This window comes from Streptomyces sp. NPDC021749 (assembly GCF_040640655.1).
In the GTDB taxonomy this organism is placed as follows: Bacteria; Actinomycetota; Actinomycetes; order Streptomycetales; family Streptomycetaceae; genus Streptomyces.
On record NZ_JBFACE010000001.1, the window covers coordinates 226,395 to 282,545 of the forward strand.

Consider the following 56,151-nt stretch of genomic DNA (forward strand, 5'->3'; position numbering starts at 1 on the left):
GGCGCTCACCGCGTCGTACGCCGTGATGGCCGCGCTGCACGGGCGGGAGGCCACCGGCCGCGGCCAGGTCGTCGACCTGGCCCTGATCGAACCGCTGCTGACCGTCCTCGGCCCGCAGCCGCTCTGGTACGACCAGCTCGGCCACGTCCAGCCACGCACCGGCAACCGCTCCGCGAACGTCGCCCCGCGCAACACCTACCGCACCGCCGACGGCTCCTGGGTCGCGGTCTCCACCTCCGCCGAGTCGGTCGCGGAACGGGTGATGCGGCTGGTCGGCCGGCCGGAGGTGATCGACGAGCCCTGGTTCGCGACCGGCGCCGGCCGGGCCCGGCACGCCGACGAGCTGGACGCCGCGGTCGGCGACTGGATCGCCCGGCACGACCGCGACGAGGTGCTGGCCGCCTTCGAACTGGCCGAGGCGGCGATCGCGCCGATCTACGACGTCCGGGACGTGCTGGCGGACCCGCAGTACGCGGCGCTGGGAACGATCACCGAGGTCCCGGACGACGAGCTCGGCCCCCTGCGGATGCAGAACGTCCTCTTCCGGCTGTCCGAGACCCCGGGCGCCGTCCGGTGGGCCGGCCGCCCGCACGGCGCGGACACCGACGAGATCCTGGCCGCCCTCGGCCTGGGCGAACCGGAGATCACCGGACTGCGGGAGGCGGGCGCGCTGTGACGAACGCCCCGCCGCTGCCCCGGGAATCCCCCGCCGTAACGCCGCTGACCTGGCTCTATGTGCCCGGCGACCGGCCCGGGACGGTCGCCAAGGCGCTCGGCTGCGGTGCCGATGTGATCGTGCTCGACCTGGAGGACGCGGTCGCCCCGGACCGCAAGGAGTACGCGCTGCGGGCCACCGCCGAGCTGCTGAGCGACCCGGCGCCGGGCCCGGCGCCGGTGCACGTCCGCGTCAACGCACTGGACGGTCCGCTCGCCGAGCGCGAGATCCGCACCCTCGCCGCGCTTCCGGGGCTGGCCGGGCTGCGGCTGCCGAAGGTGCAGGGGCCGGCCGACATCCGACGGGCCGCGGGCTGGGCCACGACGGCCGCCGGACCGCTCGGCGTACCGGCGGACGAACGGTTCGCCGAGCAGGTGACCACCCCGGTGGCCGGGCCCGCCCTCGGCCGCCGGCTCGCCGCCGGGCGCACCGCCCGCGGCGCCCGCCCGGCCCGTCCCGGCCCCGGTACGGCCACCGCCACCCTCGCCCCCGCGGCCGGCCTGGCCACCCGGGCGCTGCCCGCCACCCCGGCGCTCTACGCCCTGCTGGAATCCGCCCTCGGCATCGAGCACGCCTTCGCCATCGCCACCGCCCACCCGGCGCTGCGCGGGATCGCGCTCGGCGAGGCCGACCTCGCGGCGGAGCTGGGGGTACGGGACGAGGCGGGGCTGGCCTGGCCGCGCAGCCGGGCGGTGGTCGCGGCCCGGGCGGCCGGGCTGGCGCCGCCGCCGCAGTCGGTCTATCCGGACGTGCACGACCTGGAGGGGCTGGCCCGGTCCTGCGCCGAGGGCCGGGCCATGGGGTTCCTGGGCCGGGCGGCGATCCATCCGCGTCAGCTCCCGGTCATCGAGGCGGCCCATCTGCCCTCACCGGAGGAGGTCGAGGCGGCGGCGGAGATCGTCCGGGCGGCCGCCGCGGACGGTGGGGCCCAGGCGCTGACGGACGGGCGGTTCGTGGACGCGGCGGTGGTGGCCGGCGCCCGGCGGGTGCTGTCGCTGGCCGAGCGCAGACAATGAGGCGGCCCGGGACCGGTGGGTCCCGGGCCGCCTCAGGCCTCGAAGAACGTCAAAACCTTTCAGGCCTTCTTGCTGTCCGCAGCCTCGGCGGCCGGCTCGTCCGCCGCCTCCGCCTGCGCCTTCCCGTCCGGCGCCGGGTCGGCCTGCTCCGCCTTCTCCGACCCCGCGGCCTTCTCTGCCTGGTCCGTCTTTACGGCGGGCTTCTCGGCCTTCTCCGTCTTCTCGCTCTTCTCCGTCTTCACGGCGGGCTTCTCGGCCGAACCCTCGCCCTCGCCGTCGGCGGGCTCGCCCGCCCCGCCGTCCTTGCCGGCCGCGGCGGCCTCGGCGGCCGCGCGCTCCTCCAGCGCACCCGGCTCGACGACCTCTTCACGTCCGGGCGCCTTCTTGGCGGAGACCACGAAGTAGACGACGGCCAGCACGAAGACGATCAGTGCGGTCCAGACGTTCAGCCGCAGGCCCAGGATGTGGTGCGCCTCGTCGACCCGCATGTATTCGATCCAGGCGCGGCCCGCGCAGTAGGCGGCGACGTACAGCGCGAAGGCCCGCCCGTGACCGAGCCGGAAGCGCTTGTCGGCCCAGATCACCAGCGCCGCGACGCCGAGGCACCACAGGCACTCGTAGAGGAAGGTCGGGTGGTACGTACCGCCGACGCGTCCGATGGCCGGGTCGGAGCTGATCTTCAGCGCCCAGGGGACGTCGGTCGGCTTGCCGTAGAGCTCCTGGTTGAACCAGTTGCCCCAGCGGCCGATCGCCTGGCCGATCGCCAGACCGGGGGCCAGTGCGTCGGCGTAGGCCGGCAGCGGGATGCCGCGGCGGCGGCAGCCGATCCAGGCGCCGACCGCGCCGAGCGCCACGGCACCCCAGATGCCCAGACCGCCCTCCCACACCTTGAAGGCATTGAGCGGGTGCCCGTCCTTGCCGAAGTACGGTTCGTACGTCGTGATGACGTGGTAGAGACGGCCGCCGACCAGTCCGAAGGGCACGGCCCACACGGCGATGTCGGCGACCGTGCCGGAGCGGCCGCCGCGCTGGACCCAGCGCTTGTTGCCGAGCCAGACGCCCACGAAGACGCCGATGATGATGCAGAACGCGTAGCCGCGCAGCGGGATCGGGCCGAGGTGTACGACGCCGACCGACGGGCTGGGAATGAATGCGAGTTCCATGGCAGGGACGACGCTACCGCGCCGGGCCGGGTCGGCGACAACCCGCCCGGCAACGGCTGCGTAACGACCCCACCGGTGTGTGGTGACGCTGTGTGGCTAGGAGGAGGGCGGCGCCATCGCCCCGTGGGTGGCGTGCGCGCCGGTGCCGGGTGCGCCGCCGGCGCCCTTGCCCGGGGAGGCAGTTGCGGCGGGCGGGGCGCCGTGTCCCCGCGGCGCGCCGTGGCCCGACGAACCGCCGTGGCCCGACGAGCCGCTGTGGCCCGACGAGCCGCCGTGGCCGGGTGAGGCGCCGTGGCCCGGTGAGGCGCTCCGGGCGGACGGGGCGCCGGTGCCGGGCTGCTTGCCCTTGTTGGCGTCCAGGACCATCTTCTTCAGGTCCGCCGGGGTCATCCGGCCGCCCTTGACCTTGGACAGGTCCTTGCCGTTGAGCAGGACGGTCGGGGTGCCGCGGTACCCGGACCTGGTGAAGGCGTCGTTGGACTTGCGGACGAAGGCGTCGTACTTGCCGTCGTTGACGCAGGCGGTGAAGGCGGGGGTGGGCAGGCCCTTGACCTTGCCTGCCAGCTGGAGGAGGTACTTCTTGTCGGCGAACTTGTCCTGCGGCTCGGGCGGCTGGTTCGCGTAGAGGACGTCGTGGAAGTCGCGGAACCGTCCGGCGTCCTGGGCGCACAGCGCGGCGTTGGCGGCGTTGAGGGAGCCCTTGCCGCCGGCGTTGCCGTCGATGATCGTCACGAGGTGGTACTCGCTCTTCAGCCGGCCGCTGTCCTGGAGTTCGTGGATCACCGGGCGGAAACCGATCTCGAACTGCTGGCAGGCGGGGCAGCGGAAGTCCTCCCACACCGTGAGGGTGGAGGGGGCGTTCGGTGCGCCCACCGGGACGGCTGGTTTGCTGCCGCCGCTGGCCTGCTTCGGCAGGGCCGTCTCGTTGTCGGAGCTGCTGCCGCCGCTGCCCGACGACGCCACCCAGGCGGCGACGCCGCCGGCGATCGCCAGCACCACCAGCACCGCCCCGGCGACGATCGCCTGCCGGCTGCGCCGGGCGCGCGCCTTCTCCTTCTCCCGCTGGGCCTGCAGCCGCTCGCGGGCGCTTCTCTTACCCTCTTCGTTCTTCTGGCTCACGCCCCTGACAAACGAAGCGGAGGGGTGCCGCCGCACCCCTCCGCACCGATGTTCGCCCTATCGAGGGACGGTGTTCCGGGCCACCGTGGACGTCCGCCCGGCCGCCCGCCGCGCCTCCGGACCGGCGGCCGTCCCTCCGGCCCACGGCCTCATCAGGGGCGCTTGCGCACGCCCTCGGCCAGTTCGCCCGCCAGGGCGCGCACCCCGGCGAGACCGGCCGGTTCGTCGCCGTCGGCCTCCAGCAGCCGCTTGACGAACGCCGAGCCGACGATCACCCCGTCCGCGAACCGGGCCACCTCGGCGGCCTGGGTGGCGTTGGAGACGCCCAGGCCGACACAGACCGGCAGCTCGGTCGTCGCGCGGGTGCGCACCACCAGTTCCTGGGCCTCCCGGCCGACGGATTCCCGGGTGCCGGTGACGCCCATCAGGGAGGCGGCGTAGACGAAGCCGCTGCCGGCCGCGGTGATCTTGGCGAGCCGCTCGTCCCGGCTGCTCGGTGCGACCACGAAGACGGTGGCCAGGCCGTGCTGCTCGGCGGCCTTGCGCCACACCTCGGACTCCTCGACGGGGAGGTCCGGCAGGATGCAGCCGGCGCCGCCGGCCTCGGCCAGGTCGGCGGCGAACCGCTCGACACCGTAGGCGTCGACGGGGTTCCAGTACGTCATGCACAGCACCGGCGCGCCGGTGGCGGCGTGCACGTCGCGGACCGTGCGGATGACGTCGACGATCTTCACGCCGCCGCGCAGCGCGATGTCGTCGGCGGTCTGGATGACCGGGCCGTCCAGGACCGGGTCGCTGTGCGGCAGGCCGACCTCGACGATGTCGCAGCCGCCGTCCAGCATCTCGGTCATCGCGCGGATGCCGCCGTCGACGGTCGGGAAGCCGGCCGGGAGGTAGCCGACGAGCGCGGCGCGGTTCTCCGTCTTGGCCCGGGCCAGTACGGAATCGAGCAGTCCGATGTTGCCCGCCATCACTTCTCCCCCTCGCCGGTCGGCTGGACGGCGCCGTTGACGTCCGCCTCGCCCTTGTCGTCGTACAGCCCGAAGTACCGCGCCGCGGTGTCCATGTCCTTGTCGCCGCGGCCGGAGAGGTTGACCAGCAGCAGGCCGTCCGGGCCCAGCTCGCGGCCGACCTCCAGGGCGCCGGCCAGCGCGTGGGCGCTCTCGATGGCCGGGATGATGCCCTCGGTGCGGGACAGCAGCCGCAGTGCCTGCATCGCGGCGTCGTCGGTGACGGCGCGGTACTCGGCGCGGCCGACGTCCTTGAGGTAGGCGTGCTCGGGGCCGATGCCGGGGTAGTCCAGGCCGGCCGAGATCGAGTACGGCTCGGTGATCTGGCCGTCCTCGTCCTGGAGGACGTAGCTGCGCGAGCCGTGCAGGATGCCGGGGGTGCCCTCGGTGAGGGTGGCGGCGTGCTCTCCGGTCTCGACGCCGTGGCCGCCCGGCTCGCAGCCGATCAGCCGGACGCCGGTGTCGGGCAGGAAGGCGTGGAACAGGCCGATGGCGTTGGAGCCGCCGCCGACGCAGGCCAGCGCGGCGTCCGGCAGGCGGCCGGCGCGCTCCAGGATCTGCCGGCGGGCCTCGACGCCGATGACGCGGTGGAAGTCGCGCACCAGGGCGGGGAAGGGGTGGGGGCCGGCGACCGTGCCGAAGAGGTAGTGGGTGCGGTCGACGTTGGCGACCCAGTCGCGGAACGCCTCGTTGATGGCGTCCTTGAGGGTGCGGCTGCCGGACTTCACGGCGATGACCTCGGCGCCGAGCATCCGCATGCGGGCGACGTTGAGCGCTTGCCGCCGGGTGTCGACCTCGCCCATGTAGATGGTGCAGTCGAGGCCGAAGAGGGCGCAGGCGGTGGCGGTGGCGACGCCGTGCTGGCCGGCGCCGGTCTCGGCGATGACCCGGGTCTTGCCCATGCGCTTGGTGAGCAGCGCCTGGCCCAGCACGTTGTTGATCTTGTGTGAGCCGGTGTGGTTGAGGTCCTCGCGCTTGAGGAACACCCGGGCGCCGCCGGCGTGTTCGGCGAACCGCGGCACCTCGGTGAGCGCGCTGGGGCGCCCGGTGTAGTTGACCATCAGGTCGTTGAGCTCGGCGGCGAACGCCGGGTCGGCCTTGGCCTTCTCGTACTCGGCCGCGACCTCGTCGACCGCGGCGACCAGCGCCTCGGGAATGAACTTGCCGCCGAAGGCGCCGAAATAGCCTTCGGGACTGGGCACCTGCCCGTCGGGGTCGGGAAGGAAGAAATCGGAGGACATGAAACGCACTCCTCGATCGGGGCGAAATGCCCCGCACTATGGGATTTCGGACATCACGCTACGGGAGGGGCTGCCGCGCAGGCCGGTTCCGGGGACGGACGTCCGTCCCCGGTCAGCGTGCGGCAGCGCCGCGCCATCGGCGCCCGTTGATCTGTCCCGGCTCCGAGCCGATGTGGTAGCGCACCCGCCGTCCGCGGACCCGGCGGGCGGGCGCGCGGCAGCCGCGGTGCCACGGGGGCAGCGCGCAGGCGAGCAGCACCGCCGGGCCGGAGCGGGGGTCCGTGCCGGGGCGGCGGGTGCGGGAGGAGGTGGCGGTCATCCGAAGGTCCGGGGCGTCAGGCCCGTCCGTGGCGGATCGCCGGGTGGGAACCGGCGGCGACCAGGTCGGCCACCGCGGTCTTGGGGTCCTTGCCGGTGACCAGCGACTCGCCGACCAGGACCGCGTCCGCGCCGTCGTTGGCGTAGGCGATCAGGTCGTGCGGTCCGCGGACGCCGGACTCGGCGATCTTGACGATGTGGTCCGGGATCTCGGGGGCGACCCGGGCGAAGTTGCCGCGGTCGACCTCCAGCGTCTTGAGGTTGCGGGCGTTGACGCCGATGATCCGGGCGCCGGCGTCCACCGCGCGGGCGACCTCTTCCTCGTCGTGCACCTCGACCAGCGGCGTCAGCCCGATCGACTCGGCCCGTTCGATCAGCGAGACCAGCGCCTCCTGGTCCAGCGCGGAGACGATCAGCAGGGCGAGGTCGGCACCGTAGGCGCGGGCCTCCCACAGCTGGTAGGCGGTGACGATGAAGTCCTTGCGCAGCACGGGGATGTCGACCCGGGCCCGGACGGCCTCCAGGTCGGCCAGCGAGCCGCCGAACTTGCGCTGTTCGGTCAGTACGGAGATCACCGCGGCGCCGCCGGCCTCGTAGTCCGCGGCCAGGCCGGCCGGGTCGGCGATCGCGGCCAGCGCGCCCTTGGAGGGGCTGGAGCGCTTGACCTCGCAGATGACCGTGACGCTCTCGCCCTTGAGTGCCGCGACACCGTCCATCGCGGGGCGTGCCTTACGGGCCCGCTCCTTGAGCTCGTCGAGGGAGGTACGCGCCTGCCGCTCGGCCAGGTCGGCGCGGACCCCGTCGATGATCTCGTCGAGCACACTCACGCGAGCGGCCTCCTTCTTGAGCGGGAGAGGTGGACAGTGGCCCGTGGGACGCACTGCCCCATCCGGCTCTCCGATGGTATCCGCCGCGGCATGCAGGTCCCGCATCCGGTTGACCGTGGTCCCACAAGCTGGACACCTCCGCACCGGCGGTTCATGGCGCCAGGCCGCTGCCGAAGGGGAGGTTGCGGACGGCCGTGAAGACCAGCAGCAGGCCGCCCAGCGCCCACCAGTGCGCGGAGCGCGGCCGGGGTCTTGCCGTGGGGAGCCCGCGGGCCGCCCGGCCGAGCCAGACCGCCCAGAAGGCCGCACCGGCGGCGCAGGCGGCCACCAGGAGGGCGTTGGCCGCCAGGGCCGCGGTCAGGTCCGCGTGGGCGAGGGCGTGGACACTGCGCAGCCCGCCGCAGGCCGGGCAGAGGACTCCGGTGAGGTGCTGCAGCGGGCACACGGGGTAGTGGCCGGGCCGGTTCGGGTCCACGGCGCCGACGTAGCCGAAGGCGGCGAGGGCGGCGGCCAGGGTGCCCAGCGGGGCCCGGAGCCGGCGGGGCAGTCCGGCCGCCGGCGGGGCTGGGGGCCGGGCGCCGGCCGCGCGATCGCTCACGTGCCGATTGTGCGCGGCAACGCGCGAAGGCGCAGCTTCTCGGCCGCCGTACGGGGTGGGCACGGACGGCGGGTACGGCACCGGTGGGGTGCGTACGGGCCGGGAAGCGGCGCCTTCGGGGGCAGGGCGGTCCGGAGGATCACCCGGTGCGGGCCGGGCTCAGCCCTCCTGCGGCTGCGCCTGGGGGGTACGGGCCTTCGCCGCGCGCTTGGGCTCCTGGCCCAGGCCGGCCGCGCGCATCAGGCCGCCCGCGACGGCGCCGGCGCCGATGAGCACCATGCCGGCCCAGAAGCCGGGCACGCTCCCCAGCACGATGAAGGCTCCGGCGACACAGAAGCCGATGAACGAGATGATGACGCCGGTCCAGGCTGCGGGGGTGTGTCCGTGGCCACTGCTCGACATGAGTGCTCCTCGTTGCTCTATCGCGCCGGGGTCCGGGCGCGGTGATCCTCGGCGTCCATTGTCACCGATGCCGGGGAGAGCCCTTTTACCGGGTGGGGTCCTCGCCGCGGTCCAGGGACTTCCAGATCTCCTCCGGGCGGTCCAGGTCCGGGGCCGCCGGGGCGCGGCGCGGGCCGCGGGCGCCGCCGGGCGTGCGCTCGTACCGGCCCGACATCGCGGGCCAGCGGCGCCCGTACACCAGCGCCAGGAGGCCGGCGACGAGCAGCAGCAGACCGCCGGCCGCGGCCACCCAGGGCCAGCCGGTGTGCGTGACGTGATGCACATCGGCGCCGGTCAGGCCGACGGCGGTGGCCGCCTTCTCGCGGAGGGCGGAGGTGTCGGCGTTGCCGAGCACGGCGGCGACGACGATGCCGGTGCCGCTGAGCGCGAGCAGCGCGGCGACCGCGACCCGGCCGGCCCGGCGGACCGCGAAGACGGCGACCAGCGCGGCCAGGCCGACCACGGCCAGTGCGCCGGGGACTCCGGTGACGTCGGCGCCGGTGACCGTGCGCGGCAGTTCGCCCTGGGCCAGCACCGCGGAGCCGCGGGCCCAGGTGCGGCCGGACGCCAGCAGGGCCAGCCCGGCGCCGGCCGCGCCGGTCAGCAGCGCGAGCGCGAGGCTGCGCCGGGCGCCGCCGGCCCGGGCCGGGCGGGGCGCGGTACCGGCCGGGGGCACGGTCCCGTCGGCGGGCGCGGGGTCCGGGGACCCGGTGGCGTCCGAGGGCTCGGTGTCGGCGGGGGTCTGCGGTGCGGCACTCACGCGTACCACTATCGCGCACCGGCCGGCGGGGGCCGGTGCGCGGGGGTGGTCCGGGCTAGCGTCCCAGGTGGTTGGCGGTGTGCACGGCGCGGAGCACCGCCGCCGCCTTGTTGCGGCACTCGGTGTCCTCGGCCACCGGGTCGGAGTCGGCGACCACGCCGGCGCCCGCCTGGACGTAGGCGGTGCCGTCCCGCAGCAGCGCGGTGCGGATCGCGATGGCGGTGTCGGAGTCGCCGGCGAAGTCGAGGTAGCCCACGCAGCCGCCGTACAGACCGCGCTTGGTCGGCTCCAGCTCCTCGATGATCTGCAGGGCGCGCGGCTTGGGCGCGCCGGAGAGGGTGCCGGCCGGGAAGCAGGCGGTGAGCACGTCGAAGGCAGTGCGGCCCTCGGCGACCTCGCCGGTGACCGTCGAGACGATGTGCATCACGTGGCTGTAGCGCTCGATGGACATGAAGTCGACGACCTCGACGCTGCCCGGTGCGCAGACCCGGCCGAGGTCGTTGCGGCCGAGGTCGACCAGCATCAGGTGCTCGGCGCGCTCCTTGGGGTCGGCCAGCAGCTCGTCGGCGAGGGCCTGGTCCTCCTGGACGTCGGCGCCGCGCGGGCGGGTGCCGGCGATCGGGTGGACCATGGCCCGCCCGCCCTCGACCTTCACCAGCGCCTCGGGGCTGGAGCCCACCACGTCGAAGGCGCTGCCGTCGGCGGCCTCGAAGCGGAAGAGGTACATGTACGGGCTGGGGTTGGTGGCCCGCAGCACCCGGTAGACGTCCAACGCGCTTGCCGTACAAGGGGTTTCGAAGCGCTGGGAGGGCACCACCTGGAAGGCCTCGCCGGCCCGGATGCGCTCCTTGATGTCGTCGACGGCCTCCTGGTAGGCCGGGCCGCCCCATTCGGCGGTGTACGCGGGGACCTCGGACGGCGGCAGCGCGGCGGCGCTGGGCGGCGCGGGCCGGGAGAGGTCGTCGGCCATGGTGTCCAGGCGGGCCACCGCGTCGGCGTACGCCTCGTCGATGCCGGTGTCGAGGTCGTTGTGGTTGATCGCGTTGGCGATCAGCAGGACCGTGCCGTTCCAGTGGTCGAGGACCGCGAGGTCGGAGGTGAGCAGCATGGTCAGCTCGGGCAGGTGGAGGTCGTCGGCGGTGCTGTCGCCGATCTTCTCCAGGCGGCGCACGATGTCGTAGCCGAGGTAGCCGACCATGCCGCCGGTGAAGGGCGGCAGGCCGGCGCCCTCGATGAGGTCGCGGGGGGTGTGCAGGGTCTCGACGGTGGCGCGCAGGGCGGCCAGCGGGTCGCCGTCGGCGGGCACGCCGACCGGCGGGGTGCCGAGCCAGTGCGCCCGGCCGTCGCGGGTGGTGAGGGTGGCGGCGCTGCGGACACCGACGAAGGAGTAGCGCGACCACGTGCGGCCGTTCTCGGCGGATTCCAGCAGGAAGGTGCCGGGGCGCTCGGCGGCGAGTTTTCGGTACAGCCCGACCGGTGTGTCGCCGTCCGCCAGCAGCCGCCGGGTGACGGGGATGACCCGCCGGTCCTTGGCGAGCGTACGGAAGGTGTCGAGGTCCGGATGGGCGGTGCCGGTGGTTCCCGTGGTCATGGCAGCGGAGCCTACTGGTCCTGGGGGTCCCCGGTCGTCAGCACATCCGCGTCGAAGCAGGTGCGGGCGCCGGTGTGGCAGGCGGCACCGACCTGGTCGACCTTCACCAGGAGGGTGTCCGCGTCGCAGTCCAGGGCGACCGACCTGACGTACTGGACGTGGCCGGAGGTGTCGCCCTTGACCCAGTACTCCTGGCGGCTGCGGGACCAGTACGTGCAGCGTCCGGTGGTCAGGGTGCGGTGCAGCGCCTCGTCGTCCATCCAGCCCATCATCAGCACCTCACCGGTGTCGTACTGCTGGGCGATGGCGGGCACCAGGCCGTCGGCGCCGCGCTTGAGGCGGGCGGCGATCGCGGGGTCCAGTGCGGAGTCGGCGAGGGGCGTGCGGCTGCTGCTCATGGCTCCATTGTGCCGTGCGGCCCCTGTCATCCTGCAGATATGCCTCCGCAACCGCCGCCGCCCGTACCACCGCCCCCGCCGGACCCGGACCGGGCCGCGCGGGTGGCGGCGCGGGTGCTGGGGGCGGTGTTCGCGGCGGCGGTGGTGGTCGCGGTGGTGGTGCTGCTGGTGCTGCTGCACCGCTGAGGGCACGGCAGCGGGGCACGTCCCGGTACGGCCTGCCGGTACGGGCCGGTGGCCCGGCGGGGCCGGCGGGCCGGAGCCCCTCGGGCACCGGTCAGATGCCGAGCTTCGCCGCCAGCAGCCGGTCGACCGCCTCCTTGTCGCCTTCCAGCTGCACGTCGGCGGCCTGCTGCCGGCCGAAGGCGAACATCGTCAGCTCGCCCGGCTCACCGACGACCGTGACGACCGGCGTGCCGCGGTGGGCGACCGCCGTGCGCCCGTCCGGGCGGCGCAGCACCAGCCCGACCGGTGACGTACGGCCCAGCACGCGGGCCATCCGCTCGATCCGGGTCCACAGCGCGTCCGCGAAGACGGGGTCCACCGCGCGCGGGGTCCACTCCGGCCGGGCGCGCCGGACGTCCTCGGAGTGGACGTAGAACTCGACGGTGTTGGACGCCTCGTCGACCGGCTTGAGTGCGAACGGCGACAGCCTGGGCGGGCCGGTCCTGATCAGGTGGATCAGCTCGCCGTACGGCTTGGCCGCGAACTCCGCCTGCACCCGCCGCAGCCGGGCCGCCAGCGGTTTGACCAGCAGTCCGCCGGCCGCGTCGGCGCGCCGCTCGCGGACGACCACGTGCGCGGCCAGGTCCCGGGTGGTCCAGTTCTCACAGAGCGTCGGCGCCTCGGGCCCGGCGCTCTCCAACAGGTCGGCGAGGAGGAGCCGTTCACGCTTCGCATGGGTCGACATACCGGCCAGCCTACGGCCGGTCGCGATCACCTGCCACGGCGCCGCGCTGGTGCGGGCGACGGGCCGGAGGGCCCCGCAGGGGTCCGGGACGGCCCCAGGCCCAGGTGTTCCTTCAGGATGCGTTCCAGTTCGCGGGCGGCGCGGGACGGGGAGACGTCGCCGCGGTGGGCGACGGAGACGACCCGGTGCATGCCGGGGGTGGCGAAGGGCGTGATGCGCAGGCCGGAGCGTTCGGCGACCATGCTGGGCACGACGGCGATGCCCAGGCCGGCGCGGACGAAGCCGAGGACCGCGTCCATCTCGCCGCCCTCGACGGTGAAGGTCGGCTCGAAGCCGGCCGCGCGGCACGCCGCAGTGGTGAATTCCCGCAGGTCGTAGCCGCGGCGGAACATGGCCAGCGGGCGGCCGCGGAGGTCCTCGACGCGGATCCGGGTGCGCCGGCCGGTCACCGGGGCGGGCCGGTCCGGGGCGGAGACCACGACCAGTTCCTCGCGCAGCAGCTCGGAGGTGGCCAGGGCGGGGGCCTGGACGGGCAGCGGGGTGATGATCAGGGCGAGGTCGAGGGCGCCGTCGGCCAGGGCGCGCACCAGGTCCTGGGAGCCGTCCTCGGTGACGATCAGGTCGACGCCGGGGTAGGTCGCGTGGAAGGCGCTCAGGACGTCGGGGACGAGGCTGGCGCAGAGGCTGGGCGGGGCGCCGAGCCGGAGCCGGCCGCGGCGCAGCTGGGCGACCTCCTGCACCTCGCGGCGGGCGGTCTCGGCGTCGGCGAGGATCCGGCGGGCGAGCGGCAGCAGGGTCTCGCCGGCGTCGGTGAGGGTGATGTGGCCGCGGGCGCGGTGGAAGAGCTCGGCGCCCAGCTCCCGTTCGAGGGACCGGATCTGCTGGGACAGGGAGGGCTGGGCGACGTGTTCGCGCTCGGCGGCGCGGGTGAAGTGGCGGGTGTCGGCGACCGCGGTGAAGTAGCGGAGCTGCTGCAGCTGCATAAGGGGAATGTAAGGCATCGATAGGCTGAGGCTATCGAGATGAGCCGGAGCATGTCTTGGACTGATGACGGCGCGCTCCCTACCGTCGGGACCCATGGCACTGGGCATACGGACGGACCGACGGCCGTCCATGGCGCGCACCATGTGGGACTCGTCGGTCGGCAAGAAGACGGTGATGGCCGTGAGCGGGCTGGTCATGCTGCTCTACCTGGTCGTCCACATGATCGGGAACCTGAAGATCTTCTTCGGGCCGGGCGAGTTCAACCACTACGCGCACTGGCTGCGGGTGGTCGGTGAGCCCTTCATGCACGAGGAGTGGACGCTCTGGCTGGTCCGCGTCGTCCTCCTCGCCGCCGTCGTCGCCCACGCCACGTCCGCGTACCAGCTCAGCCGCCGCGACATCAGGGCACGGCCCGCCAAGTACGTCCACAAGCGGCCCAGGGCGAGTTACGCGACGCGCACGATGCGCTGGGGCGGGGTCATCCTCGGCCTGTTCCTCGTCTGGCACCTGCTCGATCTGACGACCGGAACCGTGCACCCGGGCGGCTTCCAGGAGGGCCACCCGTACCAGAACGTGGTGGACACCTTCTCCACCTGGTACGGCAACGTGCTCTACATCGTCGCGATGCTGGCGCTCGGCCTGCACGTCCGGCACGGCTTCTGGAGCGCCGCGCAGAGCCTGGGCGTCGGCAGCCGCACCCGTGACCGCCTCCTGAAGACCACCGCCGACGTCCTCGCGCTGGTACTGACGGTGGGCTTCGTCTCCGTACCCGTCGCCGTCATGACCGGAGTGGTGAGCTGACCATGTCTCCTTACGCCGACTACGCGACCGGGGAGCCGGTCGCCGACACCAAGGCACCGGCCGGGCCGGTCGCCGAGCGCTGGGACCGGCGCCGCTTCGAGGCGAAGCTGGTCAACCCGGCGAACCGCCGCAAGCACACCGTCATCGTCGTGGGCACCGGGCTCGCCGGCGGCGCGGCCGGTGCCACGCTCGCCGAACAGGGCTACCACGTCGAGCAGTTCTGCTACCAGGACTCGCCGCGCCGGGCGCACTCGATCGCCGCGCAGGGCGGCATCAACGCGGCGAAGAACTACCGCAACGACGGCGACTCGATCCACCGGCTCTTCTACGACACCGTCAAGGGCGGCGACTTCCGGGCCCGCGAGTCCAACGTGCACCGGCTCGCGCAGATCTCGGTCGAGATCATCGACCAGTGCGTGGCGCAGGGCGTGCCGTTCGCCCGCGAGTACGGCGGTCTGCTCGACACCCGCTCCTTCGGGGGCGTCCAGGTCTCCCGCACCTTCTACGCCCGCGGCCAGACGGGCCAGCAGCTGCTGCTCGGCGCCTACCAGGCGCTGTCCCGGCAGATCGCGGCGGGCAACGTGACGATGCACCCGCGGACCGAGATGCTCGACCTGATCGTGGTCGACGGCCGGGCCCGCGGCATCGTGGCCCGCGACCTGATCACCGGGACGATCGACACGTACTTCGCGGACGCCGTCGTCCTGGCGAGCGGCGGCTACGGCAACGTCTTCTACCTGTCGACGAACGCCATGAACTCCAACGCGACCGCGATCTGGCGGGCGCACCGGCGCGGCGCGTACTTCGCCAACCCGTGCTTCACCCAGATCCACCCGACCTGCATCCCGCGCACCGGCGACCACCAGTCCAAGCTGACGCTGATGAGCGAGTCGCTGCGCAACGACGGCCGGATCTGGGTGCCGAAGGCCAAGGGCGACGACCGGCCGCCCGCCGGGATACCCGAGGACGAGCGCGACTACTACCTGGAGCGCAGCTACCCGTCCTTCGGCAACCTCGTCCCCCGCGACATCGCCTCCCGAGCCGCGAAGAACGTCTGCGACGAGGGCCGCGGCGTCGGCCCCGGCGGCCAGGGCGTGTACCTGGACTTCGCGGAGGCCCTCACGCGCTTGGGCCGCAAGGCCGTCGAGGCCAAGTACGGCAACCTCTTCGACATGTACCAGCGGATCACCGACGAGGATCCGTACGAGGTGCCGATGCGGATCTACCCCGCCGTGCACTACACGATGGGCGGCCTGTGGGTCGACTACGACCTGCAGACCACCGTCCCGGGCCTGTTCGCGATCGGCGAGGCCAACTTCTCCGACCACGGCGCCAACCGGCTCGGCGCGTCCGCGCTGATGCAGGGCCTGGCCGACGGCTACTTCGTCCTGCCGTCGACCATCAACGACTACCTGGCGCGCCATCCGCACGGGGAGGGGATCGACGCCGGCCACCCGGTCGTCCAGGAGGTGCTGGCCGACACCGAGGACCGGCTCCACCTGCTCCTCTCCGTCGACGGCGACCGCACGCCCGACTCCTTCCACCGCGAACTCGGCGAGCTGATGTGGGAGTTCTGCGGCATGGCCCGCACCGACGAGGGCCTGCGCAAGGCGCTCGACCGGATCCCGCAGATCCGCGAGGAGTTCTGGCGCCGCATCAAGGTGCCCGGTACCGGTGAGGAGTTCAACCAGTCCCTGGAGAAGGCGAACCGGATCGTCGACTACCTGGAACTGGCCGAGCTGATGTGCCTCGACGCGCTGCACCGGACCGAGTCCTGCGGCGGCCACTTCCGCGAGGAGTCCCAGACCCCCGACGGCGAAGCGGCCCGCAAGGACGAGGCGTTCGCCTACGCCGCCGCCTGGGAGTTCACCGGCACCGGCGAGGCACCCATCCTCCACAAGGAAGACCTGGTCTTCGAGTACGTCCACCCCACCCAGCGGAGCTACGCATGAGGCTCACCCTGCGCGTCTGGCGCCAGAAGAACGCCGGCACCGAAGGCGCCATGTCCACGTACGAGGTGGACGGCATCTCGCCCGACATGTCCTTCCTGGAGATGCTGGACGTCCTCAACGAACGGCTCATCCTGTCCGGCGACGAACCCGTCGCCTTCGACCACGACTGCCGCGAGGGCATCTGCGGCGCCTGCTCGCTGGTCATCAACGGCGAGGCGCACGGCCCGGAGCGCACCACCACCTGCCAGCTGCACATGCGGTCCTTCGAGGACGGCGACACCATCGACATCGAGCCGTGGCGGGCGTCCGCGTTCCCGGTGGTCAAGGACCTGGTGGTGGACCGCTCGGCCTTCGACCGGATCATCCAGGCCGGCGGCTACATCACCGCCCCGACCGGCTCCGCACCGGAGGCGCACGCCACCCCCGTGCCGAAGCCGGACGCCGACTTCGCCTTCGAGCACGCCGAGTGCATCGGCTGCGGCGCCTGCGTGGCCGCCTGCCCCAACGGCGCCGCGATGCTCTTCACGTCCGCCAAGGTCAACCACCTGGGCGTCCTGCCGCAGGGCGCCCCGGAACGCGAGTCCCGGGTCCTGGACATGGTGGCCCGGATGGACCAGGAGGGCTTCGGCGGCTGCACCCTCACCGGCGAATGCGCCACCGCCTGCCCCAAGGGCATCCCGCTGTTCAGCATCACCAGGATGAACCGCGAGTTCGTCCGGGCGGCACGCAAGCGGCGCTGAGCGCCCCGCCCCGGCGCCGGGGCGGGGCGGGGCACCGCGGTCAGCGGACCGGGTGCCCCGCCTCGCGCAGGGTCTGCTTGACCTCGCTGATGCGGAGGTCGCCGAAGTGGAAGACGGAGGCGGCGAGGACCGCGTCGGCGCCGGCGGCCACCGCCGGGGGGAAGTGGGAGAGTTCGCCGGCGCCGCCGGAGGCGATGACCGGGATGGTGACGTGCTTGCGGACCGCCTCGATCATCTCGACGTCGTAGCCGTCCTTGGTGCCGTCGGCGTCCATGGAGTTCAGCAGGATCTCGCCGGCGCCGAGTTCGGCGGCGCGGTGGGCCCATTCGACGGCGTCGATGCCGGTGCCGCGGCGGCCGCCGTGGGTGGTGACCTCGAAGCCGGACGGCGTGCCGGCGTCGGTGCGGCGGGCGTCGACCGACAGCACCAGGACCTGGCTGCCGAAGCGTTCGGCGATCTCGCGGATCACGTCGGGGCGGGCGATGGCGGCGGTGTTGACGCCGACCTTGTCGGCGCCGGCCCGGAGGAGTTTGTCGACGTCCTCCGGGGTGCGGACGCCGCCGCCGACCGTGAGCGGGATGAAGACCTGTTCCGCGGTGCGGCGGACCACGTCGTAGGTGGTCTCGCGGTTGCCGGAGGAGGCGGTGATGTCGAGGAAGGTCAGCTCGTCGGCGCCCTCCTCGCCGTAGATCCTGGCCATCTCGACGGGGTCGCCCGCGTCGCGGAGGTTCTGGAAGTTGACGCCCTTGACGACCCGTCCGTTGTCGACGTCCAGGCAAGGGATGACTCGGACCGCCAGGGTCATCGCGGTTCTCCTTCGGGGGTCCCGGGCGCGCCGCCCGGGGTCGCGCTGTCGCGGAATGCTTCGAGTTCGATCTGCACCAGCACCCGCGGATCGACGAAGCCGGAGACCACGAGCATGGTCGCGGCGGGCCGCACGGCGTCGAAGAGCTCCTTGTGGGCCCGGCCGACGGCGTCCACGTCGCGCACGTGGGTGAGGTACATGCGGGTGCGGATGACGGAGTCGGCGCCCAGGCCGAATTCCGCCAGCGCGTCGAGGCCCTTCCGGAAGGCCGCGCGCGCCTGTTCGTACGGGTCCCCCTCGCCGTGCAGCACCGTGCCGGTGAACGGCAGGGTGCCGGCGACGAGGACCCGGTCCCCGGCCGCGACGGCGCGTGCATGGCCGAAGGTCCCCTCCCAGGGGCTGTCGGACTGTACGCGCCGCACGGCCTCGCTCATCGGGACACCGCCTCCAGTGCTTCTTCCAGGGTGAACGCCTTGGCATAGAGCGCCTTGCCGACGATCGCGCCCTCCACACCTTCCGGGACCAGACCCGCGATCGCCCGCAGGTCGTCGAGGGAGGAGACGCCGCCGGAGGCGACGACGGGGCGGTCGGTGGCGGCGCAGACGTTCCGCAGCAGCTCCAGGTTGGGGCCCTGGAGGGTGCCGTCCTTGTTGATGTCGGTCACGACGTAGCGGGCGCAGCCCTCGGAGTCCAGGCGGGCCAGCGTCTCGTAGAGGTCGCCGCCGTCGCGGGTCCAGCCGCGGCCGCGCAGCGTGGTCCCCCGGACGTCCAGGCCGACCGCGATCCGGTCGCCGTACTCGGCGATGATCTTGGCGACCCACTCGGGGTTCTCCAGCGCCGCGGTGCCGATGTTGACCCGGGTGCAGCCGGTGGCCAGCGCCGCGGCGAGCGAGGCGTCGTCGCGGATGCCGCCGGACAGCTCGACCTTGATGTTCATCGAGCGGGCCACCTCGGCGATCTGCGCGCGGTTGTCGCCGGTGCCGAAGGCCGCGTCGAGGTCGACGAGGTGCAGCCACTCGGCGCCGGCCCGCTGCCAGGTGAGAGCCGCCTCCAGCGGGTCGCCGTAGGAGGTCTCGGAGCCGGACTCGCCGTGGACCAGGCGGACGGCCTGGCCGTCGCGGACGTCGACGGCGGGCAGCAGTTCAAGCGTGTTCACAGCGTTCACAGCGTTTCGATCCAGTTGGTCAGGAGCTGGGCACCGGCGTCGCCGGACTTCTCGGGGTGGAACTGGGTGGCCCACAGCGGGCCGTTCTCGACCGCGGCGACGAACGGCTCGCCGTGCGTGGCCCAGGTGACCTTCGGCGCGGCAAGGTGCGGGTTGCCGATCTCCAGCTCCCAGTCGTGCACCGCGTAGGAGTGCACGAAGTAGTAGCGGGCGTCGGCGGGCAGCCCGGCGAACAGCCGCGAGCCCTCGGGGGCGTCGACGGTGTTCCAGCCCATGTGCGGAACGATGTCGGCCTTGAGCGGGCCGACCGTGCCGGGCCACTCCTCCAGGCCTTCGGTCTCGACGCCGTGCTCGATGCCGCGGCCGAAGAGGATCTGCATGCCGACGCAGATGCCCATGACCGGGCGGCCGCCGGCCAGCCGGCGGCCGACGATCCAGTCGCCGCGGGCCTCCTTGAGCCCGCGCATGCAGGCGGCGAACGCGCCCACACCGGGGACCAGCAGCCCCTCGGCGTTCATCGCCCGGTCGAAGTCCCGGGTGATCTCCACGTCCGCACCGACGTGCGCCAGGGCACGCTCCGCGGAGCGGACGTTGCCGAAGCCGTAGTCGAGGACGACGACCTTCTTACGGGAGGACGGGGCGGTCAATTCCACACCTCCAGCCGCAGCACGCCGGCGGCCAGGCACATCGCCGAGCCGACGGAGAGCAGCACGATCAGGCTCTTGGGCAGCTGCTGCTTCCAGAACGAGTAGACGCCGCCGAGGAGGAAGAGCCCGAGCAGGATGAAGACGGTCGACAGGCCGTTCACGGGTTAAAGGGCTCCCTTGGTCGACGGGATGATCCCGGCCGCGCGCGGGTCGCGCTCGCTGGCGTAGCGCAGGGCCCGGGCCAGGGCCTTGAACTGGCACTCCACGATGTGGTGGGCGTTACGCCCGTACGGGACGTGGATGTGCAGGGCGATCTGCGCCTGGGCGACGAAGGACTCGAAGATGTGCCGGGTCATCGTCGTGTCGTACGTGCCGATCATCGGCGCCATGTTCTCGGGCTCGGTGTGCACCAGGTAGGGGCGGCCGGAGAGGTCGACGGTCACCTGGGCGAGCGACTCGTCCAGCGGGACGGTGCAGTTGCCGAAGCGGTAGATCCCGGACTTGTCGCCGAGGGCCTGCTTGAAGGCGGCACCGAGCGCGAGGGCGGTGTCCTCGATGGTGTGGTGGGTGTCGATGTGCAGGTCGCCGTCGGTCTTGACCTTGAGGTCGAACAGGCCGTGCCGGCCGAGCTGGTCGAGCATGTGGTCGTAGAAGCCGACGCCCGTCGAGACGTCCACCTCGCCCCGGCCGTCGAGGTCTATCTCGACGAGCACGGAGGTTTCCTTCGTGGTGCGCTCCACGCGTCCGACGCGGTTCATGCGCTCTGCTCCTTCGGGGGCGTGGGGGTGGTGTCCCCCACGTACGTCACTAGTTCACGGGCCGCGTCGAGGAACGCGTCGTTCTCCGCCGGGGTGCCCGCGGAGACCCGCAGCCAGCCCGGTACGCCGTTGTCGCGGACCAGCACGCCGCGGTCGAGGATCTGCTGCCAGACCGCGTGGGCGTCGTCGAACCGCCCGAACTGGACGAAGTTGGCGTCCGACTCCGTCACGGCGTAGCCGATCGCGCGCAGTTCGCGGACCAGCCGGTCGCGCTCCTGCTTGAGCTGCTCGACGTACTTCAGCAGGGTGTCGGTGTGCTCCAGCGCGGCCAGCGCGGTGGCCTGGGTGACCGCCGAGAGGTGGTACGGCAGCCGTACCAGCTGGACCGCGTCCACCACCGCCGGGTCCGCGGCGAGGTAGCCGAGGCGCAGCCCGGCCGCGCCGAAGGCCTTCGACATGGTGCGGGAGACGACGAGGTTCGGCCGCCCGGCGAGCAGCGGCAGCAGCGAGTCGCCGTGGCTGAACTCGATGTACGCCTCGTCGACCACGACCATCGACGGCTTGGCCGCCTGGGCCGCCTCGTACAGGGCGAGCACCGCCTCGGCCGGGACGGCGTTGCCGGTGGGGTTGTTGGGGGTGGTGATGAAGACGACGTCGGGGCGGTGCTCGGCGATGGCCCGCTCGGCCGCCGGTACGTCGATGGTGAAGTCGTCGTTGCGCGGACCGGAGATCCAGCCGGTGCCCGTGCCGCGCGCGATGAGCGAGTGCATCGAGTACGAGGGCTCGAAGCCGATGGCGGTGCGGCCCGGACCGCCGAAGGTCTGCAGCAGCTGCTGGATGACCTCGTTGGAGCCGTTGGCGGCCCAGACGTTCGCGACGCCGACCTCGTACCGGCCGGTGCGGGTGAGGTACCGGGCCAGCTCGGTGCGCAGCTCGACCGCGTCCCGGTCCGGGTAGCGGTTGAGGTCGCGGGCGGCCTCGCGCACCCGCTCCGCGATCCGCTCGACCAGCGGCTCGGGCAGCGGGTAGGGGTTCTCGTTGGTGTTCAGCCGTACCGGGACGTCGAGCTGCGGCGCGCCGTAGGGGGACTTGCCGCGCAGTTCGTCGCGTACCGGGAGGTCGTCCAGGCCGGCCACTGCGGAGGTGCGGGTCATGGGTGTGGTGCCTTGCATCCGTTGCGTCACTTGCCTTCGGGGAGCTTCCAGCCGAACCGGGCCTTGACGGCCGCCCCGTGTGCGGGCAGGTCCTCGGCCTCGGCCAGCGTCACGACGTGGTGCGCGACCTCGGCCAGTGCGTCCTTGGTGTAGTCGACGATGTGGATGCCGCGCAGGAACGACTGCACGGACAGGCCCGAGGAGTGGCAGGCGCAGCCGCCGGTGGGCAGCACGTGGTTGGAGCCCGCGCAGTAGTCGCCGAGCGAGACCGGCGCCCAGGGGCCGACGAAGATCGCGCCGGCGTTCTTCACCCGCTGGGCGACGGCGGCGGCGTCCGCGGTCTGGATCTCCAGGTGCTCCGCGCCGTACGCGTCGACGACCCGCAGGCCCTCCTCGACGCCGTCCACCAGGACGATCGCGGACTGCTTGCCGGACAGCGCGGGGACGATGCGGTCGTCGACGTGCCGGGTCGCGGCGACCTGCGGCTCCAGCTCCTTCTCGACGGCCTCGGCCAGCTCCACGGAGTCGGTGACGAGGACGGCGGCGGCCAGCGGGTCGTGCTCGGCCTGGCTGATCAGGTCGGCGGCGATGTGCGCGGCGTCGGCGGTGTCGTCGGCGAGGACGGCGATCTCGGTCGGTCCGGCCTCGGCATCGATGCCGATCTTGCCGGTGAAGTAGCGCTTGGCGGCGGCGACCCAGATGTTGCCGGGTCCGGTGACCATGTTCGCGGGCGGGCAGGACTCGGTGCCGTACGCGAACATTGCGACGGCGGTGGCGCCGCCGGCCGCGTAGACCTCGTCCACGCCGAGCAGCGCGCACGCGGCGAGGATCGTCGGGTGCGGCAGTCCGCCGAAGTCGGCCTGGGCCGGGGAGGCGAGCGCGATCGACTCGACACCGGCCTCCTGGGCCGGCACCACGTTCATGATCACGGACGACGGGTAGACCGAGCGGCCGCCGGGGGCGTACAGCCCGACCCGCTCGACCGGCACCCACTTCTCGGTGACCGTGCCGCCGGGGACGACCTGGGTGGTGTGCGCGGCGCGGCGCTGGGCGCGGTGCACGATGCGGGCGCGCCGGATGGACTCCTCCAGGCCCGCGCGCACGGCCGGGTCGAGCTCCTCCAGGGCACGGGCCAGCGCGGCGGCCGGCACCCGGACCTGGTCGAGCGTGACCCCGTCGAACTTCTCCGCGTACTCGATCAGCGCCGCGTCGCCACGATGATGCACGTCCTCGCAGATCGGCCGCACCTTCTCCAGGGCGGCTTCCACGTCGAACTCGGCACGGGGCAGCAGGTCGCGCAGGGCGCCGCCCTCGGGAAGGGCGTCACCGCGCAGATCGATTCGGGAGATCACGTCCCCAGTGTCTCAGACCCGCCCCCGCGCCCGGCCGCCCGTATCACTCAGTGATACACAGCGACGCGGGGGCCGGACGCACGGTGACCCGGCGCCGCGAAGTTGACCGGAGTTGGCCCTGACCACGCGTGTTCAACCGGTCACCGGGCGGGCAAGGGGCACGTAGCGGTGTACGGGGAGACCTGCGGGACCGGCCGCGGGACGCGCGCGGACCGGCGCACGGAATGCGTCCGAACAGGTTGCGACACGCGAAGACGGCGGAGCAGGCACGCGCCGCGGCGGACCACGGGACAGCAAGGGGGAACACAGTGATGGAGACCAGGGACGGCGACGCGCCCGCCGACCTGCGGCTGACCTCGGCGGAATGGAGCATGTGGCAGGCCTTCCGCAACGGCAGCACGTGCGATCTGCACATCGGGGACCCGGTCCGCGACGATCCGCACGGGCAGCACCTGTGGGGACCGGAGCGCCGGGTGCGGGCCCGCGTGGTGGCGCTGCTGATGCTCGACGGACCGCCGGCGCAGCCGGGCAGGGTATCGGCGCTGAAGCTCGTCGGCGCGTACATCACGGACACTCTCGACGTGGCGGGCGGCACGATCAAGCCATTCGTGGAACTGCGGGACTGCCGCTTCGAGGCGGAGGTGGTGCTGCCGGAGAGCCGGTTCGGCACGCTGCGGATGGTGAACTGCGCGATACCCCGGCTGGAGGCCGCCCGGCTGCACACCGAGGGCGATCTGCATCTGCCGCGCTGCGTCGTGCAGTCCGGCATCCGGCTCTCCGACGCCCACATAGGCACCGACCTCATGCTCAACCAGACCGTCGTCCACAAGGACCGTCAGGGCCGGTCCATCATGGCGGACGGTCTGACCGTCGCCCAGGACCTGCAGGCCGAGATGCTGGAGTCCTACGGCGAGCTGTCGCTGCGCGGCGCCACGGTCGGGGTGTCGATGAGCCTGCGCGGCAGCCACCTGAGCAACCCGTTCGGCCGCCGGGCGCTGAACGCCCCGCAGCTCACCGTCGAACGCACCCTCTACCTGACCGCCGCGGGCCTGGCGAACTCCCCGTTCTCCAGCGGCGCCACTCCCCCGTACGGCATCACCACCACCCCACCGCGCGGCACCCGTATGCAGCGCTTCGAGTGCGAGGGCGGGATGCGGCTCGACGACGGCCGGTTCGGGGACGCGGTCGACTTCGAGCACGCCCGCTTCGTCATGGAGTCCGACCAGGAACTGTCGCTGCGCCGGATCCAGACCCCGGAGCTGCGCTTCCTCGGCGAGCGTCCGCAGCGCGGCCGGGTGATCCTCTCCGGTGCCCGGGTCGTCAACCTCGTCGACAAGTCGGCGAGCTGGCCGGGCCTGGGCGGCCTGTGGATGGCCGGCTTCGCGTACGAGACGCTGATCCCGCGCGGCCACTTCCCGCTGGCGCTGCGCCTCCAGTGGGTCGCCGCGGCGACCCCCGAGTACGCGCCCGAGCCCTACGAGATGCTGGCCGCCTCGCTGCGCGCCAGCGGCGAGGACGCGGACGCCCGCGAGGTCCTGCTGGCCAAGCAGCGCCGCCGCCGCGAGACGCTGCCGCTGGCCGCGAAGGCGTGGGGCTTCCTCCAGGACTGGACGGTCGCCTACGGCTACCGCCCCGGCCGCGCCGCGGTCTGGATGGCCGTCCTCTGGGCCATCGGCACCGCCTACTTCTCGATGACCCCGCCCCCTCCCCTCAAGGCCGGCGAGGCACCCCCCTGGAACCCCTACCTCTACTCCCTCGACCTCCTCCTCCCCGTCATAGACCTCAACCAGGGCGCCTCCTGGAAACCAGGAGGAATCGCCCAATGGGTCGCGGCGATCCTCATCCTGGCGGGCTGGGTCCTGGCCACGACGGTGGCCGCGGGGGCCTCACGCCTGCTCCGCAGGCAGTAGCCCCACGTACCTGTCTGCGGGCGCCGCGGGGCGTCTCGCCGTGGCGCCTGCGGCGGGCTGGTGGGTGTCGGGGGCGGTGCCGGCCCTCCAGACTTCGTCCTCCGGTCCAGCCCCTCCCGTAGTGGAGAAGGGGAAGGTTGGGTGGGGGTGGAGGGCGGGGAGGTCCCGTAGGGGTGGGTCGAACAGATCCCGTAAGGGGTACGCGCGCCCCTTGCGGGCCACAACCCGGCGGGACGAGGAGGTATTCCCGACGCGACGTACGGCACAAGGCGACGTACGGCACAAGGCGACCTACGGCACAAAGCGACGTACGCCACGAGGAGACGTACAGCTGAACGACAAGGCCCGCCCCACCGCCCCTCGCCCCCACTCACGGGAGGGGACAGACCGGAGGACGAAGTCTGTAGGGCTGTCACCGCACCCGACCCACAACGCCCGCCGCCAGGCGCCACGGCGAGCGAGCCCCGCGGCGGGAAAGCCAGGTACGTGCGGGGGCGCCGCCGCAGGCACACGGCGGGAGGGTCGAAAACGTGGGCGGCTAGGCTAACGCCGTGACGTCGCTACCCCTCTTCCCGCTCAACTCGGTCCTGTTCCCGGGGCTCGTGCTGCCCCTGAACGTGTTCGAGGCGCGGTACCGGGCGATGATGAGCGACCTGGTCGCGCTGCCCGAGGACGAGCGCCGGTTCGCGGTGATCGCGATCCGGGACGGACGCGAGGTCGCGCCCACCGCGCAGGGCATGCCGGACGCCACGCTGCCGGACGAGAAGGGGCCCGCTGCGGGCTTCGGGGACGAGCCGATCCGGGCGTTCCACTCGGTGGGGTGTGTCGCGGACGCCGCGACCATCCGCGAGAAGTCGTCCGCCACCGACACCGGCTACGAGGTCCTGGCCACCGGCACCACCCGGTTCCGGCTGCTGTCCGTGGACACCTCCGGGCCGTATCTGACCGGCGAGGTGGAGGAGCTGGAGGAGAGCCCGGGCGACGGCGCGGGCGCGCTCGCCTCGGGTGTGGTGCGGGCCTTCCGCACCTATCAGAAGCGGCTGGCCTGGGCGAACGAGCGGACCCTGTCGAGCGGGCAGGACCTGCCGGCCGATCCGTCGGTGCTGTCGTACCTCGTGGCGGCGGCGGCCGTGCTGGACGTGCCCGCCAAGCAGCGGCTGCTGGAGGCGCCGGACACCGCGACCCGGCTCGGGCAGGAGCTGAAACTCCTTCGTCAGGAGTCGGCGCTGCTCGGTAAGCTCCCGTCGCTGCCGGCGGTGGAGCTGACCCGGCAGCCGACCAGCCCCAACTGACGGCCCGCCGCGGCGGATGCGCCAGCGCGCGGGCCCGCCGCGAGAAACCAAGAGGCACGAAGACGTTGGCGAAGAAGTCCAGGAAATCCGTCGGCACCCCGGCGACGGTCGCGCTCACCGCGGCCGGTGTCGCCTTCACCACCCATTCCTACGACCACGACCCGGCCACCGCCTCGTACGGCGAGGAGGCCGCCGAGGCGCTCGGCGTCGCGCCCGAGCAGGTCTTCAAGACGCTGCTGGCGGACGTCGACGGGACGCTCACGGTCGCCGTGGTGCCGGTGTCGGGCTCGCTGGACCTCAAGGCGCTGGCGGCCGCGGTGGGCGGCAAGCGGGCCGCGATGGCCGATCCGGCGGTGGCCGAGCGCACCACCGGGTACGTCGTGGGCGGGATCTCGCCGCTGGGGCAGCGCAAGCGACTGCCCACGGTCGTGGACGCCTCGGCCGAGGGCCGGGCGACGGTGTGCGTGTCGGCGGGGCGGCGCGGGCTGGAGGTCGAGCTGTCGCCGCAGGATCTGGTGGCGCTCACGGGCGCGCGGCTGGCGCCGATCGCCCGGAGTTGAGGGAGGCGTACGAGGGGGCGGCCGTGGTGCCGCCCTCCGTCGTCAGTCGTCGGCGGGCGGGTGGTGGCCGTGGTGGTCCCCGGGCGCGGGGGCCGCGGACCAGTCCGGGGCCGGCAGTTCCGGGTCGCGGGGGCCGACGAATCCGCTCAGCGCGAGCTGGGTCAGCATCGCGGCGAACGGCCAGGCCAGCAGCGCGCCCTTGGCCTGGAGGCGGAGCGGGCCGTAGAAGGTGACGCCGGGGCCGACCTGCTTGGCGTGCGCGACGACGTCGGGGGTGGGGCCCAGCCACATGCCGGTGATGCAGCCGACGACGGCACCGAGCAGTCCGCCCACGGTCAGCGCCACGACCAGGGAGATACCGCCGCGGCGGCGGAAGAGGAACGTCACGGCGGCGCTGACCACGCCGAAGCCGAGCGACAGCAGCAGGAAGGTGCCGTCCGTGCCGATCGCCTCCTCGCCCTCGGTGTCCTTGAGGTAGACGTTGCGGCTGTCCGCGATCAGCGGGATGTGCGGGGCGAGCCAGTTCCACAGGACGCCGAGCAGTACGCCGCTGACCGCGACCACGAGCGCGATCAGCGCGGCCTCGCGCAGCTCGCGGCCGAGCGGGGGGTCGTCGGTGCCGGCGGTGGCACCCGGGCCGGCGGCGGGCGCGGCGTAGGGGTGCTGCGGCTCTTCGGGCGGCTGGTTGTCGGAGGGCGTCAGCGGTGCGGTCACCCCGTCATCGTGCCAGGTGGGGCTGGTGGGACCGGAAGCAGGACGCCCGTTCGGCGCCGGGGCGCCGGTCATCGGGTCGCCGCCCGGCGGTAGGCCCAGGTGGCGACGGCCAGCGAGAGCACGCCGACGGCTGCGCAGACGCCGAGGTCGGCGCCGACCGCGGACCAGTCGGGGTGCCGTCCGAAGCTGCGGGCCAGCGCCTCCACGCCGTAGGTGGAGGGCAGCAGATCGCGTGCCCAGGCGATCAGCTCGGGCATCCGGGCGGCCGGCAGCACGCCCAGCAGCAGCGCCGCCGACATGCCCAACTGGCCGCAGAGGGTGGCGAGTTCGGGGCGCGGGGCGAGCAGTCCGAGGGCCGCGCCGAGCCCGGCCAGCGCGGCACCGGCGAGCGGCAGCACGGCCGCCAGCACCCACAGGTGGGCCATCGGCAGCTGGAAGAGCAGACAGCCGGTGACGGCGGTGACGAGGGTGCCGGGCACGGTGAAGGACGCGTAGGCGCCGGCCGCGCCGAGCACCACGGCGGCCGGCGGCACCGGCAGCGTCGCGTAGTGGTCGAGTCCGCCGCCGGCCCGCAGCTGGCCGAAGTACTGGGCGAGGAGGTTCAGCGCCACGAAGGCGACGACCAGCACGCTGGAGCCGGCGACCACGTCGCGGGCCGGGTCGCCGCCGTCGACGACCCCGCGCAGCAGGACCATGATCCCGATGGACTGGAAGGTGGCGACGAACAGCAGCGGTATCCGGGCGACCCGGGCGCGGGAGAGCTGGGCGCGGTAGACGGCGCCGAGCGCGGGCCCGAAGCGGGCGCGCGGCGCCAGCGGGGCGGCCTCGGCGGACGGGTCGGCGGCGTCCGGGGACGTCGTCCCGGCCACCGCCTGCGCGGGAACCACACTCACCGTGTCATCCAGCCTTCCTCGTGGTGCCCCCCTTGTGTCTCCGGTCCCCCGGCTCCGCCCCGGTGTGCGGTACGTCCGCCGGACCTGTCGGCGTTCATGCCTTCACCAGTCCTTCGGCACGGCCGCCGAGCGCCAGGTAGACGTCCTCCAGGCTCGGCGTGGCGAGCGTGAAGTCGTCGAGGGCGGCGAAGGCGGGTCCGGCGGTGACCGCGGTGACCGCGGTGCGGGCCTGGTCGGCGGGGAGGCGGAGGGTCCAGCGGCGGCCGGAGGTGCGCGCGGCGGCTTCGAGGGCGGCGACCTCGGGCACGTCCAGCGGCGGGCGGTCGCGCCAGACCAGCTCCAGCCGGACCTCGTCGCTGACCATCTCCTTCAGTCCGCCGGGCGTGTCGCAGGCGATGACCCGGCCGCGGTCGATCACCGCGACCCGGTCCAGCACGCTCTCGGCCTCCAGCACGTTGTGGGTGACCAGCACGACCGTGGCGCCGCGCTCGGCCCGGCGGCGGTCCACCGCGGCCCATACGGCGCGCCGGGCGACCGGGTCCATGCCGGTGGTCGGCTCGTCCAGGACCAGCAGCGGCCGCTCTCCGGTCAGTGCGGTGGCGAAGCAGGCCAGCCGGCGCTGGCCGCCGGAGAGCTTCTTCAGGGGGCGGGCGGCGAGGTCGGTGAGGCCGAGCTCGGCGAGGACCGCGTCCCGCTCGGCGCGCGCCTCCCGGGCGCCGAGGCCGCGCAGCCGGCCGGTGGTCTCCACGGCCAGCGCGACGGTCAGCTCGTCCAGGGCGGTGGACTCCTGGCCCAGGTAGCCGAGCAGCCGGGCGGCGCGTTCGGGGTGGCGGACCAGGTCGTGGCCGAGGACGTGGATGCTGCCGGCGTCCGGGCGGAGCAGGCCGGTCAGCTGGCGGACCAGGGTGGACTTGCCGGCGCCGTTGGGTCCGAGCAGCCCGAAGATCTCCCCGCCGCGTACGTCCAGGCTGATGCCGTCGTTGGCCCGTACGGCGGGGGCTGCTGCCGCTCCGCGGCGCCCGCGCGGTGCGGGGTAGGTCTTGACCAGCTCCCGCACGGCGATCACCGGCCCGCCGTGCTCCGGCCCTTCTGCGCCCGTCCTCACGAGCTATGAGGGTACGCGTCCCGAGCCCGCCGCCGGCCCGCGGGGCACCGTGGCGGGGGCGCCGGGGGCGGTGGTCAGCCCCCGGCGGGGGTGTGTTCCGCGGCGGTGCGCAGGTCGACCTCGCGCCAGAAGCCGGCCCGGATCGCGTAGCGGTCGTGCTCGTCGATCTGGTCGTCCTTGTGGGCGAGCAGCCCGAACCGGGCGGCGTAGCGCAGCAGTTCCCCGTCGATCCGGTGCGGGATGCGCGGGTACTCGGTCGACAGCTGCTGGAGGTGGGACGGGTCGGAGAGCCGCTCGGTCCAGCGGCGGGCGAAGACCTGGCCGACCTCGAAGGGGTCGCCGCTGACCGCGGTGATGTCCTCCTCGCGGTCGGCCCAGCGCTGTTCGGCGCTGGTGAGCTGGGCGAGGGTGGGCAGTGAGGCGGTCGCGTCCGGTTCGCCGACCGGGCCGCCGCGCTCGACCCAGCCCTTGTCGGAGGACCAGCGCAGGGTGGCGCCGCCCGCTGCGGCGGGCTGTGCGGCGCTCTGGCCGGCCGCCCGGTCGCGGCCGAGACCGGCCAGGTCCTTGGGCGTGGGCACGCCCCTGCCGCCGCCGGCCGCCGGCTCGCCGCCGGAGGGCTGGTCGCCGTTGCTGCCGGCGGCCGGGCGGGTCACGCCGTTGGCGGTGGTGCGCTGGTGGGTGCGGTCGGCCTGGTCGGAGCCGGACGGCGCGGCGGCCGCCGCGGCGGCGGCGACCGCGGACTCGGGCAGCGGCGCGGAGAGGATCGCGGCGATCTCGGGGCGCGGGACGGGCGGGGGTGCGCAGGGGCCGCCGAGTTCCTTGGCGCGCACCGCGCGGGTGATCCAGGTGCGGTCCAGGACGCGGCGCTCGTCGGCCTCGGCGACCAGGTCCTCGGACTGGTTGTAGTCGCCGTCGGCGGCCTGGACGGCCCAGAGGTGGACGGCGACGCCGTGTTCCTTCGCGGACATCAGGCCCGGCAGCAGATCGCCGTCGCCGGTGACCAGGACGATGTCGGAGCAGGCGCGGTTACGGGCGAGTTCGGTCAGCTCGGCGTGCATGGCGGCGTCCACGCCCTTCTGCGCCCAGCGGCCGTCGCTGCGGGTGAGGGCGCCCAGCCGGACGGTGACGCGGGGCATCACGCGCAGCCGGCGGTGCTCGGGCTGCGGGACGCGGTCGGGGGCGCCGTCGAACCAGTAGATGCGCAGCAGCGGGCGTTCGGTGTCCGCTTCGGCGCGCTGGCGCAGGCCCTGGATGAGGGCGGCGTGATCGACGGTGATCCGGGAACGGGCGGGCTCTCCGGCGAGCAGGCTCGCGGCGGCGCCGAGCAAGTATCCGGCGTCCACCAGGACGACGCAGCGATCCACGTTCCACCCTCTTCCCTGAGGTGCTGAAAGTCCGGTCGCCCCCCGGCTCGGCCCGTGGCACGAGTTTTCCTTCGGCTTTCCTTCGAGTCTGCCCGACCGTACGGGCGTTATCTGCCGGAACTGGATCATCGGCGTGGCGGATTCGGCGGGGATCTCGGGTACAGCGCGTGATCAGTCACCTCACAGAGGGTAATTGCCCGAAATGCAGGCTTCTGTCCGGCGTGTAAGTCTGGTCCCGGCCCGGATCCCAGATTCCCCCTCAGGAGGCAACGGTCATGGCCAAGGACAAGAAACAGAACCGCAGTCAGAAGACCGCCAGTCAGGCGGAGCGCGGCCAGCAGGCGGCCCACAGGTCGTCCATGGAGGCCCAGGCGAAGTCGGTCACCGCCACCCCGGGGGATCTCGCCCGCAAGAACCGCGAGCGCCGGTTCGGTCACAACTGACGCGTGGGTCAGACGAATTGAGGGGCGCGTCCACGGCGGGACGCGCCCCTCGGGTGCACCGGCGTCTGGTCAGCCGGCCAGGCAGGACGGGCCGAGCAGCACCTTGAGGTCGCCGAAGAGCGACGGGTCGGGGGTGACCCGGTGCCGGTCCAGCCGGAGCACCGTGGTCTTGCGGGCGCCCTGCAGCTTGATCCGCACCTCCGTGGATCCGCGGTGGCTGCTGAGCACCTCCCCGAGCTTCTCGACCATCGGCGGGGTGACCTTGACCGTGGGGATGGTGATCGTCACGGGGGCGTTGGCGCCGGCCTCGGAGAGGTCGGGGACCATCATCTCCATGGCGACCAGCCGCGGGATGTCCTCACGCTTGTCGAGGCGGCCCTTGACGAAGACCACGGTGTCCTCGACGAGTTGGGTGGACACCAGCTGGTAGGTGGCGGGGAAGAACATGCAGTCGATGGAGCCGGCCAGATCCTCGACGGTGGCGATCGCCCAGGCGTTGCCCTGCTTGGTCATCTTGCGCTGGAGGCCGGAGATGATGCCGCCGATGGTGACGATCGAGCCGTCGGAGTAGTCGCCGCCGGTGAGCTGGGAGATGGCGGCGTCGGCCTTGTCGGACAGCACGTGCTCCAGGCCGAAGAGCGGGTGGTCGGAGACGTACAGACCGAGCATCTCGCGCTCCTGGGCGAGCAGATAGGTCTTGTCCCACTCCTCCTCGGAGAACTCCACGTCCAGGCCGAACCCGGGGCCGTCGTCGGCGGACTCGTCGCCCATGCCGCCGAAGAGATCGAACTGGCCCTCGGCCTCCTTGCGCTTGACCTGGACGACGTTGTCGATCATCGATTCGTAGTGCGCCGTCAGGCCCTTGCGGGTGTGGCCCAGCTCGTCGAAGGCACCGGCCTTGATCAGCGATTCGGTGGTGCGCTTGTTGCAGACCACCGCGTCGACCTTGTCGAGGTAGTCCGGGAACGAGGCGTACTTCCCCTTCGCCTTGCGGCAGCGGATGATCGAATCGACGACGTTCTGGCCGACGTTGCGGACCGCGGTGAGGCCGAAGAGGATCACGTCGTCGCCCTGGGCCGCGAAGTTGGCCTCGGACTCGTTGACGTTGGGCGGCAGCACCTTGATGCCCATGCGGCGGCACTCGTTCAGATAGACCGCCGACTTGTCCTTGTCGTCGCGCACGGACGTCAGCAGCGCGGACATGTACTCGGCCGGGTAGTTGGCCTTGAGGTACGCGGTCCAGTACGTGACCAGGCCGTACGCGGAGGAGTGCGCCTTGTTGAAGGCGTAGCCGGCGAACGGGACCAGGACGTCCCACAGGGCCTGGATCGCCTCGTCGGAGAAGCCGTTCTTGCGGGCGCCCTGCTGGAAGAGGACGAAGTTCTTCGCCAGTTCCTCGGGCTTCTTCTTGCCCATGACGCGGCGCAGGATGTCGGCCTCGCCGAGGGAGTACCCGGCGATGATCTGGGCGGCCTTCTGCACCTGCTCCTGGTAGACGATCAGGCCGTAGGTGAGGCCGAGGACCTCCTTGAGCGGCTCCTCCAGCTCCGGGTGGATCGGGGTGATCTCCTGGAGGCCGTTCTTGCGCAGCGCGTAGTTGGTGTGCGAGTCCATGCCCATCGGGCCCGGGCGGTACAGGGCCGAGACGGCGGAAATGTCCTCGAAGTTGTCGGGCTTCATCAGCCGCAGCAGCGAACGCATCGGGCCGCCGTCGAACTGGAACACGCCGAGGGTGTCACCGCGGCAGAGCATCTCGTACGTCTTGGGGTCGTCCAGCGGGACGGAGAGCAGCTCCAGGTCGACGCCCTTGTTCTTCTTCACCATCTTGACGGCGTCGTCCATGATGGTGAGGTTGCGCAGGCCGAGGAAGTCCATCTTCAGCAGGCCGAGCGACTCGCACTGGGGGTAGTCCCACTGCGTGATCGTCACGCCGTCGGTGTGCCGCACCCAGATCGGGGCGTGGTCGACGATCGGCTCGCTGGACATGATCACGCCGGCCGCGTGCACACCCATCTGCCGGACCAGGCCCTCGACGCCCTTGGCGGTGTCGATGACCTTCTTCACGTCCGGTTCGTTCTCGTACATCCCGCGGATCTCGGCGGCTTCCGAGTAACGCGGGTGCTCGGGGTTGGTGATGCCGTCGAGGTCGATGCCCTTGCCGAGGACGTCGGCGGGCATGGCCTTGGTCAGGCGGTCGCCCATGGCGTACGGGTAGCCGAGGACCCGGGCGGAGTCCTTGATCGCGTTCTTGGCCTTGATCTTGCCGTAGGTGCCGATCATGGCGACCTTGTCGGCGCCGTACTTCTCCGTGACGTACCGGATCACCTCGACGCGCCGGCGCTCGTCGAAGTCGATGTCGACATCGGGCATGGACACGCGCTCGGGGTTGAGGAACCGCTCGAAGATCAGCCCGTGCTCGATCGGGTCGAGGTCGGTGATGCCCATGGCGTACGCCACGATCGAACCGGCCGCGGAACCACGGCCGGGGCCGACCGCGATGCCGTTGTTCTTGGCCCACATGATGAAGTCGGCGACCACGAGGAAGTAGCCCGGGAACCCCATCTGGATGATGACGTCCATCTCGTACTCGGCCTGCTTCTGGCGGTCCTCGGGGATGCCTCCGGGGAAGCGCCGGGCCATGCCGCGCCGGACCTCTTCCTGGAACCAGGTGACCTCGGTGAAGCCCTCGGGGATGTCGAACTTCGGCATCAGGTCGCGCTTCTCGAACATCCCGGTGGTGTCGATCTGCTCGGCGACCAGCCGGGTGTTGTCACACCCCTGCTGCCAGGCGTCCGAGGAGTCGATGGCGTACATCTCGTCGGTGGACTTGAGGTAGTAGCCCGTGCCGTCGAAGCGGAAGCGGTCCGGGTCGGAGAGGTTCTTGCCGGTCTGGATGCACAGCAGCGCGTCGTGGGCCGCGGACTCGTGGGCGTAGGTGTAGTGCGAGTCGTTGGTCACCAGGGGCGGGATGCCGAGTTCCTTGCCGATCTTCAGCAGGTCGTCGCGGACCCGGCGCTCGATCTCGATGCCGTGGTCCATCAGCTCCAGGAAGTACCGGTCCTTGCCGAAGATGTCCTGGTAGTCGGCGGCGGCCTTGCGGGCCTCCTCGTACTGCCCCAGCCGCAGCCGGGTCTGCAGCTCGCCCGACGGGCAGCCGGTTGACGCGATCAGGCCCTCGGACCACTGCGCGATGGTCTCCTTGTCCATCCGCGGCCACTTCTGCAGCCAGCCCTCCGCGTACGCGTCCGAGGACAGCCGGAAGAGGTTGTGCAGGCCGGTCTTGTTCGCCGCCCAGATGGTCTTGTGGGTGTAACCACCGGAACCGGACACGTCGTCGCGCTTCTGGTGCGGCTGGCCCCACTGGATCTTGCGCTTGTTGCGCCGCGACTCGGGGGCGACGTACGCCTCGATGCCGATGATCGGGGTGACCCCGGCCTTCTGCGCCGAGTGGAAGAAGTCGTAGGCGCCGTGGAGGTTGCCGTGGTCGGACATGGCGATGTGCGTCATGCCCATCTCATTGGCCGCCTTGAACATGTCCGACAACCGCGCCGCACCGTCCAGCAGGGAGTACTGGGTGTGCACGTGCAGGTGCGTGAACGGCGGCTTGGCCACGGCGGAGGACCTCCGGGAGACAAGTGGGCGACTGGTGGACGGAACGGTCTCGAAGTCTACGACTCCCCACTGACACTCGCGGGGCACTCGTGGGTAGCCTCGGCCGTTGTCCCGGCAGATGTCCCGGCAGACCCTCCCCCGGCCACGCCCGGGGGTGCCCCCCACACGGTCAGTTGCGGCTCTCCGCCCTTGTTTTCACACCCCAGGAGGCACCCAGCGATGCCGTCCCAGCACGCCCCGGCGCAGGACGCCGCGCAGCGCGGCGAGGAGATCCTCGCCGTTTTCGACACCGCCTTCGGAGAGCTGCTCGCCGCCGACCCCGCGGCATTCCGGGTGAAATTCCGGAAGATGGCCGCCTCCGCGTTCGCCTTCTACCGGGGCACGGCCTGCCTGTTCTACCGGGACCTGGCGGACGGCGCGGACCGCGGCCCGTACCTGGACGAGCGCACCTCCCGGGTCTGGATCCACGGCGATCTGCACGCCGAGAACTTCGGCACCTACATGGACGCCACGGGCCGGCTGATCTTCAACGTCAACGACTTCGACGAGGCGTACGTCGGCCCGTTCACCTGGGACCTCAAGCGGTTCGCCGCCTCGGTGGCGCTGATCGGCTACGCCAAGGCGCTCAGCGACGCGCAGATCACCCACCTGGTGCGGGTCTACGCCGGCGCCTACCGGGAGCGGATCCACGCACTGGCGTCCGGTGCGAAGCGGGACGCGGTGCCGCCCTTCTCGCTGGACACCGCCGAGGGCCCGCTGCTGGACGCGCTGCGCGACGCCCGCTCGCTGACCCGCTTCGCGCTGCTGGACTCGATGACCGAGATCCGCGACTTCGAGCGGCGCTTCGCCGCGGGCGGCGGCAGCGTCGAGCTGGACGCGGCGACCCGCTACAAGGTGCTCGCGGCCTTCGACGGCTATCTGGAGACGCTGCCGGAGTCGAGCCTGGGCCGCCCGGACTCCTACCGGGTCAAGGACGTGGTGGGCCGGCGCGGCATCGGCATCGGCTCGGCCGGCCTGCCGTCGTACAACATCCTGCTGGAGGGCAACAGCGACGCCCTGGAGAACGACGTCGTGATCTACATGAAGCAGGCGCAGACCCCGGCCGTCTCCCGGCACATCACCGACCCCGCGGTCCGCGGCTATTTCGCGCACGAGGGCCACCGCACGGTCATCTCCCAGCGCGCCCTGCAGGACCACGCCGACCCCTGGCTGGGCTGGACCGAGATCGAGGAGGACGGGCGCCGCACCGGCCAGCTGGTCGCCGAGATCTCGCCGTACGCGGTCGACCTGGACTGGTCGGACATCGACGACCCGGAGGAGATCGCCGCGGTCGTCGCCGACCTGGGCCGGGCCACGGCCACGATGCACGCGGCGGCGGACGACGAGAGCGGCCACTCCCTGGTCCCGTTCTCGACCGAGCGGGCCATCGACGCGGCGATCGCGGCCGACGAGGACGGTTTCGCCCCGCTGCTGGTGGACTTCGCGCACTCCTACGGCGCCCGGGCCCGCGCCGACCACCAGGTCTTCGTCGACCTCTTCCGCAACGGCCGGATCCCGGGCCTGAAGGGGGCCTGACCGGCTCGGGGGGACGGGTCCTCGATCTCGCTGGTCGGGGACCGCCCCTTAGGCGCCGCTTACCCCGGCGCATGGCACACTCGGCAGCGATGGACATTTCGGCGGCACACCTGCGGGCCCTGCGCGCGGCGCTCTTCACGGCGCTGTGCGTATCGCTGTCCGCGGGCTCCCACGTGCTGCTGTCCCGGATGCCGCTCCCGCTCACCACCGTCGCCGCGATCGGCGCCGCCGTCTTCGCGCTCGCCTACGCGCTGGCCGGCCGGGAGCGCGGCTACTGGCGGATCGCTGCGCTGCTGCTCCCCCTGGAGCTCGCCGCCGACCTGGTCTTCAGCCTCGGCCAGCACACCTGCTACGGCGCGGCGGGCGGCCCGGTGGCCGGCCCGCTGCGCTCGCTCGGGGTGGATCTGCTCTGCGGCGGCGGCAGCGTCGGCGCCCCCTTCCTGCGGCTGCCCGAGGAGAGCACCGCGCCCGCCTCGGCCTGGCTGCTGCTGCTCGCGGCGCACCTGGCCGTCGGGCTGCTGGCGGCCGGCTGGCTGCGCCGCGGTGAGGCCGCGCTGGTCCAGCTGCTCGGCGCGGTCTGCGCGGTCGCGTTCCGCCCGCTGCTGCTCGCGGTCGCGGTCGTCGGCGCCACGGCCGCCCCGCGCCGCCCCGTCCCCGCCTCCGCACGGACCGGGCCGCGGGCCCGCGCCGTCCCCCTGCTCGTGCACTGCGTGGTGCGCCGCGGGCCGCCCTGCGTGCTCGCCGCCTGAGCGCCGGTTCCCCCGGCGAGCGCGGCCCGGCCGCGCCGTACGCGTACGCTCACCCGCGCCGCGTACGCCTCCCGCAGCACGCACACCCGTCCACGGACCCACGGAGCAGGAACAACGTCATGAGCAACCGCAACAGCCAGGCCAACAAGCAGGCAGCCCGCGAGCGGCTGCGCGCCGAGCGCGAGCGGCAGGCGAAGAAGGACCGGATCCGCCGGCAGCTGACCGTCGGCGGCGCGATCGTCGGTGTGCTGGCGATAGCCGGCGGCATCGGGGTCGCGGTCGCCACCTCGGGCGGCGGCAGCTCCTCCGGCGCCGACGCCGCGGCCAGCGCGGGCGACAGCAAGGTGTGGGCGAAGGCCGCCAAGGCCAAGCTCGTGAAGCCCGCGCACACCACCGGCGCCAACGGCACGACCGTCGTCATCGGCAAGCCGGACGCCAAGAACACCCTCGGCCTCTTCGAGGACCCGCGCTGCCCGGGCTGCGCGGCCTTCGAGCAGAACGTCGGCGCGACCGTCGAGAAGGACATCAAGGACGGCCGGTACAAGGCGGAGTACCACCTCGGTACGTTCCTGGACGGCAACCTCAAGGGCACCGGCTCCAAGAACGCGCTGTCCGCCCTGGGCGCCGCCCTCAACGTCGGCCCGGACGCCTTCCTGAAGTACAAGTACGCGCTGTACTCGAAGGAGTTCCACCCGGAGGAGACCGGGCCGGACAAGTTCGCCGACGACAGCTACCTGATCAAGGTGGCCGACACCATCCCGGCGCTGAAGGGCAACGCGGCGTTCCAGAAGGCCGTCAAGGCGGGGACGTACGACCGGTGGGCGCTGGAGATGTCGGCCGAGTTCAACTCCCACAAGGACGTCAGCAGCACCCCGACCCTGAAGGTCAACGACACCGTCATCGGCACGGACAGCCCGCAGGGCAAGGTGGCGCCGTCCACCGTCGCGGCCTTCAACTCGATGGTGGACAAGGAGCTCAAGCACTGACCTGACGGTCCGTGCCGTGCCCGGCCGGCGTGCGGGTCCGCGCGCCGGCCGATGCCAAATCTTGACCCGGCCGGATGCCGTGAACATGGCAGACTCCCGACCGTGCAGACGACGGAAGTGCGCCCGGGCGCCCGGCCCGCGGGCGCACCGGCGGTTCAGCTCAGGGTGGTGCGGGCGGCGCTGTTCACCGCGCTGTGCACCACCCTGTCCGCGACCTCCCATGTGCTGCTCTCGCGCGCCCCGTTGCCGGCCGCCGTGGTCGCCGCGATCTGCGCCGGGGTCTTCGCCGCCGCCTATCCGCTGACCGGCCGGGAGCGCGGCTACCGGGCCGTGGCCGGCCGGCTGGTGCCGCTGGAACTGGCCGCCGACACCGTCTTCACCGCCGGGCAGCACACCTGTTACGGCCCGGCCGGCGGGCCGCTCACCGGTCCGCTGCGCTCGGTGGGCGTCGATCTGCTGTGCAGGAACGGGGAGTTGGGCACCCCGCTGGCACGACTGGCGGCCCACCCCGGCGGCGGTCCGCTGCCGCCCGCCGTACCGGCCGCCGCGCCCTGGCTGCTGCTGGCCGCCCACCTCGCGGTGGGCCTGCTCGCCGCCGGCTGGCTGCACCGCGGGGACGCCGCCCTGGACGCGCTGCTGCGCGCGGCCGCGGCCGCCACCTTCCGCCCGCTGCGGACCGCCGCCGCGGTGGCCTCGGCGGCACTGCTCCCGCCCCGCCGCCGGGTCCGTCCGCCGCGCCCGCTGCCGCCGGCCCGTCCGCTCCCCCTCCTCGTGCTCTGCGTCCGGCGCCGCGGCCCGCCCCGCCCGGCCGCCGTCTGACCTTTCGTACGCACCTCCACACCACCCCGAGGGGACCCCCACATGAGCAACCGCAACAGCCAGGGCAACAAGCAGGCGGCCCGCGAGCGGATCCGTGCCGAGCGCGAGCGGCAGAAGAAGAAGGAGCGGCTGCGCCGGCAGCTCATCGTGGCCGGCGCCGTGGTGGGCGTGCTCGCCCTGGCCGGCGGGATCGGCTTCGCCGTCGTCAAGGCCAACGAACCGACCGGCTGGGAGGCCGCCAAGGAGGCCCCGCAGGTCGCCCCGGCGCACACCCAGGGCAAGGACCACACCGAGATCCTGATAGGCGACCCGAAGGCCAAGGAGACCCTGGAGGTCTTCGAGGACGTCCGCTGTCCGGCGTGCGCGGGCTTCGAGCAGAGCAGCGGCTCGGCGCTCCTCAAGGACATCCACGACGGCCGCTACCAGGTCCGCTTCACGATGTACACCTTCATCGACGACAACGCGGGCGGCGAGGGCTCGAAGAACGCGCTGAGCGCGCTGGGTGCGGCGCTCGACATCAGCCCGGAGGCGTTCTTGAAGTACAAGTCCGCGCTGTACTCGACCAAGTACCACCCCGACGAGCGCGAGGACCTCTACGCCAAGGACTCCGAGCTGCTCAAGGTCGCGGCCGACGTGCCGGAGCTGAAGAACAACAAGGCGTTCGAGACGGCGGTCAGGAAGGGCACCTACGACCGCTGGGCGATGGACATGACGGCGCTGTTCGGCCGCAAGGGCGTCAGGGGCACGCCGACGTTCATGCACGGTGACAAGAAGCTGGTGATGCCGCAGATCCCGCAGGATCCGCGGATGACGCAGGCGCAGTACAACCGGCTGGCGAAGGCCGCCTTCGAGAAGATGATCGACAAGGAGTTCGGCCCGGCGAAGGGCGCGGACGCCGGCAAGAACTCGGACTCCGGTGCGGATTCCGGCAAGAGCGGTGGAAAGGGCATCCGCGAGGGCGAAAAGGACCCCACGGGCGCTCACTGAGCGGACTTCCGGCAACGGGAGGGCGAATTCACGTAATTCCCGGTAACAGCCCTCCCGTTGGCGCTCTACCGGCCAGTAGGGTGAGCGCCCGTGACCGATCACGACCAGATCTCGCGCCGCACCGCCGTCACGGCCGTCGCCGCCACCGCCGCCCTCCTGCCGCTCGCCGGTGCCACCGCCGCCCACGCCCAACAGGGCCCGGGCCAGGGCTCGTTCTTCCAGCACGGGATTGCCTCGGGGGACCCGCTGCCGGACGGCGTCCTGCTGTGGACCCGGGTCACCCCGGCCCCGTCGGCCACGCCGGGCTCCGGCCGCGGCCCAGCCACGGAGGTGGCCTGGGAGGTGTCCGCCGACAAGGGCTTCGACACCGTCGTCGCCCGGGGGAAGGTGACGGCGTCGGCGGCCCACGACCACACCGTCAAGGCGGACGTCCGCGGCCTGCGGCCAGCCACCACCTACTACTACCGCTTCACCGCCGGCGGGCAGCACTCCCCCGTGGGCCGCACCCGCACCGCCCCCGCGCACGGCGCCACGCCGGGCAACGTCCGCTTCGGCGTGGTCTCCTGCGCCAACTGGGAGTCCGGGTACTTCTCGCCGTACCGGCACCTGGCGGCCCGCACCGAGCTGGACGCGGTGCTGCACCTCGGCGACTACCTCTACGAGTACAAGTCCGGCGAGTACCCGGACTTCAAGTACGTCGTCCGTCCGCACTCCCCCGCCCACGAGCTGCTCACCCTCGCCGACTACCGCATCCGGCACGGCGTCCACAAGACCGACCCGGACGCGCTGGCGATGCACGCCACCCACCCGGTCATCGCCATCTGGGACGACCACGAGTTCGCCGACAACGCCTGGCAGGGCGGTGCGACCAACCACCAGCCGGACAGCGAGGGTTCCTGGTCCGCCCGGATGGCCGCGGCGAAGCAGGCGTACTTCGAGTGGATGCCGGTGCGGCCGTCCATCGCCGGGACCACCTACCGCCGGCTGCGCTTCGGCAACCTCGCCGATCTGCACCTGCTGGACCTGCGGTCGTTCCGCGACCAGCAGGCCGCACCGGGCAGCGGCGCGGTCGACGACCCGGGCCGGACGCTCACCGGGCGGGCCCAGCTGGACTGGCTCAAGGCCGGTCTCGAACGCTCCGACACCGCCTGGCGGCTGGTCGGGACCTCGGTGATGATCTCCCAGGTCGCCTTCGGCTCGATACCCGCGCATCTGCTCGGCCCGCTCGCCGAGATCCTCGGGATCCCCAAGGAGGGCCTGGCGATCAACACCGACCAGTGGGACGGCTACACCGACGACCGGCAGGAACTGCTCGGCCACCTCAGCGACCGCGGGATCGACAACACCGTCTTCCTGACCGGCGACATCCACATGGCCTGGGCCAACGAGGTCCCGCTGAAGGCGGCGACCTATCCCGCCACCCGGCCGGTGGCGACGGAGTTCGTGGTCACCTCCGTCACCTCCGACAACGTCGACGACTTCCTGCACGTCGCCCCGCACACCGTCTCGCTGGCCGGGGTCGCCGCCATCCGGGCCGCCAACCGGCACGTGAAGTGGCTGGACATGGACTCGCACGGCTACGGCGTCCTGGACGTCAGCGCCGAGCGCACCCAGATGGACTACTACGGCATCTCCGACAAGACGGACCCGAACGCGACCAGCACCCTGCTGCGTTCCTACCGCACCCGGAGCGGCACCCAGCAGGTCGAGCGGACGGACCGGCCGGCGGGCTAGGGCCGGGCCGGCGGGCCAGGGCCGGGCCGGAGGGCCAGGGGGTGGCGCCCCCTGGCCCGCGCCCTCAGAGCTCCGCCAGGAACCCCAGCGCCACCTTCCAGGCGCTCTCCGCCGCCTCCGCGTCGTAGTCCGGCAGGTCGGGGTCGGTGAAGAGGTGGCCGGCGCCGGCATAGCGGAAGACCTCCACGTCCGCGCCGGCCCGGCGCATCTGCAGGTACCAGGCGGTCAGCCAGTCGTGCGGCTCGAAGGGGTCGGGGTCGGCGACGTGCAGCTGCACCGGCAGTTCGTCGACGGCCGCGTCCTCGGCGATGTCGGAGGTGCCGTGCATCAGCAGCAGCCCGCGGGCCTTCTCGTCGCCCAGCGCGAGGTTCTGGGCGACCGAGCCGCCGAAGGAGAACCCGGCGTAGACCAGACCGCGGTCGGAGTACGGGGCGACGGCCGTGATGGCGCGCTTGAGCAGCTCCTCCTTGCCGATCTCGTCCTTGATCAGGATGCCGTCCGGCACGGAGTCGGCGGTCCGCCCGTCGAACAGGTCGGGGACGATCACCTCGTGTCCCGCGGCGCGCAGCCGGTCCGCGGCCGAGTGCACCGCGGGGCGCAGCCCGCACACCGAGTGGAACAGCACAATCGTCGGAACCCCGCTGGTCGCGGGCTCGCTGGAGGCCGGCACTGCATCACTTCCCTTGATCGGATCGCTCTCCTTCCATCCTGCCAGTTACGGTCGGCAGGACCGGGTACCCGCACAGACAGCGCATCCCACCCGAGGAGGAAACCTGTGTCCGTGGAGGACGTGCTGCGCCCGATCGCCGTCCTGGGCGGCTCCGTCGTCATCGCACTCGTGCTGGTCTGGCTCGCCGACCGGGCGCTGCGCCGGGTGGACGCCGCGCATCCGGAGACCCCGCTGTGGGGGCTGCTGCGGCGCTGCCGGATACCGCTGCAGGTGGCGCTGTGCGCGGCCCTGCTGCGCGGCGCGTACGACGAGACCGGGCTGAAGGCCGTCGAGGCTCACGAGGCGGGGATCGGCCAGACGCTCAGCCTGGTGCTGATCGCGGCCACCGCCTGGCTGATCATCCGGGCCGCGGCGGCGATAGTGGAGTCGTCGTACTCCCGCTACGCGGCGAGCGCCCGGGACGCGGCGCGGGTGCGGCGGGTGCGCACCCAGGTGACGCTGATCCAGCGGGTGGTGACGGCGGTGGTGATCGTCGTCGCGGCCGCGTCGATGCTGCTGACCTTCCCGGAGATGCGGACGGTCGGCACGTCCATGCTGGCGTCGGCCGGGCTGGTGGGCATCGTCGCCGGTATCGCCGCCCAGTCCACCCTCGGCAACCTCTTCGCCGGGCTGCAGATCGCCTTCGGCGACATGGTGCGGATCGGCGACACGGTCGTGGTGGACGGCGAGTGGGGCACCGTCGAGGAGATCACCCTGACGTTCCTGACCGTGCGGACCTGGGACGAGCGGCGGATCACCATGCCGGTGTCGTACTTCACCGGCAAGCCGTTCGAGAACTGGTCGCGCGGCGGCGCCCAGATGACCGGCACGGTCTTCTTCCACCTCGACCACAGCGCGCCGGTGGAGAAGATGCGGCAGCACCTCCTGGAGGTCCTCCAGGAGTGCCCGGACTGGGACGGCCGCGCCTGGAGCCTGGTGGTCACCGACACCACGCCGACCACGATCCTGGTGCGGGCGCTGGTCACCGCGCGGGACGCGGACGCGATCTGGGCGGTGCGCTGCGAGGTCCGCGAGCGGATGCTCGAATGGCTGCGGACCGAGCACGCCTACGCGCTGCCGCGGATCAGCACGGCACCGGCCGAGCTGGACCGGCCGCCGGGCGCGGGGCGCACGCAGGACTGACCCGGGCCCCGCGGGGCCTCACGGGGCGCCGCGCAGACTGCGCATGTCCAGATGGCGCAGCACCCGGTCGACGATCTCCGGGTCGGCGCCCGGTTCGCTGCGCGCGGCCAGCACCTCGTGGCGGGCCGCCGAGAGCATCTCGCCCTGGATGCGCTGCACCTTCTTGAGCCGGCTGATCCGCTTCTCGAAGAGCTCGCGCCGCTCGTCGTCGACGATGTCCGGGGCGATCCGGGCGCCGATGTCGAACGCCCGGCGGGAGAGCTGGTCGCTGACCTCGTCGGGCAGCTCCTCGACCTCCATGATCTCCTTCAGCCGCCGCTTGGACGCCTTGATCACCCGGACCGCCAGCTCCCGCTCCAGCGCGTCCACCGCGTCGGTGTCGGCCCGCACCCGCAGCCTGCGCACGAGCCAGGGCAGCGTCAGGCCCTGGACGAGGAGGGTGGAGAGCACCACCGCGAACGCGATGAAGAGGATGTCGTCCCGGGCCGGGAAGGACCCGCCGTCGACGCCGTACGGGATGGCCAGCGCCAGCGCCACCGACGCCACCCCGCGCATCCCCGACCACCACATGATGAGCGTCTCGCGCCAGCTCATCGGGATGTCCTCGTCGTAGTCACGGCGCTTGTGCATGCGCTTGGCCAGCCAGGCCGCGGGCAGCAGCCACAGCAGGCGGACGCCGACGACCACGGCCACGACCGCGGCGCCGGCGCCGATCAGCTGGCCCCAGCGGTGCGCGGCGGCCCCGAAGATGTTGTGCAGCTCCAGGCCGATCAGCCCGAAGGCCACACCGGTGACGAGGGTGTCGACGACCTCCCAGAAGGTGTATCCGGCGAGCCGGCCCATCACGTCGTCCGGGTCGACCGCGTACTCGGCGAGGAAGAGCGCGCAGGTCAGCACCGCCAGCACCCCGGAGCCGCGGAACTCCTCGGCGAGCACGTACGCCACGAACGGCACCAGCAGCGTCAGCCCGATCTGCAGCGTGGGGTCGCCGAGCAGGCCCATCAGCTTGTTCGTCACCCAGCCGATCGCCAGGCCGACCGCTATGGCCACGACGGCGGACAGGACGAGGGAGCCGAGCGCGCCGGGCACCGAGAAGCTGCCGCTGACCGCGGCGGCGAGCGCGACGTGGTAGAGCACGATCGCGGTGACGTCGTTGAAGAGGCCCTCGCCCTCCAGGATGGAGACCATCCGGCGGGGCAGCCCGAGTTTGCCGGCGACGGCGGTCGCGGCCACCGGGTCGGGCGGGGCGACCAGCGCGCCGAGCACCACGGCGGCGGCCACCGGCATCCCGGGCACCACCGCCTGGGCGACCGCGGCCACCGCGGCCGTGGTGGCGAAGACCAGCGCGACGGCGAGCAGGAAGATCGGCCGGAGGTTGGCGGTGAACTGCCGCCAGGAGGTGCGCTGCACGGCCGCGTAGAGCAGCGGCGGCAGCACCACCGGCAGGATGAACTCCGGCGGCACCTCGACGTTGGGGACGAACGGCAGCAGCGCCAGGACGGCCCCGGCGAGGGTCATCAGCACCGGTGACGGCAGGCCCAGCCGGTCGCCGACCGGAACCATCACCACGGCTCCGAGCAGAAGGACGAACAGCAGAGCCAGCTGATCCACGGTGGCTACGCTCCGGAGCGGTCGGATTCGATCACTTTCCGCCCAAGGGTGCCATGACCGCCGTGGTGGACCGCCGCGTCGGGCCGCGCGGCGCCGCGTGCCACGGCCGTGCGCCGTCCCGGCGTTCCGTCAGCTGCTCTCGTCCCGCACGGTGTCCAGGGCGTGCTGGAGGTCGTCCGGGTAGGCGGACGCGAACTCGACCCAGCTGCCGTCGGAGGGGTGCTCGAAGCCCAGCCGGACCGCGTGCAGCCACTGCCGGCCGACGCCCAGCCGCTTGGCGAGGGTGGGGTCCGCGCCGTAGGTGAGGTCGCCGACGCAGGGGTGGCGGTGGGCGGCCATGTGCACCCGGATCTGGTGGGTGCGGCCGGTCTCCAGCTTGATGTCGAGCAGGCTGGCCGCGCGGAACGCCTCGATCAGGTCGTAGTGGGTGACCGACGGCTTGCCCTCGGCGGTGACCGCCCACTTGTAGTCGTGCTGCGGGTGCCGGCCGATGGGGGCGTCGATGGTGCCGCTCATCGGGTCGGGGTGGCCCTGGACGAGCGCGTGGTACTTCTTCTCCGGAACGCGCTCCTTGAACTGCCGCTTCAACGACGTGTAGGCCCGCTCCGACTTGGCCACGACCATCAGGCCGGAGGTGCCGACGTCGAGGCGGTGCACGATGCCCTGGCGCTCGGCGGCACCGGAGGTGGAGATGCGGTAGCCGGCCGCGGCCAGTCCGCCGATGACGGTGGTGCCGGTCCAGCCGGGGCTGGGGTGCGCGGCCACGCCGACCGGCTTGACGATCACGACGATGTCGTCGTCGTCATGCACGATCTCCATGCCCTCGACGGGCTCGGGAACGATCTCCACGGGCGCCGCGGCCTGCGGCATCTCGACTTCCAGCCAGGCACCGCCGCGCACCCGCTCGGACTTCATCACCTCGGACCCGTCGACCCGGACCTTTCCGGAGGCGGCGAGTTCGGCCGCCTTCGTACGGGAGAAGCCGAACATCCGGGCCAGCGCGGCGTCGACGCGCTCGCCCTCCAGGCCGTCCGGTACGGGCAGGGTGCGGATCTCGGGAAGCGTGCTCACCCCACGAGTATGGCAGTTGCCCCCTGGTGTCCTGCCCGGCGGCCGGGGGGCCGGCCACCGGCCCGCTCCGCGTCAGTCCTTGTGGAGCGTCCCGTCGGGGTCCAGCCCCTTGAAGGAGAGGATCACGATCAGGATGCCGCCGCAGACGATCGCGGAGTCGGCGAGGTTGAAGACGGCGAAGTGCGCGGGGGCGATGAAGTCGACCACGGCGCCCTCGAAGACGCCCGGCGAACGGAAGATCCGGTCGGTGAGGTTGCCGAAGGCGCCGCCGAGCAGCAGCCCAAGGGCGATGGCCCAGGGCAGGCTGTAGAGCTTGCGGGCGACCCGGGCGATGACGAGGATCACGACCGCCGCGATGATCGTCAGGAAGATCGTCAGCGCCTCGCCGATGCTGAAGGCGGCGCCGCGGTTGCGGATCACGTTGAACTGCAGCAGCGTGCCGATGACCTGGATCGGCTCGTGGTTCTCCAGCTTGGCCACGACCAGCAGCTTGCTGCCGAGGTCGAGCAGGTAGACGACGCACGCGACCAGCAGCAGCGCGGCGATCCGCCGCTTGCCGCGACCGGCGCCCCGCTCCGCCTCCGCCGGTGCCTCCGCCTCGGCCCCCGGTGTGGGATCCGCTCCGGTACCCGGCTCGGGTTCCGGCGTGCCGGTGATGCGTTCCGCCTCTGCCACGTGTGAGTCCCTCAGCCCGTCGTGTCCGCGGCCAGGCCGTGCCTGGCTGAACCACGAGAGTACGGCACACACGTACGGGCGCGGGCGGTCCGGGGGCCGCCCGCGACGACCGGTCCGGCGCCGGCTCAGCGGCGCTCCTGCTTCTGCTTGCACTCCACGCACAGCGTCGCCCGGGGGAATGCCTGCATCCGCGCCTTGCCGATGGGGTTGCCGCAGTTCTCGCACAGCCCGTAGGTGCCCGCGTCCAGCCGGCCGAGGGCCCGCTCGGTCTGGAGGAGCATCTCGCGGGCGTTGGAGGCGAGCGCGAGCTCGTGTTCCCGGGTGATGTTCTTGCTGCCGGTGTCCGCCTCGTCGTCGCCGGCGCCGTCGCCGGAGTCGCGCATCAGCCCGGCGATGGCGTCCTCGGCGGAGGTGATCTCCAGCCGCAGCCGCTCCGTCTCGTCCATCAGGGCCGACCGCGCCTCGGCGACCTCGGCGGGGGTCCAGGGGTCCTCACCGGGCCGTACGGCGAGCTCGCCGGGCTCGGCCGTCCGGGCCACGGGCACCGGGGAGTCGTTGCCGTGCTCCCCGGCCGTCGCGGCCGCCGTCTTCTTCGCCACCACCGTCTTGGCTCCCGTCTTCTTCGCGGGCTCGGCGGCCTTCGTGGCCGGAGCGCGCTTCGCGGTCTTCGCGGCCGCCGTCTTCCGGGCGGCCGCCTTCTTCGGAGCGGCCTTCTTCGGCGTGCTGTTCTTCGGTGCGGGCTGCTTCGCGTCGGCCTCGCCGGCAGGCGTCGTGCTCTTCTCCGCGGCGGTCTTCTTCGCCACCATGGCCGCGACCCCTTCACATATGTGACTTTTATTCGCGAATCGTGACGGGAACGATAAATCGCCACAGAGCACGCGGCAACGGGACGCACCGCCCCATCGGGTCCTGCCACCCGGCCCGGAAGTCCGGTCTGCCTCGGTTGTGCCCCGCTGCCCGCCCGGTAATCCGCTTGGCCGTCCGGCACCCGGCCGCTGGCCATTCGGGTCACGGCGCCCGGCCGCCCGCCTTCGTCCCGCGCCGCCGTCCGGCACCCCCGCGCGGGACCCCGCGCCCGGCCCCGCGCGCAGGCCGCCGGAATTCCGGTCGGCCGCTGTCGGTGGCGCCCCGTACACTGGGCCCAGCGAGAGGCAGTGATGGGACGAGTAGCGCCGTACGCAGCCAGCAGCGACCCGGGGACGGTGGAAGCCCGGGGGCGTGCGCGGCGTGAAGATCACCCCGGAGCCGCCGGAAGAAAGCTTTGGAGAGTGGGCTCCGCCCACGGGTCTGGACAGTGGGCCGTGCCCCACGGGCCGCAGGCCACCCAGGGCGAGTAGAACCGGCAGCGCGACCCCAATGAGGGGGCGGTGCGGCATGCACCGCCAAGGAGGGTGGTACCGCGGGAGCCAGGGCTCTCGTCCCTCCGGACGGAGAAGCAGCAGATGCCCGCCGGAGGAAGTCCCCGATGAGTGAGCAGCCCTTGTACCGCCAGGTACCCGCCCAGGTAGACCTGCCTGCCCTTGAGCACGCGGTGCTCGATTTCTGGCAGGAGCAGAAGGTCTTCGCCCGTACCCTCCAGCAGTCCGAGGGCCGGCCCGAGTGGGTCTTCTTCGAGGGCCCCCCGACGGCCAACGGCATGCCCGGTGCGCACCACATCGAGGCCCGCGTCTTCAAGGACGTCTTCCCCCGGTTCCGCACGATGCAGGGCTACCACGTCGACCGCAAGGCCGGCTGGGACTGCCACGGCCTCCCGGTCGAGCTGACCGTGGAGAAGGAGCTGGGCTTCAGCGGCAAGAAGGACATCGAGGCGTACGGCATCGCCGAGTTCAACGCCAAGTGCCGCGAGTCGGTGACCCGGCACACCGACGCCTTCGCCGAGCTCACCACGCGGATGGGCTACTGGACCGACCTGGACACCCCGTACCGCACGATGGACCCCGACTACATCGAGTCGGTGTGGTGGTCGCTGAAGCAGATCTTCTCCAAGGGCCTGCTGGTCCAGGACCACCGCGTCGCCCCGTGGTGCCCGCGCTGCGGCACCGGTCTGTCGGACCACGAGCTGGCGCAGGGCTACGAAACCGTCGTCGACCCCTCGGTCTACGTCCGCCTCCCGCTGACCTCCGGCCCGCTGGCCGGCGAGGCCGCCCTCCTGGTCTGGACGACGACCCCCTGGACCCTGGTCTCCAACGTCGCCGCCGCCGCGCACCCGGACGTCACCTACGTCGTCGCCACCGACGGCACGGAGAAGCTGGTCGTCGCCGAACCGCTGCTGGAGAAGGCGCTGGGCGAGGGCTGGGAGGCCACCGGCCGGTCCTTCACCGGCCGCGAGATGGAGCGCTGGTCCTACGAGCGCCCGTTCTCCCTGGTCGAGCTGGAGGGCGCCAACTTCGTCGTCAACGCCGAGTACGTCACCACCGACGACGGTACGGGTCTGGTCCACCAGGCCCCGGCCTTCGGTGAGGACGACCTCAAGACCTGCAAGGCGTACGGCCTCCCGGTCGTCAACCCGGTCCGCCCCGACGGCACCTTCGAGGAAGAACTGCCCCTGGTCGGCGGCCAGTTCTTCAAGAAGGCCGACGGCACGCTGGTGGCCGACCTGGACGCCCGCGGCCTGCTCTTCCGGCACATCGCCTACGAGCACAGCTACCCGCACTGCTGGCGCTGCCACACCGCGCTGCTCTACTACGCCCAGCCGTCGTGGTACATCCGCACCACCGCGATCAAGGACGCCCTCCTCCGGGAGAACGAGAACACCAACTGGTTCCCCGAGTCGGTCAAGCACGGCCGCTTCGGCGACTGGCTGAGCAACAACATCGACTGGGCGCTGTCCCGCAACCGCTACTGGGGCACCCCGCTGCCCATCTGGCGCTGCGAGGACGACCACCTCACCTGCGTCGGCTCGCTCGCCGAGCTGTCCGAGCTGACCGGTGCCGACCAGTCGGGCCTGGACCCGCACCGCCCGTTCATCGACGAGATCACCTTCGGCTGCCCCGAGGAGGGCTGCGCGCACACCGCGGTCCGCGTCCCGGAGGTCATCGACGCCTGGTACGACTCCGGCTCGATGCCGTTCGCGCAGTGGGGCTACCCGTACCGCAACAAGGAGCTGTTCGAGAAGCGCTACCCGGCGCAGTTCATCTCCGAGGCCATCGACCAGACCCGCGGCTGGTTCTACACGCTGATGGCCGTCGGCACCCTGGTCTTCGACAAGTCGTCGTACGAGAACGTGGTCTGCCTCGGCCACATCCTCGCCGAGGACGGCCGGAAGATGTCCAAGCACCTGGGCAACACCCTCCAGCCGATCCCGCTCATGGACCAGCACGGCGCGGACGCGGTCCGCTGGTTCATGGCGGCCGGCGGTTCGCCGTGGGCGGCCCGCCGGGTGGGCCACAACACCATCCAGGAAGTCGTCCGCAAGACCCTGCTGACGTACTGGAACACCGTCGCCTTCCAGGCGCTGTACGCCCGGACGTCCCAGTGGGCGCCGTCCGCGTCCGACCCGGCCCCGGCCGAGCGGCCGCTGCTGGACCGCTGGCTGCTGGGTGAGCTGAACACCCTCGTCGCGCAGGTCACCGAGTCCCTGGAGTCCTTCGACACCCAGCGCGCCGGCAAGCTGCTGTCGACCTTCGTCGACGACCTGTCCAACTGGTACGTCCGCCGCTCGCGCCGCCGCTTCTGGCAGGGCGACGCGGCCGCGCTGCGCACCCTCCACGAGGTCATCGAGACGGTCACCCGCCTGATGGCGCCGCTCACCCCGTTCATCACCGAGCGGGTCTGGCAGGACCTGGTCGCCCCGGTCACCCCGGACGCCCCGGACTCCGTCCACCTCTCCAGCTGGCCGGTCGCCGAGCAGTCCCTGATCGACCCGGCGCTCTCCGCCCAGATGGCGCTGGTCCGCCGGCTGGTCGAGCTGGGCCGGGCGACCCGCGCCGAGTCCGGGGTGAAGACCCGCCAGCCGCTGTCCCGCGCGCTGGTCGCGGCCCACGGCTTCGCCGGGCTGCCGGAGGACCTGCGCGCCCAGATCGCCGAGGAGCTGAACGTCAGCTCGCTGGCCTCGCTGTCGGAGGTGGGCGGCTCGCTCGTCGACACCACCGCGAAGGCCAATTTCCGCGCACTGGGCAAGCGGTTCGGCAAGGGCGTCCAGGCGGTCGCCAAGGCCATCGCCGGCGCGGACGCCGCGGCGCTGTCGCTCGCGCTCCGGGAGGGCACGGCGAGTGTCGAGGTCGACGGCGAGACCGTCCCGCTCGCCCCGGACGAGGTGATCATCACCGAAACCCCGCGCGAGGGCTGGTCGGTGGCCTCCGACGCGGGTGCCACGGTCGCCCTGGACCTGGAGATCACCCCCGAGCTGCGCCGGGCCGGTCTGGCCCGGGACGCGATCCGGCTGATCCAGGAGGCGCGGAAGAACAGCGGCCTGGACGTCGCCGACCGGATCGCGTTGCGCTGGGCGTCGTCCGACGAGGAGGTCCGTACGGCCCTCGCCGAGCACGCCGGTCTGATCGCCGAGGAGGTCCTCGCCACGGACTTCGCCCCCGGCGAGCCGGACGGCGACTACGGCCCGGCCTTCACCGACGAGGCACTGGCACTGACGTTCCACCTCCGTAAGGCGTAATCCGCGGGGGTCAACCCCGCCCCGAATGCCCCGGTGTGCACCACACCGGGGCATTCGCTATTCCCGTACATAGATGGGCAGTTCGTCCCACTTTGCCGAGACGAGCACCCGCTGCGGAAGGACCCCCGGGCCGCCCCGACAGACCGCTCCCGCGCTACCGAAAAAGGGCCGGGCCCCGAGGGAAGTCCCTCGGGGCCCGGCCCTGATTGCCGACGGTACGCCTCAGGCGGGCGTCAGTTGTCGTCCTCGTCGATGAGGAAGCCCCTCATCGGCGACGGGGTCTGCTGCATCGGCGACGGGCCCTGCGGCCGCACCGGAGCCATCGGCTGGGTCATCGCCGGCGACATCTGCTGCTGACCGCCGTAGGACGGACCGCCGCTGGAGCCGTTGCCCATCGAGTGGTTGCCGCCCATGGTGTGGTTGCCGCCCATCGTGCCGGCACCGGCCGACGCCATCGACGGGGACGGCGGCAGCGAGGCGGTCGCCGGGGTGCGCGGCGGGGCGAGCGAGTCGTCCGCCTGATTCTCCAGCTGACGCAGCTGGCTCTCCAGGTAGGACTTCAGCCGCGTGCGGTACTCGCGCTCGAAGCCGCGCAGGTCCTCGACCTTGCGCTCCAGCGTCGCGCGGGCCGACTCCAGCGAGCCCATCGCCACGCGGTGCTTCTCCTGCGCGTCCCGCTCCAGCGCGTCGGCCTTGGCGCGGGCGTCCCGCTCCAGGCCCTCGGCGCGGCTGCGCGCCTCACCGACGATCTTGTTGGCCTCGGAACAGGCCTCCGCGATCGCCTGGTCGGCGGTCTGCTGCGCCAGCGACAGCACGCGCGCGGCGCTGTCGCCACCGGGGCCACCCTGCTGCCCGCCGGGCAGCTGCTGCGGACCACCGGGGCCGCCCATCGGGCCACCCATCGGACCGCCGGGGCCCATCGGGCCGGGACCGTGCGGGCCCTGCGGGCCGTGGCCACCGGGACCAGGAGGCAGCTGCGGTGCACCACCGGGCAGTTGGGGCGGGCCACCCATCCCCTGCTGCTGCGGCGGGACCGGCTGCGGACCGGATATGGCGGCGGGCACAGGAGCCCCGGGACGCTGCTGCTGCTCCTGCTGCTGGTCCGGTCCCTTGCGCAGACCCTGCTGCTGCTGGTTCTGCGCGGCGGCGCGAGTGGCGGCGGCCAGCTTCGCGCGCAGGTCCTCGTTCTCCCGCAGAAGCCGGGTCAGTTCGGCTTCGACCTCATCGAGGAAGGCATCGACCTCGTCCTCGTCATAGCCTTCTCGGAGGCGGACGGTCGTGAACTGCTTGTTCCGCACGTCCTCGGGGGTCAACGGCATCTCTACTTCACCTCAACGTAGTCGTCGGCAATCGGCAAGACCGTATCGTTCACACCAACAACACCGACCTCACGACGGTGATCAGGATGTAGACGATGATCATCAATACGAAGAAGGACAGGTCGAGCGCCACGCCCCCGAGACGCAGCGGCGGGATTACCCGCCGCAGAAGCTTGAGTGGCGGATCAGTGACAGTGTAGGCGGCCTCCAGAACGACCACCATCGCCTTGCCGGGTTGCCATGAACGGGCGAACTGGAACACGTAGTCCATCACCAGCCGGAAGATCAACACGATCAGGAAGCAGTACAGCGCGATATAGATCACCTGACCAGCGACACTCATCTCGCGCGTCCCTCTCCCCTTGCTCCTGTGTCGGCCCTACGGCCTTGGTGTGCCCGGTGTTGCGTCTCAGCTCTGGTTGAAGAACCCGCCCTCTGCGATACGGGCCTTGTCCTCCGCCGTGACATCGACGTTAGCAGGCGACAACAGGAACACCTTCTGCGTCACCCGCTCGATGCTGCCGTGAAGACCAAACACCAAACCGGCCGCAAAGTCGACAAGTCGCTTCGCATCGGTGTCGTCCATCTCCGTGAGATTCATGATCACCGGAGTGCCCTCGCGGAAGTGTTCCCCGATGGTACGGGCTTCGTTGTAGGTCCGGGGGTGCAGCGTGGTGATGCGGTAGGGCTCCCGCTCGGACACAACCTTGGGCATGATCACCGGTGCGTTCTTCTCCAGATTCGGACGGTCGGGTGTGATGGATGACACTGGGGCGATTCGCGCGGGTCGTCCGTTTTCCGGGGCGAGCGGGGCGGGTTCGCGTTGCGCCGGAGGCGTCACGGCACGGACGGGTTCGTCCCGTTCCGGGCGTGTTTCGGCCTGCACTTGGTGCTGTTGCCGCCGCCCACGGTCGGGTTCCGGTTCGAGCTCGGGCTCGAACTCGTCGTCGGGGTCGAACCCCCGGCCGTCGTACCCATCGTCCTCCACGAGGCCGAGGTAGACCGCCATCTTGCGCATCGCGCCGGCCATTCTCTGCGTCCTCCGCTCTGTGGTGGATCGGCTCCGTCACCAGGGCCTTGGATCCACGCGGCCTCCCCGCTTCCTGCGGAAATGACCATATTTTGTGCTGTGGTCCGACTTGCTTGGCGACGTTACCCGAGCCGTGGTCGGACTCCGAGTACCGCGGTACCGACGCGCACATGTGTCGCTCCGGCCGCCACGGCGTCCTCAAGGTCCGCGCTCATGCCTGCTGACACCATGTTGGCAGCAGGATGGGTGGCGCGCAGGTCGGTTGAGATTTCCATGAGTCGTTCGAATGCGGCCAGTTGGCGTCCGGCATACGGGCCGGCCAGCGGCGCGACCGTCATCAGGCCGTCCAGGCGCAGCCCTTCGGCCCCGGCGATCGCCTCCGCCAGGGCCGGGACACCGTCCGGCGCCACACCGCCCCGGTCACCCTGCCGACCCGACTCGGCGTCAAGCGCCACCTGGACCAGGCACCCCAGCTCGCGGCCCGCACGGACCGCCTCCTTGGAGAGCGCGGTGACCAGTCGTGCACGATCGACCGACTGCACAATTCCGGCATAACTCGCCACAGACCGCACCTTGTTGGTCTGCAACTGGCCGACGAAGTGCCAAGTAAGCGGCAAATCAGCACATTCGGCGGCCTTGGGTGCCGCCTCCTGGTCACGGTTCTCCGCGACCTGACGCACACCCAGTTCCGCCAGCAGCCGGACGTCGCTCGCGGGGTAGGTCTTGGTGACGACGATCATCGTCACCTCGTCCCGCGCCCTGCCGGCCTTGGCGCAGGCGGCGGAGATACGATCCTCCACCCGCGCCAGGTTGGTCGCCAGTTCCGTTCTACGGTCGTCCGTCACAGCTCGCCGTCCAGCCACACGTAACTCGCGAGCCGCCCGGTCGTGCGGTCGCGCCGATAGGAGAAATGATCCGCGGACTCCCGCGTGCAGACGGCCGAGATGTGGGCATCGTCACCCACCGGCACGCCCGCCGCGGCGAGTTGGGCCCGTACGCCGGCGGCGACGTCCACCGCCGGCGTGCCCCAGCCGGTCGTCGCGAACGCCTCGGGGACCACCGCCGCGACGTCGGACCGCATCTGTGCGGGCACCTCGTAACAGCGCCCGCAGATCGCCGGTCCGGTGTACGCGAGGATCCGGGCCGGCTCCGCGCCCAGCTCGGCCATCGCCTCGACGGCCGCCGGTACGACGCCGGCGACCAGGCCCGGCCGGCCGGCGTGTGCCGCCCCGGTGACGCCCGCGACCGGATCGGCGAGCAGTACCGGGGTGCAGTCGGCGGTCAGGACGGCGAGCGCGAGGCCCCGGCGGGCGGTCACCACCGCGTCCACGCACGGCACGTCGGCGTCGCGCCAGGGTCCGTCGACCACCGCCACGTCCCGGCCGTGGACCTGGTTCATCCAGACCACCGCGGCCGGGTCGAGACCGAGTGCGCCGGCCGCGCGGGCGCGGTTGGTGCGGACGGCCTGCGGGTCGTCGCCGACCGCGCCCCCCAGGTTGAGCTGCTCATACGGAGCGGCGCTCACCCCGCCCCACCTGTCGGTGAAGGCGAAGTGCGCGCCGCTTTCGTGGTGCTGTTGCCCTATCACTTCGGTGCTTTACGTCACTTCAGGAAGTCGGGAACGTCGAGTTCCTCGGCCGCGCTGTCGGAGTACGACGGACGGGCCGGGGGAACCTGCGGCCCGCTCGACGGGGTGGGTGCGACCTCGCCCAGCGTGGACGACGGCTCGGCGGCCGGCTCACCACGCTCCGCGGGGGCACCCGCGTCCCGTACGGGGACGGAACCCAGGCCGCCGAAGGACGACGGGGTGCGGGGCTCCGGCGGGGCGGCCGGACGGCTGGTGGCCGGGGCCGGCTCCTCGCGCTTCGGGGACGACAGGGCGGCCTGCGCATCGCGGCGGGCCGGCGGCTGGCCGCCGTCGAAGCCCGCGGCGATGACGGTGACCCGGACCTCGTCGCCCAGCGCGTCGTCGATGACCGCGCCGAAGATGATGTTGGCCTCCGGGTGGGCGGCCTCGCTGACCAGCTGGGCGGCCTCGTTGATCTCGAACAGACCGAGGTCGGAGCCGCCGGAGATGGACAGCAGCACACCGCGGGCGCCGTCGATGGACGCCTCCAGGAGCGGCGAGGAGATCGCCATCTCCGCGGCGGCCACCGCGCGGTCGTCGCCGCGCGCCGAGCCGATGCCCATCAGGGCCGAGCCGGCCTCCGACATCACGGACTTGACGTCGGCGAAGTCGAGGTTGATCAGGCCGGGCGTGGTGATCAGGTCGGTGATGCCCTGGACACCCGACAGCAGCACCTGGTCCGCGGACTTGAACGCGTCGAGCACGCTCACCTGGCGGTCCGAGATGGACAGCAGCCGGTCGTTGGGGATCACGATGAGGGTGTCGACCTCTTCGCGCAGCTGGGCGATGCCGTCCTCGGCCTGGTTGGCGCGACGGCGGCCCTCGAAGGTGAACGGCCGGGTGACCACACCGATCGTCAGGGCGCCCAGCGAGCGGGCGATGTTGGCGACCACGGGGGCGCCGCCGGTGCCGGTGCCGCCGCCCTCGCCCGCGGTCACGAAGACCATGTCGGCCCCCTTGAGGACCTCCTCGATCTCTTCGCGGTGGTCCTCGGCCGCCTTGCGCCCCACGTCCGGGTTGGCGCCGGCGCCGAGGCCGCGGGTCATTTCGCGGCCGACGTCGAGCTTGACGTCGGCGTCGCTCATCAGCAGCGCCTGCGCATCGGTATTGATCGCGATGAACTCGACGCCCTTGAGCCCGACCTCGATC

Annotated in this window: 55 protein-coding genes (2 of these 55 running past the window's edge); 18 read left to right on the plus strand and 37 right to left on the minus strand. The window is 72.3% G+C overall.

Annotated features, from left to right (window positions below; all coding sequences use genetic code 11):
* Both AB0G35_RS01000 and AB0G35_RS01005 read left to right on the plus strand, forming a co-directional pair.
* Positions 1 to 676, plus strand: partial view of a CoA transferase gene (locus AB0G35_RS01000; RefSeq protein ID WP_360942064.1) — the 3' portion only. Its footprint begins 560 nt before the window's first position; the window shows 676 of its 1,236 coding nt (coding positions 561-1,236); the start codon falls outside the window, past its left edge; it ends in the stop codon at positions 674 to 676.
* A complete protein-coding gene (locus AB0G35_RS01005; RefSeq protein WP_360941584.1) occupies positions 673 to 1,731 on the plus strand; it encodes an aldolase/citrate lyase family protein in 1,059 nt (352 codons plus the stop codon). Before AB0G35_RS01000 ends, AB0G35_RS01005 begins: the two co-directional genes overlap by 4 nt.
* Before the next feature lie 59 nt (positions 1,732 to 1,790).
* Here the strand turns inward: AB0G35_RS01005 and lgt are convergent, their stop codons facing one another.
* The 11 genes from lgt to hisI all read right to left on the minus strand — a co-directional run bounded on the left by lgt (position 1,791) and on the right by hisI (position 11,197).
* A complete protein-coding gene (lgt, locus tag AB0G35_RS01010; RefSeq protein ID WP_360941587.1) occupies positions 1,791 to 2,894 on the minus strand; it encodes a prolipoprotein diacylglyceryl transferase in 1,104 nt (367 codons plus the stop codon).
* Positions 2,895 to 2,990: 96 nt separating this feature from the next.
* Positions 2,991 to 4,013 (minus strand): thioredoxin domain-containing protein, encoded by a 1,023-nt coding sequence (locus AB0G35_RS01015; protein WP_360941590.1) that lies wholly within the window; start codon positions 4,011 to 4,013, stop codon positions 2,991 to 2,993.
* 152 nt (positions 4,014 to 4,165) lie between these two features.
* Complete coding sequence (gene trpA / locus AB0G35_RS01020) at positions 4,166 to 4,984, minus strand: tryptophan synthase subunit alpha (RefSeq protein WP_360941593.1); 819 nt, start codon at positions 4,982 to 4,984, stop codon at positions 4,166 to 4,168.
* Positions 4,984 to 6,264 (minus strand): tryptophan synthase subunit beta, encoded by a 1,281-nt coding sequence (gene trpB, locus AB0G35_RS01025; protein WP_360941596.1) that lies wholly within the window; start codon positions 6,262 to 6,264, stop codon positions 4,984 to 4,986. The genes trpA and trpB overlap by 1 nt, the downstream gene beginning before the upstream one ends.
* Positions 6,265 to 6,376: 112 nt before the next feature.
* Positions 6,377 to 6,583: a hypothetical protein gene (locus tag AB0G35_RS01030; protein ID WP_360941599.1), complete on the minus strand. Its 207-nt coding sequence runs from the start codon at positions 6,581 to 6,583 to the stop codon at positions 6,377 to 6,379.
* Between the two features lie 16 nt (positions 6,584 to 6,599).
* Positions 6,600 to 7,409 (minus strand): indole-3-glycerol phosphate synthase TrpC, encoded by an 810-nt coding sequence (trpC, locus tag AB0G35_RS01035; RefSeq protein WP_360941602.1) that lies wholly within the window; start codon positions 7,407 to 7,409, stop codon positions 6,600 to 6,602.
* Between the two features lie 151 nt (positions 7,410 to 7,560).
* Complete coding sequence (locus AB0G35_RS01040) at positions 7,561 to 8,007, minus strand: DUF2752 domain-containing protein (RefSeq protein WP_360941605.1); 447 nt, start codon at positions 8,005 to 8,007, stop codon at positions 7,561 to 7,563.
* 159 nt (positions 8,008 to 8,166) lie between these two features.
* Positions 8,167 to 8,409: an HGxxPAAW family protein gene (locus tag AB0G35_RS01045; protein WP_360941608.1), complete on the minus strand. Its 243-nt coding sequence runs from the start codon at positions 8,407 to 8,409 to the stop codon at positions 8,167 to 8,169.
* A gap of 85 nt (positions 8,410 to 8,494) precedes the next feature.
* Positions 8,495 to 9,208, minus strand: coding sequence for a TIGR02234 family membrane protein (locus tag AB0G35_RS01050; RefSeq protein ID WP_360941611.1), 714 nt, complete (start codon positions 9,206 to 9,208; stop codon positions 8,495 to 8,497).
* Between the two features lie 55 nt (positions 9,209 to 9,263).
* Positions 9,264 to 10,799, minus strand: a complete 1,536-nt coding sequence (locus tag AB0G35_RS01055) for an anthranilate synthase component I (protein WP_360941614.1) — start codon at positions 10,797 to 10,799, stop codon at positions 9,264 to 9,266.
* A gap of 11 nt (positions 10,800 to 10,810) precedes the next feature.
* Positions 10,811 to 11,197 carry a phosphoribosyl-AMP cyclohydrolase gene (hisI, locus tag AB0G35_RS01060; RefSeq protein ID WP_360941617.1) on the minus strand — a complete coding sequence of 129 codons (387 nt, stop codon included), beginning with the start codon at positions 11,195 to 11,197 and terminating at the stop codon, positions 10,811 to 10,813.
* Positions 11,198 to 11,236: 39 nt separating this feature from the next.
* On the opposite strand from hisI, the gene AB0G35_RS01065 reads away from it, so the two are divergent.
* Entirely contained in the window at positions 11,237 to 11,383 is a 147-nt protein-coding gene (locus AB0G35_RS01065; RefSeq protein ID WP_360941620.1) for a hypothetical protein, read from the plus strand.
* Between the two features lie 91 nt (positions 11,384 to 11,474).
* Here AB0G35_RS01065 and AB0G35_RS01070 read toward each other — a convergent pair whose 3' ends face one another.
* Entirely contained in the window at positions 11,475 to 12,107 is a 633-nt protein-coding gene (locus AB0G35_RS01070; RefSeq protein ID WP_360941623.1) for a TIGR03085 family metal-binding protein, read from the minus strand.
* A 26-nt stretch (positions 12,108 to 12,133) separates the two neighbouring features.
* Positions 12,134 to 13,090 carry a LysR substrate-binding domain-containing protein gene (locus tag AB0G35_RS01075; protein WP_360941626.1) on the minus strand — a complete coding sequence of 319 codons (957 nt, stop codon included), beginning with the start codon at positions 13,088 to 13,090 and terminating at the stop codon, positions 12,134 to 12,136.
* 130 nt (positions 13,091 to 13,220) lie between these two features.
* On the opposite strand from AB0G35_RS01075, the gene AB0G35_RS01080 reads away from it, so the two are divergent.
* The 3 genes from AB0G35_RS01080 to AB0G35_RS01090 are packed head-to-tail and all read left to right on the plus strand — an operon-like array spanning position 13,221 to position 16,584.
* Positions 13,221 to 13,892 (plus strand): succinate dehydrogenase, encoded by a 672-nt coding sequence (locus tag AB0G35_RS01080; RefSeq protein ID WP_360942067.1) that lies wholly within the window; start codon positions 13,221 to 13,223, stop codon positions 13,890 to 13,892.
* Between the two features lie 2 nt (positions 13,893 to 13,894).
* On the plus strand, positions 13,895 to 15,844 hold the full coding sequence (locus tag AB0G35_RS01085; protein WP_360941629.1) for a fumarate reductase/succinate dehydrogenase flavoprotein subunit: 1,950 nt from the start codon (positions 13,895 to 13,897) through the stop codon (positions 15,842 to 15,844).
* Positions 15,841 to 16,584: a succinate dehydrogenase/fumarate reductase iron-sulfur subunit gene (locus AB0G35_RS01090; RefSeq protein ID WP_360941632.1), complete on the plus strand. Its 744-nt coding sequence runs from the start codon at positions 15,841 to 15,843 to the stop codon at positions 16,582 to 16,584. The genes AB0G35_RS01085 and AB0G35_RS01090 overlap by 4 nt, the downstream gene beginning before the upstream one ends.
* A 40-nt stretch (positions 16,585 to 16,624) precedes the next feature.
* On the opposite strand, the gene hisF is transcribed toward AB0G35_RS01090, so the two are convergent.
* Genes hisF through hisD form a run of 8 tightly spaced genes read right to left on the minus strand, consistent with a single transcriptional unit; the run spans position 16,625 to position 22,465 of the window.
* A complete protein-coding gene (gene hisF / locus AB0G35_RS01095) occupies positions 16,625 to 17,389 on the minus strand; it encodes an imidazole glycerol phosphate synthase subunit HisF (protein WP_360941635.1) in 765 nt (254 codons plus the stop codon).
* The gene (locus tag AB0G35_RS01100) at positions 17,386 to 17,823 is read right to left on the minus strand and encodes a RidA family protein (RefSeq protein WP_360941638.1); all 438 of its coding nucleotides are present in this window, start codon (positions 17,821 to 17,823) and stop codon (positions 17,386 to 17,388) included. Before AB0G35_RS01100 ends, hisF begins: the two co-directional genes overlap by 4 nt.
* Positions 17,820 to 18,545, minus strand: coding sequence for a bifunctional 1-(5-phosphoribosyl)-5-((5-phosphoribosylamino)methylideneamino)imidazole-4-carboxamide isomerase/phosphoribosylanthranilate isomerase PriA (priA, locus tag AB0G35_RS01105; RefSeq protein ID WP_360941641.1), 726 nt, complete (start codon positions 18,543 to 18,545; stop codon positions 17,820 to 17,822). Before priA ends, AB0G35_RS01100 begins: the two co-directional genes overlap by 4 nt.
* A gap of 5 nt (positions 18,546 to 18,550) precedes the next feature.
* Positions 18,551 to 19,201: an imidazole glycerol phosphate synthase subunit HisH gene (gene hisH / locus AB0G35_RS01110; protein WP_360941644.1), complete on the minus strand. Its 651-nt coding sequence runs from the start codon at positions 19,199 to 19,201 to the stop codon at positions 18,551 to 18,553.
* Positions 19,198 to 19,362, minus strand: coding sequence for a hypothetical protein (locus AB0G35_RS01115; protein ID WP_030413628.1), 165 nt, complete (start codon positions 19,360 to 19,362; stop codon positions 19,198 to 19,200). The genes hisH and AB0G35_RS01115 overlap by 4 nt, the downstream gene beginning before the upstream one ends.
* A 3-nt stretch (positions 19,363 to 19,365) precedes the next feature.
* The gene (gene hisB, locus AB0G35_RS01120; protein ID WP_360941648.1) at positions 19,366 to 19,959 is read right to left on the minus strand and encodes an imidazoleglycerol-phosphate dehydratase HisB; all 594 of its coding nucleotides are present in this window, start codon (positions 19,957 to 19,959) and stop codon (positions 19,366 to 19,368) included.
* Positions 19,956 to 21,113 (minus strand): histidinol-phosphate transaminase, encoded by a 1,158-nt coding sequence (locus AB0G35_RS01125; protein ID WP_360941651.1) that lies wholly within the window; start codon positions 21,111 to 21,113, stop codon positions 19,956 to 19,958. Before AB0G35_RS01125 ends, hisB begins: the two co-directional genes overlap by 4 nt.
* 26 nt (positions 21,114 to 21,139) lie before the next feature.
* A complete protein-coding gene (gene hisD, locus AB0G35_RS01130; protein WP_360941654.1) occupies positions 21,140 to 22,465 on the minus strand; it encodes a histidinol dehydrogenase in 1,326 nt (441 codons plus the stop codon).
* A gap of 311 nt (positions 22,466 to 22,776) precedes the next feature.
* On the opposite strand from hisD, the gene AB0G35_RS01135 reads away from it, so the two are divergent.
* From AB0G35_RS01135 to ybaK, 3 genes are all read left to right on the plus strand, one after another.
* Complete coding sequence (locus AB0G35_RS01135) at positions 22,777 to 24,375, plus strand: oxidoreductase (RefSeq protein ID WP_360941657.1); 1,599 nt, start codon at positions 22,777 to 22,779, stop codon at positions 24,373 to 24,375.
* 551 nt (positions 24,376 to 24,926) lie between these two features.
* A complete protein-coding gene (locus AB0G35_RS01140; protein ID WP_360941660.1) occupies positions 24,927 to 25,667 on the plus strand; it encodes an LON peptidase substrate-binding domain-containing protein in 741 nt (246 codons plus the stop codon).
* Between the two features lie 65 nt (positions 25,668 to 25,732).
* The gene (ybaK, locus tag AB0G35_RS01145; RefSeq protein WP_360941663.1) at positions 25,733 to 26,227 is read left to right on the plus strand and encodes a Cys-tRNA(Pro) deacylase; all 495 of its coding nucleotides are present in this window, start codon (positions 25,733 to 25,735) and stop codon (positions 26,225 to 26,227) included.
* Positions 26,228 to 26,269: 42 nt separating this feature from the next.
* On the opposite strand, the gene AB0G35_RS01150 is transcribed toward ybaK, so the two are convergent.
* The 4 genes from AB0G35_RS01150 to AB0G35_RS01165 all read right to left on the minus strand — a co-directional run bounded on the left by AB0G35_RS01150 (position 26,270) and on the right by AB0G35_RS01165 (position 30,303).
* Positions 26,270 to 26,941, minus strand: coding sequence for an ABC transporter permease (locus AB0G35_RS01150; protein WP_360941666.1), 672 nt, complete (start codon positions 26,939 to 26,941; stop codon positions 26,270 to 26,272).
* Positions 26,942 to 27,009: 68 nt separating this feature from the next.
* Positions 27,010 to 27,828: an ABC transporter permease gene (locus tag AB0G35_RS01155; protein ID WP_360942070.1), complete on the minus strand. Its 819-nt coding sequence runs from the start codon at positions 27,826 to 27,828 to the stop codon at positions 27,010 to 27,012.
* A 100-nt stretch (positions 27,829 to 27,928) separates the two neighbouring features.
* Positions 27,929 to 28,939: an ABC transporter ATP-binding protein gene (locus AB0G35_RS01160; protein WP_360941669.1), complete on the minus strand. Its 1,011-nt coding sequence runs from the start codon at positions 28,937 to 28,939 to the stop codon at positions 27,929 to 27,931.
* Positions 28,940 to 29,013: 74 nt separating this feature from the next.
* The gene (locus AB0G35_RS01165) at positions 29,014 to 30,303 is read right to left on the minus strand and encodes an NYN domain-containing protein (protein ID WP_360941672.1); all 1,290 of its coding nucleotides are present in this window, start codon (positions 30,301 to 30,303) and stop codon (positions 29,014 to 29,016) included.
* 275 nt (positions 30,304 to 30,578) lie between these two features.
* On the opposite strand from AB0G35_RS01165, the gene AB0G35_RS01170 reads away from it, so the two are divergent.
* The gene (locus tag AB0G35_RS01170) at positions 30,579 to 30,746 is read left to right on the plus strand and encodes a hypothetical protein (RefSeq protein ID WP_360941676.1); all 168 of its coding nucleotides are present in this window, start codon (positions 30,579 to 30,581) and stop codon (positions 30,744 to 30,746) included.
* A gap of 69 nt (positions 30,747 to 30,815) precedes the next feature.
* Here AB0G35_RS01170 and dnaE read toward each other — a convergent pair whose 3' ends face one another.
* Positions 30,816 to 34,358, minus strand: a complete 3,543-nt coding sequence (gene dnaE / locus AB0G35_RS01175) for a DNA polymerase III subunit alpha (protein WP_360941679.1) — start codon at positions 34,356 to 34,358, stop codon at positions 30,816 to 30,818.
* A gap of 219 nt (positions 34,359 to 34,577) precedes the next feature.
* Here dnaE and AB0G35_RS01180 point away from each other — a divergent pair, with 219 nt between their 5' ends.
* The 6 genes from AB0G35_RS01180 to AB0G35_RS01205 all read left to right on the plus strand — a co-directional run bounded on the left by AB0G35_RS01180 (position 34,578) and on the right by AB0G35_RS01205 (position 41,208).
* Complete coding sequence (locus tag AB0G35_RS01180; RefSeq protein WP_360941682.1) at positions 34,578 to 35,933, plus strand: DUF2252 domain-containing protein; 1,356 nt, start codon at positions 34,578 to 34,580, stop codon at positions 35,931 to 35,933.
* Positions 35,934 to 36,022: 89 nt separating this feature from the next.
* Positions 36,023 to 36,682, plus strand: coding sequence for a hypothetical protein (locus AB0G35_RS01185; RefSeq protein ID WP_360941685.1), 660 nt, complete (start codon positions 36,023 to 36,025; stop codon positions 36,680 to 36,682).
* A gap of 119 nt (positions 36,683 to 36,801) precedes the next feature.
* Complete coding sequence (locus tag AB0G35_RS01190; protein WP_360941688.1) at positions 36,802 to 37,668, plus strand: thioredoxin domain-containing protein; 867 nt, start codon at positions 36,802 to 36,804, stop codon at positions 37,666 to 37,668.
* Positions 37,669 to 37,770: 102 nt separating this feature from the next.
* Positions 37,771 to 38,487 (plus strand): hypothetical protein, encoded by a 717-nt coding sequence (locus AB0G35_RS01195; RefSeq protein WP_360941691.1) that lies wholly within the window; start codon positions 37,771 to 37,773, stop codon positions 38,485 to 38,487.
* 42 nt (positions 38,488 to 38,529) lie between these two features.
* On the plus strand, positions 38,530 to 39,474 hold the full coding sequence (locus tag AB0G35_RS01200) for a thioredoxin domain-containing protein (RefSeq protein ID WP_360941694.1): 945 nt from the start codon (positions 38,530 to 38,532) through the stop codon (positions 39,472 to 39,474).
* A gap of 90 nt (positions 39,475 to 39,564) precedes the next feature.
* Entirely contained in the window at positions 39,565 to 41,208 is a 1,644-nt protein-coding gene (locus AB0G35_RS01205; RefSeq protein ID WP_360941697.1) for an alkaline phosphatase D family protein, read from the plus strand.
* A 64-nt stretch (positions 41,209 to 41,272) separates the two neighbouring features.
* Here the strand turns inward: AB0G35_RS01205 and AB0G35_RS01210 are convergent, their stop codons facing one another.
* Positions 41,273 to 41,878 carry a dienelactone hydrolase family protein gene (locus AB0G35_RS01210; protein ID WP_360941700.1) on the minus strand — a complete coding sequence of 202 codons (606 nt, stop codon included), beginning with the start codon at positions 41,876 to 41,878 and terminating at the stop codon, positions 41,273 to 41,275.
* A 111-nt stretch (positions 41,879 to 41,989) separates the two neighbouring features.
* Between AB0G35_RS01210 and AB0G35_RS01215 the strand changes: the two genes are divergently transcribed.
* The gene (locus AB0G35_RS01215) at positions 41,990 to 43,060 is read left to right on the plus strand and encodes a mechanosensitive ion channel domain-containing protein (protein WP_360942073.1); all 1,071 of its coding nucleotides are present in this window, start codon (positions 41,990 to 41,992) and stop codon (positions 43,058 to 43,060) included.
* A gap of 18 nt (positions 43,061 to 43,078) precedes the next feature.
* Here AB0G35_RS01215 and AB0G35_RS01220 read toward each other — a convergent pair whose 3' ends face one another.
* The 4 genes from AB0G35_RS01220 to AB0G35_RS01235 all read right to left on the minus strand — a co-directional run bounded on the left by AB0G35_RS01220 (position 43,079) and on the right by AB0G35_RS01235 (position 47,223).
* Positions 43,079 to 44,671 (minus strand): Na+/H+ antiporter, encoded by a 1,593-nt coding sequence (locus AB0G35_RS01220; RefSeq protein ID WP_360941703.1) that lies wholly within the window; start codon positions 44,669 to 44,671, stop codon positions 43,079 to 43,081.
* 129 nt (positions 44,672 to 44,800) lie between these two features.
* The gene (locus AB0G35_RS01225) at positions 44,801 to 45,742 is read right to left on the minus strand and encodes an RluA family pseudouridine synthase (protein WP_360941706.1); all 942 of its coding nucleotides are present in this window, start codon (positions 45,740 to 45,742) and stop codon (positions 44,801 to 44,803) included.
* 72 nt (positions 45,743 to 45,814) lie between these two features.
* Positions 45,815 to 46,417 (minus strand): signal peptidase II, encoded by a 603-nt coding sequence (gene lspA, locus AB0G35_RS01230; RefSeq protein ID WP_360941709.1) that lies wholly within the window; start codon positions 46,415 to 46,417, stop codon positions 45,815 to 45,817.
* A gap of 125 nt (positions 46,418 to 46,542) precedes the next feature.
* A complete protein-coding gene (locus AB0G35_RS01235; protein WP_360941712.1) occupies positions 46,543 to 47,223 on the minus strand; it encodes a TraR/DksA C4-type zinc finger protein in 681 nt (226 codons plus the stop codon).
* A 659-nt stretch (positions 47,224 to 47,882) separates the two neighbouring features.
* Here AB0G35_RS01235 and ileS point away from each other — a divergent pair.
* Entirely contained in the window at positions 47,883 to 51,026 is a 3,144-nt protein-coding gene (ileS, locus tag AB0G35_RS01240) for an isoleucine--tRNA ligase (RefSeq protein WP_360941715.1), read from the plus strand.
* A gap of 233 nt (positions 51,027 to 51,259) precedes the next feature.
* On the opposite strand, the gene AB0G35_RS01245 is transcribed toward ileS, so the two are convergent.
* The 6 genes from AB0G35_RS01245 to ftsZ all read right to left on the minus strand — a co-directional run.
* On the minus strand, positions 51,260 to 52,345 hold the full coding sequence (locus AB0G35_RS01245) for a DivIVA domain-containing protein (protein WP_360941718.1): 1,086 nt from the start codon (positions 52,343 to 52,345) through the stop codon (positions 51,260 to 51,262).
* Positions 52,346 to 52,394: 49 nt separating this feature from the next.
* The gene (locus tag AB0G35_RS01250) at positions 52,395 to 52,688 is read right to left on the minus strand and encodes a YggT family protein (protein ID WP_360941721.1); all 294 of its coding nucleotides are present in this window, start codon (positions 52,686 to 52,688) and stop codon (positions 52,395 to 52,397) included.
* Positions 52,689 to 52,754: 66 nt separating this feature from the next.
* A complete protein-coding gene (sepF, locus tag AB0G35_RS01255; RefSeq protein ID WP_360941724.1) occupies positions 52,755 to 53,375 on the minus strand; it encodes a cell division protein SepF in 621 nt (206 codons plus the stop codon).
* 122 nt (positions 53,376 to 53,497) lie between these two features.
* Positions 53,498 to 54,220, minus strand: a complete 723-nt coding sequence (locus AB0G35_RS01260; protein ID WP_360941727.1) for a YggS family pyridoxal phosphate-dependent enzyme — start codon at positions 54,218 to 54,220, stop codon at positions 53,498 to 53,500.
* Positions 54,217 to 54,963, minus strand: coding sequence for a peptidoglycan editing factor PgeF (gene pgeF / locus AB0G35_RS01265; RefSeq protein WP_360941730.1), 747 nt, complete (start codon positions 54,961 to 54,963; stop codon positions 54,217 to 54,219). Before pgeF ends, AB0G35_RS01260 begins: the two co-directional genes overlap by 4 nt.
* 14 nt (positions 54,964 to 54,977) lie before the next feature.
* Positions 54,978 to 56,151, minus strand: partial view of a cell division protein FtsZ gene (gene ftsZ, locus AB0G35_RS01270; RefSeq protein ID WP_360941733.1) — the 3' portion only. 80 nt of this gene lie beyond the right edge of the window; the window shows 1,174 of its 1,254 coding nt (coding positions 81-1,254); its start codon lies beyond the right edge, outside the window; the stop codon is at positions 54,978 to 54,980.

What these genes read in the sequence shown, in the direction of transcription:
- AB0G35_RS01075 (WP_360941626.1), bottom strand. Translation starts at nt 13,090, where the DNA reads ATGCAGCTGCAGCAGCTCCGCTACTTCACCGCGGTCGCCGACACCCGC.
- AB0G35_RS01080 (WP_360942067.1), top strand. Translation starts at nt 13,221, where the DNA reads ATGGCGCGCACCATGTGGGACTCGTCGGTCGGCAAGAAGACGGTGATG.
- AB0G35_RS01135 (WP_360941657.1), top strand. Translation starts at nt 22,777, where the DNA reads ATGGAGACCAGGGACGGCGACGCGCCCGCCGACCTGCGGCTGACCTCG.
- hisI (WP_360941617.1), bottom strand. Translation starts at nt 11,197, where the DNA reads ATGAGCAGCAGCCGCACGCCCCTCGCCGACTCCGCACTGGACCCCGCG.
- AB0G35_RS01100 (WP_360941638.1), bottom strand. Translation starts at nt 17,823, where the DNA reads ATGAGCGAGGCCGTGCGGCGCGTACAGTCCGACAGCCCCTGGGAGGGG.
- hisF (WP_360941635.1), bottom strand. Translation starts at nt 17,389, where the DNA reads ATGACCCTGGCGGTCCGAGTCATCCCTTGCCTGGACGTCGACAACGGA.
- AB0G35_RS01180 (WP_360941682.1), top strand. Translation starts at nt 34,578, where the DNA reads ATGCCGTCCCAGCACGCCCCGGCGCAGGACGCCGCGCAGCGCGGCGAG.
- AB0G35_RS01085 (WP_360941629.1), top strand. Translation starts at nt 13,895, where the DNA reads ATGTCTCCTTACGCCGACTACGCGACCGGGGAGCCGGTCGCCGACACC.
- lgt (WP_360941587.1), bottom strand. Translation starts at nt 2,894, where the DNA reads ATGGAACTCGCATTCATTCCCAGCCCGTCGGTCGGCGTCGTACACCTC.
- AB0G35_RS01170 (WP_360941676.1), top strand. Translation starts at nt 30,579, where the DNA reads ATGGCCAAGGACAAGAAACAGAACCGCAGTCAGAAGACCGCCAGTCAG.
- AB0G35_RS01065 (WP_360941620.1), top strand. Translation starts at nt 11,237, where the DNA reads ATGCCTCCGCAACCGCCGCCGCCCGTACCACCGCCCCCGCCGGACCCG.
- AB0G35_RS01070 (WP_360941623.1), bottom strand. Translation starts at nt 12,107, where the DNA reads ATGTCGACCCATGCGAAGCGTGAACGGCTCCTCCTCGCCGACCTGTTG.
- AB0G35_RS01030 (WP_360941599.1), bottom strand. Translation starts at nt 6,583, where the DNA reads ATGACCGCCACCTCCTCCCGCACCCGCCGCCCCGGCACGGACCCCCGC.
- sepF (WP_360941724.1), bottom strand. Translation starts at nt 53,375, where the DNA reads ATGGCCGGCGCGATGCGCAAGATGGCGGTCTACCTCGGCCTCGTGGAG.
- trpB (WP_360941596.1), bottom strand. Translation starts at nt 6,264, where the DNA reads ATGTCCTCCGATTTCTTCCTTCCCGACCCCGACGGGCAGGTGCCCAGT.
- AB0G35_RS01190 (WP_360941688.1), top strand. Translation starts at nt 36,802, where the DNA reads ATGAGCAACCGCAACAGCCAGGCCAACAAGCAGGCAGCCCGCGAGCGG.
- AB0G35_RS01245 (WP_360941718.1), bottom strand. Translation starts at nt 52,345, where the DNA reads ATGCCGTTGACCCCCGAGGACGTGCGGAACAAGCAGTTCACGACCGTC.
- AB0G35_RS01250 (WP_360941721.1), bottom strand. Translation starts at nt 52,688, where the DNA reads ATGAGTGTCGCTGGTCAGGTGATCTATATCGCGCTGTACTGCTTCCTG.
- AB0G35_RS01125 (WP_360941651.1), bottom strand. Translation starts at nt 21,113, where the DNA reads ATGACCCGCACCTCCGCAGTGGCCGGCCTGGACGACCTCCCGGTACGC.
- AB0G35_RS01090 (WP_360941632.1), top strand. Translation starts at nt 15,841, where the DNA reads ATGAGGCTCACCCTGCGCGTCTGGCGCCAGAAGAACGCCGGCACCGAA.
- AB0G35_RS01055 (WP_360941614.1), bottom strand. Translation starts at nt 10,799, where the DNA reads ATGACCACGGGAACCACCGGCACCGCCCATCCGGACCTCGACACCTTC.
- AB0G35_RS01185 (WP_360941685.1), top strand. Translation starts at nt 36,023, where the DNA reads ATGGACATTTCGGCGGCACACCTGCGGGCCCTGCGCGCGGCGCTCTTC.
- AB0G35_RS01235 (WP_360941712.1), bottom strand. Translation starts at nt 47,223, where the DNA reads ATGGTGGCGAAGAAGACCGCCGCGGAGAAGAGCACGACGCCTGCCGGC.
- trpA (WP_360941593.1), bottom strand. Translation starts at nt 4,984, where the DNA reads ATGGCGGGCAACATCGGACTGCTCGATTCCGTACTGGCCCGGGCCAAG.
- hisB (WP_360941648.1), bottom strand. Translation starts at nt 19,959, where the DNA reads ATGAACCGCGTCGGACGCGTGGAGCGCACCACGAAGGAAACCTCCGTG.
- AB0G35_RS01045 (WP_360941608.1), bottom strand. Translation starts at nt 8,409, where the DNA reads ATGTCGAGCAGTGGCCACGGACACACCCCCGCAGCCTGGACCGGCGTC.
- AB0G35_RS01200 (WP_360941694.1), top strand. Translation starts at nt 38,530, where the DNA reads ATGAGCAACCGCAACAGCCAGGGCAACAAGCAGGCGGCCCGCGAGCGG.
- ileS (WP_360941715.1), top strand. Translation starts at nt 47,883, where the DNA reads ATGAGTGAGCAGCCCTTGTACCGCCAGGTACCCGCCCAGGTAGACCTG.